Below are 43896 nucleotides of genomic sequence, written 5' to 3'. Positions count from 1 at the left end.
CGTTTCCGACTCTATCAGACTCTTTCGAGTCCCGATTCCCGGTCGAAGCGGGTTTCGCTTTCCAGTTCCTCGCTTCCGCGATTCCCTTTCCGGCGATTCCGACTCTATCAGATCCTTTCGGGCCTGATTCCCAGTCAGCGGGGTTTGTCTTCCCGACCCTTGGGCCGTTCCGACGAGTGAGACTTTAGCGGATTCCTTGGCTCCGACGCTAATCGGGGGCGTTCTCGCGAACGCGGATTCCTCTTTCCGCAAATGCGCACGAAAAACCGGACGACAGGTGTCGCTGGTCAGAAGTGATTACTGCGGATTGGCTGTCCGGGGACCGACCGGAGTCGGCGCTCACGTCGGACAACTCGGAGCACACTACGGATCGGGGCGGGCCGTGTCAACCTCTGGCTCACCGCCGGCTCAGCCGTTGCCGGAGGCCAGTTCGCGGCTGCGGTCGCGGGCGGCTTCGAGGGCGGCGATGAGGGCGGCCCGTACGCCGTGGTTCTCCAGCTCACGGATGGCGCTGATGGTGGTGCCGGCCGGGCTGGTGACGGCCTCGCGCAGCTTGACGGGGTGTTCGCCGCTGTCGCGGAGCATCACGGCGGCGCCGATCGCGGCCTGGACGATCAGTTCGTGGGCCTGGGCGCGGGGCAGGCCGAGCAGGATGCCCGCGTCGGTCATCGCCTCGACCAGGAAGTAGAAGTACGCGGGCCCCGAGCCGGACAGGGCGGTCGCCGCGTCCTGCTGGGACTCGGGGACGCGGAGGGTCTTGCCGACGCCGCCGAAGATCGCCTCCGCGGCGGCGAGGTGCTCGGGCGTGGCGTGGCTGCCCGCCGAGATGACGGACATCCCCTCGTCGACCAGGACCGGGGTGTTCGGCATGACGCGGACGACCGGGGTGCCCGCGGCGAGGCGCTCCTCGATGAACGCGGTGGTGATGCCCGCGGCCGCGCTGATGACCAGGCGGTCGGGGGTCAGGTGCCCGGCGAGCTCGTCGAGGAGGCGGCCCATGTCCTGGGGCTTCACCGCGAGGATGAGGATGTCGGCGCGGGTGGCGGCCTCGGCGTTGTCCACGGAGTCGACGCCGTACCGGTTGCGGAGCTCCTCGGCGCGCTCGGCGCGGCGGGTGGTGACCAGCAGGTCCGCCGGTCGCCAGCCCGCCCGGATCATGCCGCTGAGCAGCGCCTCGCCGATCTTTCCGGTGCCGAGGACTGCGACTGTCTGGGCCATGCGGTTCACCCTCCGGGCGGTGCTGACGGTTCTCGGTGCTCGTTGCCCGCCATCCTCCCCCAAGGCCCGTCAGGTCGTCGGGGTGGTCGCCACGTACAGCTGGACGGCGTAGCTCTCCTCGACCGTGCCGTCCGGGAAGACCTGCGCGAGGTGGTCGCGCTCCTCGGTGAGGAAGGTCCGGGTGCGTGCGTCGCCGATGACCAGGAGGGCGGAGTGGCTGCCGAGGTTGGCGAGGTGGGTGTCGAGGGGGACGCGCCGGGTCCAGCGCAGCAGGCGGTGCGCGAAGTCGAGGGCGGGCGGCAGGGTGCGGACGGCGCGGCCGGGGTGGCCGTGGACGGACTCCCCGGCGCCGAGGAAGCGGCGGAGGCGGGCGTCCTGTTCGGCGACCCAGGGGACCGACTGGTCCGAGATGTTCCACCACAGGGCGAGGGCACCCCCGGGACGCAGGACCCGTACCGCTTCGGGGGCGGCCAGCTCCGGTTCGGTCCAGTGCCAGGACTGGGCGTAGGTGATCAGGTCCGCGGAGGCGGTGGCGAGGGGGAGGTGGTTGCCGTCGCCGCGCACCACGGGCAGGTGCGGCAGCGAGCGGTGCAGCTCCGCCGCCATGCCGGGACCGGGCTCGACGGCGGTGACCCGGGCGCCGCGCTCGTGCAGCAGCCGGGTGGCGATGCCGGTGCCGGCGCCGACGTCGGCGGTGCGGGCGCCGCGCAGGGGGCGGCCGGCCAACTCCTCCACCGCGTCGAGGAGCGCGGGCGGATATCCGGGGCGGGCGGCGGCGTACTGGGCGGCCGCCCGGTCGAAGGAGAGCGCCCGGGACGTCGGCGGGGCGGTGGTGTCGGGGACGGTGGGGCCTGCGGGGTCGGCGGGGTCCATGGGGTCATCGTGGCCGCCATGGACGCACCGCGCCAGGGCGCGGGCTCGTGGCGCTACGGGCGCTTGGGGCGCTTGGGCCTGTTGGTGCCGCCCTGCTTGGCGGACCGGTTCTGCTTGCGGGCCGCCGGGTTCCCGGTGCGGGTGGAGCGGCGCTTCTCGTAGCGGGCCACGGCCGCCTCGTACTCCTCGCGGTGCAGCCGTTCGCCCGGGGCCTCCCGGAACGTGCGGAAGAAGTACGCGAGCAGCGAGCCGACGAAGCCGATCGTCTTGATGCCGCGCAGGCTCGCCTCGCGCTCCGGGTCGGCGGGGCGGCGGCCGAAGCCCTCCCAGGTCTTGCGGAAGGCGACGGCGCTGCAGACGGCGAACATCAGCACCACGAGGATGCCGACGAAGCTGCCGACGTCGGCGATCTCCAGGCCCTGGAAGGCGAAGCGCAGTACGAAGCAGGAGGCGACCGCGGCGGCCAGCGAGCCGACCGCCGCGCCCACCCGGCGCAGCCCGTAGCCCCCGCTGTGGTCGACCCAGGTCGTACCGAAGAAACGCAGGGGCTCGGGGTGCGGGCCGGGGGTGGTGGAGCCGGGCGCGGCTCCGGTGCCGGGGGCTTCGCTGTTCTCGCTCACGGAGCCGATTATCCCCGGGCGGGTACGGCGGGAGCCCTGCCGGTCAGTCGCAGCGGGGCGCGATGTAGCCGTCGCTGCCGGTGTGGACGTAGGCGTCCGAGACGAACTGGCCGTTGGCGATGTTGTCCCAGATGTTCGAGGTGCCGTAGGGGCCCTTGACCGACTCGCCCGCCTTCTGGCAGTAGATCCCCACCTTCACCCCGTAGGGGAGTGTGCGGACGATGCCGTACTTGGTGCCCGGGCCCCGGCGGACGTTGACGCGGTAGCCGGGGGCGACCGGGTACCGGGTGACGCCGTCCTCCGCGGCGAGCGCCACGGGGTCGACGTCCTCGGGCGCGGCGCCGTCCGCGTCCACGGCTTCCGCGGTCGTCACGTCGTTCTCTTCGTCCATGGCCATCAGGGCCTCCCCCTCGCAAGACGGTCCGTACGGCCGGAATCCGGCCCGTACGACAGGTACGACGCGCAGGCTACAAGCCCCATCCGTATCGCACGCACCATCGACTAGGCTCCGTGCGTCGCGCTTGCGGACGAACACACGGGGGTGGGCGATGCCGCCGCTGCGAGGTACCGGTGCCGGTCCGGAAGCGGAACATCCGGACCATGCGGGCCAGTACCGCCTTGAGACGCGTCTGGGCGCGGGGGGCATGGGGGTCGTGCATCTGGCGCGCTCCGCCTCCGGGCTCCAGCTCGCCGTCAAGGTGGTGCATCAGCAGTACGCCTCGGACCCCGAGTTCAGGGCGCGTTTCCGGCAGGAGGTCGGGGCGGCCCGGCGGGTCAGCGGCGCCTTCACCGCACCCGTCGTCGACGCCGATCCGGACGCCGAGCTGCCCTGGATGGCCACCCTGTACGTTCCCGGTCCGACCCTCTCCGACCAGGTGAAGCGGAACGGGCCGATGGCCCCCGCCGCGCTCCGGCGGCTGACCGCGGGGCTCGCGGAGGCGCTGCGCGACATCCACCGGGCCGGGGTCATCCACCGCGACCTCAAGCCGAGCAACGTGCTGCTCGCCGACTCCGGGCCCAAGGTCATCGACTTCGGGATCTCCCGCCCCTACGACAGCGATCTGCGCACCGAGACCGGCAAGCTGATCGGTTCGCCGCCGTACATGGCGCCCGAGCAGTTCCAGCGGCCGCGCGAGGTAGGGCCCGCCGCCGACGTGTTCGCGCTGGGGGCCGTGCTCGTCCACGCGGCGACCGGGCGGGGGCCCTTCGACTCGGACAGTCCGTACATCGTGGCGTACCAGGTGGTGCACGACGAGGCGGATCTGGCGGGGGTGCCCGAGGACCTGGCCCCGCTGATCGGGCGGTGCCTGGCGAAGGACCCGGCCGAGCGGCCCACCCCCGACGAGATCATGGCGGCGCTGCGGCCGCCGTCGTACGACGCCGCCGCGTTCGTACCGGTGCAGCGGCGGCCGCTCGCCACCTCGGTGCTCGCCCCGGAACCCGGTGGCGGGGACACGGACGCCGACACGCATGTGCGGGCGGCGGGCGGGCGGGTCCGGGCGGGCGGCGGCAAGCGGCGGTGGCTGGCGGCCACGGCGGTGCTGCTGGTGATGGGCGCGGGCGGGGCGTGGGCCGTGGGGTCGGGCGCGGTGCTCGGCGGCTCCGGCGGGGCGGCGGCGGAGGGTCCGGCCGAGGGCGCGGAGGAGGACGTGGCGGAGGAGTTCTCGCCGTGGGACATCGCGTTGGGCGAGAAGACGACGCCGGTCTGCGCGGCCCCGGACGGCTCCGCCCTGTACTGCGCGGCGGACGGGACCGGGGCGGCCCGGCTGGACCCCGTCCACGGGCGGATCACGTGGGCGCGGCATGCGGTGGCCGGTGCCCCGGCCGGGGTGGTGTCGGTCTCCGGCGGTCTGGTGCACACGGCGGTGCCGGGCGGGAGGATCCGGGCGTACGACCCCGCCGAGGGCGGGCCGGTCTGGAGCGCGGACCTCTCCCCGTACGAGGGCACCCCCTTCGCCGCGGGCGACACCCTTCTGCTGGTCGCCGGGGACGGCACGACCGAGGCGCTGGACGCCGCGACCGGGGTCTCGCTGTGGCGGCACGCGCTCGCCGGGCACCGGCGCCCCGACTACGCGCTGTACGACGCGGGCACCGGGCTGGCCTACGCCTTCGAGAACTCGTCGTACGGGTCGAGCACGCTGATCACGGCCGTCGATCCCGCGTCGGGCCGCACGGCCTGGCAGCGGCGGCTGGACGGGATGCTGACGCCGGTGGGGAGCGCGGACGGGGCGCTCGTGCTGACCGAGATGAACGGGGACACCCAGACGGTCGGGCTGGTCGGCTACGACCCGAAGACGCGGAAGGCCGTCCGGACCGCGCTGCCGTTCCGGATGAACGATCCGGAGGTCGTGGTGGGCGGGGACACCGCCTATCTGCTGGGGCGCGGCGGGACGCTGGTGGCCGTCGACACCCGGGCGGGGGGCGGTGCCTCGGACGCCGGGGACGCGGTGCGCTGGCAGTTGGAGACCGCCGCCGGGCGGACCTCGGCGCCGGTGCTCGCCGCCGGGGACCGGCTGTACTTCTCGGCGGCGGACGGGCGGCTGCTGGCCGTGGACACCGGTCGCGGGAAGCTGCTGGGGCAGACCGGGCCCCGGCTGCGGGACGGGCGGCTCGGCTACGCGGCGGGGCTGCCCGCCCCGGTGGTGGTGGGCCGGGCGGTCGTCGGGACGGCGCCCGACGGGTCCGTGTTCGCCGTGGACGGCGCGGACCCCGCCCGCTGGTGAGGGTTCACCGGCGGACGGGGTCCGGGTACGCGGAGGTTCAGCCGAGCTTGGAGACGTCGCGCACCGCGCCCCGGTCGGCGCTGGTGGCCATCGCGGCGTAGGCCCGCAGGGCGACGCTGACCTTGCGTTCGCGGTCCTTCGGGGCGTACGTGCCGTTCAGCGCGGCCCGGCGGGCGGCCAGCTCGGCCTCGGGGACCAGCAGTTCGATCGAGCGCCCCGGGATGTCGATCCTGATCCGGTCGCCGTCCTCGACCAGGGCGATCGTGCCGCCCGAGGCGGCCTCCGGCGAGGCGTGGCCGATGGACAGGCCCGACGTACCGCCGGAGAAGCGGCCGTCGGTCACCAGGGCGCAGCTCTTGCCGAGGCCGCGGCCCTTGAGGAAGGAGGTCGGGTAGAGCATCTCCTGCATGCCGGGACCGCCGCGCGGGCCCTCGTAGCGGATGACGACGACGTCGCCCTCCTTGATCTCCTTGCGGAGGATCTTGTCGACGGCCGCCTCCTGCGACTCGCAGACGACCGCCGGGCCCTCGAAGGTCCAGATCGACTCGTCGACGCCCGCCGTCTTCACGACGCAGCCGTCCTCCGCGAGGTTGCCCTTGAGGACCGCCAGGCCGCCGTCCTTGGAGTAGGCGTGCGCCAGGTCGCGGATGCAGCCGCCGGCGGCGTCGAGGTCGAGGGTCTCCCAGCGCTCGGACTGGGAGAAGGCGGTGGCGGAGCGGACGCAGCCGGGGGCGGCGTGCCACAGCTCGACGGCCTCCGGGGAGGGGGAGCCGCCGCGGACGTCCCAGTCCTTCAGCCACTGGTCGAGGGAGTCGGAGTGGACCGCGTGCACGTTCTCGGCGAGGAGTCCGGCGCGGTGCAGCTCGCCGAGGATGGCGGGGATGCCGCCGGCCCGGTGCACGTCCTCCATGTAGTACGTGCCGCCGGGGGCGACGTTGGGGGCGACCTTCGCCAGGCAGGGGACGCGGCGCGAGACGGCGTCGATGTCGGCCAGGTCGTAGTCCAGCTCGGCCTCCTGGGCGGCGGCCAGCAGGTGCAGGATCGTGTTGGTGGAGCCGCCCATGGCGATGTCGAGCGCCATGGCGTTGTCGAAGGCGGCGCGGGTGCCGATGGCGCGGGGCAGGACGGTGGCGTCGTCCTGCTCGTAGTGGCGCCGGGTGATCTCGACGATCGTGCGGCCGGCCTCCTCGTACAGCGCCCGGCGGGCGGTGTGGGTGGCGAGGACGGACCCGTTGCCGGGGAGGGAGAGGCCCAGCGCCTCGGTCAGGCAGTTCATCGAGTTGGCGGTGAACATGCCGGAACAGCTGCCGCAGGTGGGGCAGGCGTTCTCCTCGATGCGGAGGATGTCCTCGTCGGAGATGCTCTCGTCGACGGCGTCGCTGATCGCGTTGACCAGGTCGAGCTTGCGGACCGTGCCGTCGACCAGGGTGGCCTTGCCGGCCTCCATCGGGCCGCCGGAGACGAAGACCGTCGGGATGTTGAGGCGCATCGCGGCCATCAGCATGCCCGGGGTGATCTTGTCGCAGTTGGAGATGCAGATCAGCGCGTCCGCGCAGTGCGCCTCGACCATGTATTCGACGGAGTCGGCGATCAGGTCGCGGGAGGGGAGGCTGTAGAGCATCCCGCCGTGGCCCATCGCGATGCCGTCGTCGACGGCGATGGTGTTGAACTCGCGGGGCACGGCGCCCGCCGCCTTGATGGCCTCGGAGACGATCCGGCCGACCGGCGCCAGGTGGGTGTGGCCGGGGACGAACTCGGTGAAGGAGTTGGCGACCGCGATGATCGGCTTGCCGATGTCCTCGCTCGCTACGCCCGAGGCCCGCATGAGGGCTCGGGCGCCCGCCATGTTGCGGCCGTGAGTGACAGTGCGGGACCTCAGCTGGGGCATCGTCTCTCGCTCCTTCGACGTTAAGGACTGTCTTCGAGCGTACGCCCCCCGCTCCAAGATCTGGACAGAGTGTCCGATATGCGGGACGAAACTGCCGGGTGCGCCGCCGGTCCGGGAGGCCGCGCTACGGGTGCTGCGTCCCGGTCGGGGACCAGGCCAGGTGGAGGCGGGTGAAGGCCAGCGCCTCCGCCAGGTCGGCCTCGCGTTCCGCGGCGGACATGGCCCGGCGGGTGTTGACCTCGATGACGACGTGGCCGTCGAAGCCGGTACGGGCCAGGTGCTCCAGGAGTTCGGCGCAGGGCTGGTCGCCCCGGCCGGGCACCAGGTGCTCGTCCTTGTTGGAGCCCTTGCCGTCGGCGAGGTGGACATGGGCGAGCCGGTCGCCCATCCGCCCGACCATCGCCATGCCGTCGGTGCGGGCCGTCGCGGTGTGCGAGAGGTCCACGGTGAAGTGGCGGTAGTCGTTGGCCGTGACGTCCCACTCGGGGGCGTAGGCGAGCATCTCGCGGTCCCGGTAGCGCCAGGGGTACATGTTCTCGACGGCGAACCGCACATCGGTCTCGTCGGCCATCCGCCAGATGCCCGTGACGAAGTCGCGCGCGTAGTGGCGCTGCCAGCGGAACGGCGGGTGGACCACGACGGTGGAAGCGCCCAGCCGCTCCGCCGCCGTCCGGGCCCGCTGGAGCTTCACCCACGGGTCGGTGGACCAGACGCGCTGGGTGATCAGGAGGCAGGGCGCGTGGACGGCCAGGATCGGCACCCCGTGGTAGTCCGAGAGCCGGCGCAGTGCCTCGATGTCCTGGCTGACGGGGTCGGTCCACACCATGACCTCGACGCCGTCGTAGCCCAGGCGCGCGGCGATCTCGAAGGCCGTCGCCGTCGACTCCGGGTAGACCGAAGCCGTCGACAGGGCGACCTTCGCATCCGGGACGCGCACCACTGGTTCTGCCACTGGGACAGCGTACGGGCAGCGGTACGTCGCGCCGAGGGACCGTGGCGGAAAGTGAGCAGGACCATGGGGCCGGGCGTCCCCGTGGCCCCCCGGCCCTCAGCCCGGTGAGGTCAGGGCGGCCCGTTCCGCGGGCAGGTGGTCCAGGCGGCGCAGGATGACGCCCTCGCGCAGCGCCCAGGGGCAGATCTCCAGCTCCTCGACGCCGAGCAGGTCCATCGCGCCCTCCGCGACCAGCGCCCCGGCGAGCAGCTGGCCGGCCCGGCCCTCGGAGACGCCGGGCAGGCCGCCGCGCTGCGCGGAGGTCATCGCGGCCAGCCGGGGCACCCACTCCTCCAGCGCCTTGCGGGAGAGGTTGCGCTGGACGTACAGGCCCTCGGTGGAGCGTGCGGCGCCCGCGATCCTGGCGAGCTGCTTGAAGGTCTTGGAGGTGGCCACGACGTGGTCGGGGCGTCCGAGGCGGGTGAACTCCCCGACGCTGCGGGCGATGGTGGCGCGCACATGGCGGCGGAGCGCCTTCACGTCCGCCGGGTCGGGCGGATCGCCCGGCAGCCACCCGGCGGTGAGCCGGCCCGCCCCGAGCGGCAGCGAGACCGCCACGTCCGGCTCCTCGTCCATGCCGTACGCGACCTCCAGCGAACCGCCGCCGATGTCGAGCACCAGCAGCCGCCCCGACGACCAGCCGAACCAGCGGCGCGCGGCGAGGAAGGTGAGCCGGGCCTCCTCCGGGCCGCTCAGGACGGTGAGGTCGACACCGGTCTCCTCGCGCACCCGGGCCAGCACCCGGTCGGCGTTGCTCGCCTCCCGCACCGCCGAGGTGGCGAACGGCAGGACGTCCTCGCACCCCTTGTCCTCGGCGGCCTGGAGCGCGTCGGCGACCGTGGCGACCAGCCGGTCCACACCCTCGGGGCTGATCGCCCCGTCCTCGTCGAGGAGTTCGGCCAGGCGCAGCTCGGCCTTGTGGGAATGCGCGGGCAGCGGACGCGCTCCGGGGTGCGCGTCCACCACCAGGAGGTGCACCGTGTTCGAACCCACGTCCAGGACTCCGAGTCTCATGGCCGAAACGCTACCGGGCCCCAAGACCGCTCCGACCGGTGGTCCGGGGGTGCTCCCGCCCCGCTCCGGCCCGCCGTCCGGCCCTCCGTCGGCCGTACGCTGGGCACGTGCCAAAGACGAAAAAGGCGAAGCCGGGCAAAAACACGAAGAAGCAGAAGGCGGAGCAGGCGATGCAGCGGGAAGTGAACGGTCCGGCCCCCGCCGGGGACGGTGCCGACGACGAGGTGGGGATCGATTTCGCCCGCGCCTGGGTCGAGTTCCCCGACCCCGAGGACGACGAGCAGGTCTTCCGCTGCGACCTGACCTGGCTGACCTCCCGGTGGACCTGCGTCTTCGGCAGCGGTTGCCGGGGCATCCAGGCGGGCCGGGCCGACGACGGCTGCTGCACGCTGGGCGCGCACTTCTCGGACGAGGACGACGAGCGGCGGGTGGCCTCGCACGTCGAGCGGCTGACACCTGAGCTGTGGCAGTTCCACGACGTCGGCACCGGCACCGGCTGGGTCGAGGTCGACGACGACGGGGAGCGCCAGACCCGCCGCTGGCAGGGCTCGTGCATCTTCCAGAACCGGCCGGGGTTCGCGGCGGGCGCCGGCTGCTCGCTGCACATCCTGGCGCTGCGCGAGGGCCGGGAGCCGCTGGAGACGAAGCCGGACGTCTGCTGGCAGTTGCCGGTCCGGCGCACCTACGACTGGATCGACCGGCCCGACGACACCCGGGTGCTCCAGGTGTCGATCGGCGAGTACGACCGCCGGGGCTGGGGCCCCGGCGGCCACGACCTGCACTGGTGGTGCACCTCGGCGACCTCGGCGCACGGGGCCGGGGAGCCGGTGTACGTCTCGTACCGGCCCGAGCTCACCGAGATGATGGGCGAGAAGGCGTACCAGCGGCTGGCCGAGCTGTGCGAGGAGCGGCTCTCCGCCCTGCTGCCGATGGCCCCGCACCCGGCCGAGCCGGCCTGATCGTTCCGCCGGGGCGTCCGGTTCGGTCCGTGCGGGCCGTCAGCCGGACGGGGGCGGCTCGGCGGGGCCCGTGGAGCCGGTCGGGCCCGGGGACTCCGCGGGGTGGCCGCCCTGGCCCGGGTCCGGGTCCGGCGGGGTCGTCGTGGGCGTCGGGGACGGCGTCGGGTCGACGGGGGCCGGGGCCGTGGGCGACGGGTCCGGCGCGGGCCGGGCGGGCGCCGCGGTCACCAGGGGCCGGAGCGGCGGAGGGGCGGGGGCGGGCGGCCGCGCCCCGCTCCCCCGGACCACCACCACCGAGCCGGACGGGGCGAGCGTGATGCGCGCGCTCCACGGACCGGCCGGTTCCCGCCGGTGGTCCACCAGGACCCGGAGCGTGGTGGAGCCGCCGGTGGCGAGCGTGCCCGAGGGGCGGCTCAGCCGCACCCAGGAGGCGTCCGCGTGGGCCGACCAGGCGACCGGCGCCCCGCCCGAGGCGGTCAGTCGGATGCGGGTGGCGTCGCCGGAGGTGCGGGCCTCGACGGTGAGACCGGGGCCGGAGCCGATCACCTCCACCGAGACGTCAGGGGCCCGGTCGTCCCCGGAACCGCCGGGCTGGGGGCGGGCGTTGCCCGCGTTCTCGTAACGGCTGCCCGAGGGGGCGGGGCCGCGGTGCCCCTCGCTCTCGGTGGCGGCGATCGACGCGCCGCCCCGGCCCTCCCCGGACTGCGGCGCGCCCCGGTAGGCGGTCCACAGCGCGATCACCGGGGCGGCGACGACCGTGGCGACCACCGTCGTCGTGACGACCCTGGCCCGCAGCCGGTCCCGGCGCGCGGCGTGGTCCTTCGGGTCCATCGGGAAGCCCGACCGGTCGAAGCGCGGGCCGCCGGAGCGGCTGCGCTGGGCGTGGGCCATCGCGACGTACGCCGAGCGGCGGGGCGCGGCGACGACCGGCAGCGCGGCGGCGGGGGCGACGGTGGAACCGGGCCACGGCCCCTTGGCATCGGCGCGCTCGGCGGCCCTGCGGCAGCGGGGGCAGTCGTCGACATGGCGGACCAGCTCGCGGCGGAGGGCGGCGGAGAGCAGGACCCGGTGGTCGCCGGTGAGCCGGGCGACCACCGGGCAGTTGCCCGTCTCGACGACGGCGAGGGCGGCGCGGGTTCGCTCCACCTCGCAGGCGGCGGCGGCCAGCAGCTCGCGGGCGGCGGCCGGGTCGAGGCCGAGGACGGAGGCGACGGCGCCCGGGGCGAGGCGGTGGCGCACCGCGAGTTCGAGCGCCTCGCGCTGCTCGGGGGTGGTGCCGGCCGCCTCGGGCCAGGCCAGTTGGGCCAGCTCGCGGCGGTGCGCCTCGGCGTCCTCCGCCTCGGGGGACGCGGCGGCCCCGGAGGCGGGCGGGGACGCGGGGGCGGGGAGCGGAGAGCGGGACAGGGGCGTGCGCCGCCCGGTGCGCGCCCCCGGGGCGGTCGCGCCGGCCCGGCGCCGATGGGCCTGGCGGCCCCGCTTCTGCTCGGTGAGCTTGCGCAGGCACATCCACCGGGCGAGCGCGTACAGCCAGGATTTACGTTCCTCCTCGCCCGCCGGACACCGGCCGCCCTGCCGTTCCGCGATCGCCAGCACACCGCCGAGCGCCTCGGTGGCGGCGTCGTGGTCGCAGAGCACGGAGAGGCAGTAGGTGAACAGGCCGTCGAGATGCGGTTCGTAGCGGACGGGCGGCCGGCGCGACGAGGAGGACAGCGCGGACGGCGTGTACGCCGAAAGGCGGGGCGCACTGCCCCGCGTCCGGTGTGCGCCGGTGGTGTGCGTGGGGGGCTCCAGACCGCTGCTCGTCACCTTGCGACCGTAGGCAGCACCCGGCACACCATTAGCTCACCTTCAGCACTTTTAACCCTTACGGGTGAACGTATCGCTCAAAAGGGGACAGGAATCCTGGATTCCGTCAGGCGGTCCGCACCCCGGACGCCCTGCGGGGCCCGGCGGTTCCGGGGCTCCGCAGCGGTGCCCGGCGGCGTTGTCGTACCCCACCTATACGGTGGGCGTCATGGCTGCCCGTACGAAATCCGCGAAGGACCGGCCGTCCTACCGCTGCTCCGAATGCGGCTGGACGACCGCCAAATGGCTCGGCCGCTGCCCCGAATGCCAGGCGTGGGGGACGGTCGAGGAGTTCGGCGGCGCCCCCGCCGTGCGGACCACCGCGGCCGGCCGGGTCAGCTCCGCAGCCCTCCCCATCGGCCAGGTCGACAGCCGGCAGGCCACCGCCCGGTCGACCGGCGTCGGTGAGCTGGACCGGGTGCTCGGCGGCGGTCTCGTGCCGGGCGCCGTCGTGCTCCTCGCGGGCGAGCCGGGCGTCGGCAAGTCGACGCTGCTGCTGGACGTGGCCGCGAAGTCGGCGTCCGACGAGCACCGCACGCTCTACGTCACGGCCGAGGAGTCGGCGAGCCAGGTCCGGCTGCGCGCCGACCGCATCCGCGCGATCAACGACCACCTCTACCTCGCCGCCGAGACGGACCTCTCCGCCGTCCTCGGCCATCTGGACGCCGTCAAGCCCTCCCTGCTCATCCTCGACTCGGTGCAGACCGTCGCCTCGCCGGAGATCGAGGGGGCGCCGGGCGGCATGGCGCAGGTGCGGGAGGTGGCCGGGGCCCTGATCCGGGCCTCCAAGGAGCGCGGCATGTCCACGCTGCTGGTCGGCCATGTCACCAAGGAGGGCTCGATCGCGGGCCCCCGCCTGCTGGAGCACCTGGTGGACGTGGTGCTGTCCTTCGAGGGCGACCGCCATGCCCGCCTCCGTCTCGTCCGCGGTGTCAAGAACAGGTACGGGGCGACCGACGAGGTCGGCTGCTTCGAGCTGCACGACGAGGGGATCACCGGCCTCGCCGACCCCTCCGGCCTCTTCCTCACCCGGCGCGACGAGCCGGTCCCCGGCACCTGCCTGACCGTCACGCTGGAGGGCAAGCGGCCGCTGGTCGCCGAGGTCCAGGCGCTCACGGTCGACTCCCAGATCCCCTCGCCCCGGCGTACCACCTCGGGCCTGGAGACCTCCCGGGTCTCGATGATGCTCGCGGTCCTGGAGCAGCGCGGCCGGATCAGCGCGCTCGGCAAGCGCGACATCTACAGCGCGACGGTGGGCGGGGTGAAGCTCTCGGAGCCCGCCGCGGACCTCGCGGTGGCGCTGGCGCTGGCCAGCGCGGCCAGTGACACCCCCCTGCCGAAGAACCTGGTGGCGATCGGCGAGGTGGGCCTCGCGGGCGAGGTCAGAAGGGTGACGGGGGTGCAGCGCAGGCTGGCCGAGGCGCACCGCCTGGGGTTCACGCACGCGCTGGTGCCGACCGATCCGGGGAAGATCCCGGCCGGTATGAAGGTCACGGAAGTCGCCAACATGGGCGATGCGCTCAGAGTCCTCCCGCGCCGGTCTCGCGCACAGGCCCCCCAGGAGGAGGGCGCACGCCGGTAGACTTTGCCCTGGTCTCGCCCGTCCGTGCGAATGGCACGAGGGACGTAAGGGCACCGCGAACCTGTGACCGGAGGAGTGCAGTGGCAGCCAACGACCGGGCAGCATCGCCCGGAAAGTCCGGCCAAGGCACCGGTAACGAGGCGCTGATGCGCGCCTCACTGAGCGCCGTCGCGCCCGGAATGGCGCTGCGGGACGGTCTGGAGCGCGTCCTCCGCGGCAACACCGGCGGGCTGATCGTGCTGGGCATGGACAAGACCGTCGAGTCGATGTGCACCGGCGGATTCGTGCTGGACGTGGAGTTCACCGCGACCCGGCTGCGCGAGCTGGCCAAGCTGGACGGCGCGCTGATCCTCGACAAGGACATGACCAAGATCCTGCGCGCCGGTGTGCAGCTGGTGCCGGACGCCTCCATCCCCACCGAGGAGACCGGCACCCGGCACCGCACCGCGGACCGGGTCTCCAAGCAGTGCAACTTCCCGGTCGTCTCGGTCTCCCAGTCGATGCGTCTGATCGCCCTGTACGTGGACGGGGAGCGGCGGGTCCTGGAGGAGTCCGGCGCGATCCTCTCCCGGGCCAACCAGGCCCTCGCCACCCTGGAGCGGTACAAGCTCCGGCTCGACGAGGTCGCGGGCACGCTCTCCGCGCTGGAGATCGAGGACCTGGTGACGGTCCGGGACGTGACGGCGGTCTCCCAGCGGCTGGAGATGGTCCGCCGGATCGCCACCGAGATCGCGGAGTACGTGGTCGAGCTGGGCACCGACGGCCGTCTTCTCTCGCTCCAGCTCGACGAGCTGATCGCCGGCGTCGAGCCGGAGCGCGAGCTGGTCGTGCGCGACTATGTGCCGGAGCCGACCGCGAAGCGCTCCCGCACGGTCGCCGAGGCGCTGACCGAGCTGGACGCGCTCTCCCACACCGAGCTGCTCGAACTCCCCGTCGTGGCACGGGCGCTGGGTTACAGCGGCTCCCCCGAGACGCTGGACTCGGCGGTCTCGCCGCGCGGTTTCCGGCTGCTGGCCAAGGTGCCGCGGCTGCCCGGCGCGATCATCGACCGGCTGGTGGAGCACTTCGGCGGTCTGCAGAAGCTGCTCGCCGCCAGCGTGGACGATCTCCAGACGGTGGACGGCGTCGGCGAGGCGCGGGCGCGCAGTGTGCGCGAGGGACTGTCCCGGCTGGCCGAGTCGTCGATCCTCGAACGGTACGTGTGACGGCCGCCGCCGGACCGGTACATGCGGAAGGGGCCCGGTTTCCCGGGCCCCTTCCGCATGTCCGGGGGCGTGTGCCGGGGCTCAGTCCTTCGCGAGGACGAAGGGGGCGCGCTGCACCGGCACACCCGGCACCTTCGCCTCGACCAGGTACGTGCCCGGCCCGGCCGAACCCGCCGGGGGCGTCGCGCAGCGCGCGGAGCTCTTGTGGCGGTCCCACTCCACGGTGTGCAGGACCGTACCGCCCGCCGGGACCTTGATCAGCAGGGGTTCCGTGACGCTCGGGCAGTCCTTGGACGACCAGACGCGGTCGTTGTCGCCGCCCGCCCTGGTGACGGTGAGCACCGCGCTCCTCGGCCCGAGGTCGGCCTTGCAGGTGGCGGCCGAGGTGTTGCTGACGGTCAGTCGGAACTTCGGCTTCTCGCCGGGGGCGTAGCTGTTCGCGGTGGCCAGGCTCAGCCGGAGCGCCTCGGGGGCGCAGTCGGGGAGCGGGGACGAGGCCGGGACCCGCTGGCCCGCCGCGCCGCCGGAACCGGTACCGGAACCGGAGCCGCCCGCGTCACCGGCCTCGGTGGCCGCGCCGCCGCCCGCGTCCGTGCCGCTGGAACCGGAACCGGAGCCCGCGCCGCCGGAGCCCGCGCCCGTGGCGCCGGAGTCGCCGCCGCCGGAGTCGCCCGCCTCGTCGCGGCCGCCGGGCTGCTGGCTGATGGCCGGGCCGGAGCCGCCGGGGCCCGGGGTGATCTCGCTCGCGGGCCCCGAACCGGCGGGCTTGGCATCGCTCTTGGTGCCCTTGCTCCCGCCCGAGGTCACGGCCCAGACGATCAGCACCGCGATCAGCGCGACGAGCGACAGCGCAACGGCCCTTCGCCGCCAGTAGATGGTGGAGGGAAGCGGACCGATCGGATTACGCAGAGATCCCACGGCTCAAACTCTACGAGAGATCGGCACCGGCTCCCGCCCCACCCGCCGTTCGGGTCAGCAAGTTTTACGGATCATCATCCCGACGCCCGCGCTCCGCACCCCATTTGCCCCCACATCGCCCCTGCGTCCCGGGACGGTTGAACAAGGGACGGCTCCTGAATGAACTTCAGGTTCCATTCATTACCCTCTGTCGGATGGACAGCTCAGTTACCGCCCCGCTCTACCGGGACATCACCGACTTCGCCCATGACATGCCGTCATGGGTGCAGCATCTGGCCGAGATATGGACGGAGCTCGGGCTCCTCCTCTTCGGCCTCCTGTTCGTCACCGGGTGGTGGCGGGCCCGCACCCGCGACGACCGCGGCCTGGCCCTGGCGGTGCTGGCACCGGTGGCGACGGCCTTCGGCTATGTGGTCAGCGAAGTACTCAAGTCGGCGGTGACCGAGGAGCGGCCGTGCCGGGCGGTCGCCGGGGCCGCGGCCTCCCTGGTGACCTGCCCGCCCTACGGCGACTGGTCCTTCCCCAGCAACCACTCCGCGATCGCGGGCGCGGCGGCGGTCGCGGTGGCGCTCGTCCGGCCCGTGCTGGCCTGGCTGACCGTGCCGATGGCGCTGCTGATGGCCTTCTCCCGGGTCTTCGTCGGCGTGCACTACCCGCACGACGTGGCGGTCGGCCTGGTGCTGGGCGCCCTGGTCTCGGCGCTGGTGATCGCCGTACTGCGCCGCCCCGTGCAGTCCCTGGCCCGAACGGTACGGAGCAGCGGGGCGCCCCTGGCGGCCTGGGCCTCCGGGCCGGGCGCGACGACCCGGCGTTCCCGGCGGCGGCACGGCTGAGCGCGCGCACCGGGGCGCGGGTGCGGCGTACGGGCCGCGCGCCCCGGTGCCTCTTGGGCCGGTTGCCGGACCCTCGGGTCTCGGACGGGTGGCGTTATCACCCCAAGGGCCCCCAGGAGTGGCGACACCGCCGTGGGCGGAACCGTTGTCCGGCCTTCCGTGCCAGGATCGAGGGGCGATGACTGCCACGACTTCCACACAGACGCCCCCCACGTCCCTCCACTCCCCCGTGATCAGCTGGTTCGACGAGCACGCCCGCGATCTGCCCTGGCGCCGCCCCGAAGCGGGTGCCTGGGGCGTCATGGTCAGCGAGTTCATGCTCCAGCAGACCCCCGTGAACCGGGTCCTGCCGGTGTACGAGCAGTGGCTGGCCCGCTGGCCGCGCCCGGCCGACCTGGCCGCCGAACCGCCCGGCGAGGCGGTCCGCGCCTGGGGCCGGCTCGGCTACCCCCGCCGGGCGCTCCGGCTGCACGGTGCCGCACAGGCCATAACGGAACGCCACGGCGGCGACGTACCGAGCGAGCACGGCCAGCTGCTCGCGCTCCCCGGCATCGGCGAGTACACCGCCGCCGCGGTGGCCTCGTTCGCGTACGGGCAGCGGCACGCCGTGCTCGACACGAACGTCCGCCGGGTCTTCGCCCGGGCCGCCACCGGCATCCAGTACCCGCCGAACGCGACGACCGCCGCCGAACGCAGGCTGGCCCGGGAGCTGCTTCCCGAGGAGGACGAGCGGGCTGCCCGCTGGGCCGCCGCGACGATGGAGCTCGGCGCCCTGGTCTGCACCGCGAAGAACGAGGACTGCACCCGCTGCCCGATCGCCCGGCAGTGCGCCTGGCGGCTGGCCGGGAAACCCGCCCACCAGGGGCCGGCCCGGCGCGGCCAGACCTACGCGGGCACCGACCGGCAGGTGCGCGGCCGGCTCCTCGCGGTGCTGCGCGACTCCGTGGCACCGGTGTCGCAGTCGGCGCTGGACGCGGTGTGGGACGAGCCCGTGCAACGGGCCCGCGCCCTGGACGGCCTGGTCGCCGACGGCCTGGTCGAACCCCTGCCCGGCGGGCAGTACCGGCTTCCCCTCACCTGACCACTCCCCGAATCCGCCCCCGGCGCTCCCCCGTGCGCCCTCGTTGTTACACAACCGATGGGCAGCCGTGCGTCGGCGTATGGCTGCTCCGCACAGCCTCGTGACAACCGCTCCGTAGCGTCTTCCCATCAGCCCGACGACGGCCCGACCGCACAACGGCCGGCGTCGGCAGCACGGGGATCCACGGGGACGGAGGCGGTTGGAATGGCGCAGGGCGAGGTACTCGCGTTCGAGGACTACGTACGCACTCGGCAGGACGCGCTGCTGCGCAGCGCGCGACGGCTTGTCCCCGACCCGGTGGACGCGCAGGACCTGCTCCAGACCGCCCTGGCCCGTACGTACGGCCGCTGGGACGGGATCGCCGACAAGTCGCTGGCCGACGCCTACCTCCGTCGCGTCATGATCAACACCCGTACCGAGTGGTGGCGGGCGCGCAAGCTGGACGAGGTCCCGACCGAGCAGCTGCCCGACGCCAGTGTCGAGGACGGCACCGAGCAGCGCGCCGACCGCGCCCTGCTGATGGACGTGCTCGGCGTGCTGGCTCCCAAGCAGCGCAGCGTCGTCGTGCTGCGACACTGGGAGCAGATGAGCACGGAGGAGACGGCCGCCGCGCTCGGCATGTCTGCCGGTACGGTGAAGAGCACGCTGCACCGTGCGCTGGCACGGCTGCGCCAGGAGCTGGAGAGCCGCGAGGCGGCAAGCCGGGAGGCCCGGATCGCCGAGGAGCGGCGGCGGCCGGTCGGCCGCGTTCCGGCGCGGGCGCGGGCGGGCAGGCATACGGACGAACGGGGGCGGGAGCGGTGCGCGGCCTGACAGCCAGCGGCGACGGCGGTGACCGTGGCAGCGGAAGAGACGACGGCGGCCACGCGGCCGCCGTCCGGCGTGGCCGGCGCCTGACCGGCCGGGCGGCGGCCGCCACGACCCTGGTCGGGCTCGCCGCCTTCGGGCTGTTCGCGGCGAGCTGCTCGACCGGCGGCACCGGCACCCGGGACGAGGGCCCGGCCGGTACCCAGCCCGTCGCCCAGGTCACCCCCGGCGACACTCCCTCCTCGTCCGCCCGGCCCGCCACCCGGGTCGACCCCGTGGCGCTGCTCAAGCGGGACCCCAGGGTCAGCGAGCGGGTCCGGACGGACCTGAAGCCCTGCGCCGGTTCCGACTACCCGGTGGACACCTCGTACGGCACGCTGACCGGCGGCCCGGCGCCCGATGTCGTGGTGAACGTGATGACCTGCGCCGATTCGGTGGGCGTGGGCACGTACGTGTACCGGCGGGAGGGCAACGGCTCGTACCAGAACGTGTTCGCCGTCGAGCAGCCCGCCGTCTACGGGACCATCGACCGCGGCGATCTGGTGGTGACGACCCAGGTCTACGAGAAGAAGGACGCGGTCGCGTACCCCTCCGGCGAGGAAGTGATCACCTACCGCTGGGCGGGCAACCGGTTCGGCGAGCACGACCGGGTGCACAACGACTTCAACCGAGCCGTGGGCAACGGCGGGGCCGCCCTCCCGGGGACGGACGCCGGGCCGGCGGGGAACTGAGAGCATTCCGATGGCCGAGACCCATGTCCTGTTCGTCGAGGACGACGACGTCATCCGCGAAGCCACCCAGTTGGCGCTGGAGCGCGACGGCTTCGCGGTCACCGCGATGCCCGACGGGCTCTCGGGCCTGGAGGCGTTCCGGGCGGACCGCCCCGACATCGCCCTGCTCGACGTGATGGTGCCGGGGCTCGACGGGGTCAGCCTCTGCCGCCGCATCCGCGACGAGTCGACGGTTCCCGTGATCATGCTGTCGGCCCGCGCCGACTCGATCGACGTGGTGCTGGGCCTGGAGGCCGGTGCGGACGACTACGTCACCAAGCCGTTCGACGGGGCGGTGCTGGTGGCCCGTATCCGCGCCGTGCTGCGCCGTTTCGGCCACGCCTCGGGCGGGCAGGCGGGCGGCGGCGAGCCGGAGTCGGAGAACGCCGGCGGGGTGCTGGTCTTCGGCGACCTGGAGGTCGACACCGAGGGCATGGCCGTGCACCGGGGCGGCGAGCGGGTGGCGCTGACCCCGACGGAGATGCGGCTGCTGCTGGAGTTCTCGGCGGCGCCGGGCACGGTCCTCTCCCGCGACAAGCTCCTGGAACGGGTCTGGGACTACGGATGGGGCGGTGACACCCGGGTCGTGGACGTCCATGTGCAGCGGCTGCGCACCAAGATCGGCCAGGACCGGATCGAGACGGTCCGCGGCTTCGGCTACAAACTCCGGCCGTGAAGCGGCCCGCCCTGCGGACGGGGGTCCGCTGGAAGATCAGCATCGCGATCGCCGCGGTCGGGGCGCTGACCGCGGTCGCGCTCAGCTTCGTCGTGCACAACGCGGCCCGGGTCTCGATGCTGGAGAACGCCCGCGAGGTCCAGTTGGAGCGGCTGACGTACGCGCAGCTCCTGTACGAGGCGACGAAGACGAAGAAGGCCGATCCCCGCTTCGGCGCCAAGCTCAACGATCCGACCATGCCGCGGAGCCTGCGCGCGGAGACCGCCAAGAACCGGCGGGCCACCCATGTCGAGGAGACCGCGAAGGGCGTGCCCGACGTGTGGGCGGCGGTCCCGGTCGGCCACGGCGACGTGCTCTCGCTGCACACCCGGTTCGCCGGGCGCAGCTCCACGATCATGGCCGATCTGGACCGGGCGCTGATCATCGGCTCGGTCTCGGTGGTGTTCGGCGGCTGCGCGCTGGGGGTGCTGATCGGCGGCCAGCTGTCGCGCCGGCTGCGCAAGGCGGCGGCCGCGGCGGGCCGGGTCGCCCAGGGCAACACGGACGTACGGGTGCGGGACGCGGTCGGCGGGGTCGTCCGGGACGAGACGGACGAGCTGGCCGGTGCGGTGGACGCGCTGACGGACGCGTTGAACGCGCGGATCGAGGCGGAGCGGCGGGTCACCGCGGACATCGCGCACGAGCTGCGTACGCCGGTGACCGGGCTGCTCACGGCGGCCGAGCTGCTGCCCCCGGGGCGCCCGACCGAGCTGGTGCGGGACCGGGCGCAGGCGATGCGCACGCTGGTCGAGGACGTGCTGGAGGTGGCCCGGCTGGACAGCGCGTCGGAGCGGGCCGAGCTCCAGGAACTGGCGCTGGGCGAGTTCGTCAGCCGACGGATCGGGCTGCTGAACCCGGACGTGACGGTGCGGGTGGTGCACGAGTCGTACGTCAGCACCGATCCCCGGCGGCTGGAGCGGATCCTGGGGAACCTGCTGGGCAACGCCGCCAAGCACGGCGCCACCCCGGTGGAGGTGACGGTCGAGGGCCGGGTGGTCCGGATCCGCGACCACGGTCCCGGGTTCCCGGCGGACCTGCTGCGCGAGGGGCCGAGCCGGTTCCGTACCGGCAGCAGCGACCGGGCGGGCCGGGGGCACGGCCTCGGGCTGACCATCGCCGCCGGTCAGGCACGGGTCCTCGGGGCCCGGCTGACCTTCCGCAACGCGGGGCCCGAGGGGGCGGCGCAGGGCTCCGGCGGGGCCATCGCGGTGTTGTGGCTGCCGGAGCACGCGCCGACGAACACCGGGAGCTTCCCGATTCTCGCGGTGGCGGAGCAGCGTGCCGCGGAGAGCGCGGACGGGGACGGCGGCGGCAGCAGCGACGGTGCCGGGGCGGCGCCGGGGCGCAAGCGGGCGTAACGGCGGCGCGGCCGAGCACGGGCGCGCGGACCGGCGGCCGAGCGCGGGCGCGAAACGGCGGGAGGCCCCCGGGGCGTGCGCCCGGGAGCCTCCCGTTCCGTCGTTCCGTACGTCCGCTCGGTACCCGCGGAGGGTTTCAGACGGCCTCGGCGACCGGCTTGGGCGCCGGGCCCGAACCGCGCAGCGGCACTTCCTTGACGAAGACCGAGGACACCAGCGCGATCACCGCGACCGAGGCGCCCACCAGGAACGCGATGTGCGTCCCCGAGGCCACCGCGAACTGGTACGCCTCGCGCGCCGCGTCCGGCAGCTTCGCCAGGCTCGCCGCGTCCAGCTGCGCGGACCTCGCGGTCGCCGCCCCGCCGCCGCGGGCCAGCATCTCGTCCTGCACCCGCCCGGTGAAGAGCGCGCCCATGATCGCGACGCCGAAGGAGCTGCCGAGCGTGCGGAAGAGGGTGGTCGAGGAGGAGGCGGCGCCCATGTCTTTCAGCTCCACGCTGTTCTGCGCGACGAGCATGGTGATCTGCATCAGGAAGCCCATCCCCGCGCCGAGCACCGCCATGTAGACGCCGGAGGTGAGCCGGGTGGTGTCGACGTCCATCCGGGACAGCAGGTAGAGGCCGCTCACCATCAGCACGGAGCCCAGGATCGGGAAGATCTTGTACTTTCCGGTGCTGGTGGTGACCCGTCCGGCGACGAGCGAGACGACCATCATCGACAGCAGCATCGGCAGGAGCAGCACACCGGAGTTGGTCGCCGAGGCGCCCTGGACGGACTGCTGGTACAGGGGCAGGAAGAGCACCGCGCCGAACATCACGAAGCCGGTCATGAAGCCGATGACGGACATCAGGGTGAAGTTGCGGTTGCGGAAGATGTGCAGCGGGATGATCGGCTGCGCCGCCTTCGTCTCGACGAAGACGAAGGCCACGAGGGCGACGACCCCGATCGCGACGAGCTCCATGATCACGGTGGAGGTCCAGGCGTACTCCGAGCCGCCCCAGGTCGTGACCAGCACGATCGAGGTGATGCCGAGGGTGAGCAGCCCGGCGCCGAGGTAGTCGATCCGGCCCTTGCCGCCCTCGCGCCGGGGCAGGTGCAGGACCATGGTGACCATGGCGAGGGCGACCGCGCCCAGCGGCAGGTTGATGTAGAAGCTCCAGCGCCAGCCGAGGTGGTCGGTGATGGTGCCGCCGACCAACGGTCCGCCGATCATGGCGATGGCCATGACACCGGCCATCATGCCCTGGTACCTGCCGCGCTCGCGGGGCGGGACGAGGTCGCCGATGATCGCCATCACGCCGACCATCAGACCGCCGGCGCCGAGCCCCTGAACCGCCCGGAAGCCGATCAGCTGGCCCATGTCCTGGGCCATTCCGCTCAGCACCGAGCCGATCAGGAAGATGACTATGGACGTGAGGAAGATGCCCTTGCGCCCGTACATGTCGCCGAGCTTGCCCCAGATGGGCGTGGAGGCCGCGGTGGCCAGGGTGTAGGCGGTGACGACCCAGGAGAGGTGCTCCAGACCGCCGAGGTCGCCGACGATCGTCGGCATGGCCGTGCCGACGATCAGGTTGTCCAGCATGGCGAGCAGCATGGTGATCATCAGGGCGAGGATCACCACCCGGACGCTGCGCTGCGGCGCCCCGGGCTCCGCGGCCGGCCGCTCGGCGGCGGCCGCTTCCCCGCCCCCGCCTGGCGCTTTCTTCAGATCGGTCATCGTTCCCACTCCCCCGGCCCCGCCGTACGGACCCGTTCCCCTGCCTGAGCCGGAGGACTTACTTGCCGCCCGGCTAGTAACTACACTGGGGAAGGTAGACCCCTAACTAGCCGGGCGTCAAGTAAGTTTTGAGGAGCTCTCATGGGCCGCACACCGCAGCAGCGCCGTGGCAACACGCGCCAGCGCATTCAGGACGTCGCCCTGGAGCTCTTCGCCGAGCAGGGCTACGAGAAGACCTCGCTCCGCGAGATCGCCGAGCGGCTGGACGTCACCAAGGCGGCGCTGTACTACCACTTCAAGACCAAGGAAGACATCCTGGTCGGCATCTTCGAGGACCTGAACCGCCCGGTGGAGGAGCTGGTCGCCTGGGGCCAGGAGCAGCCGCGCACGCTGGAGACGAAGAAGGAGCTCCTGCACCGCTACAGCGAGGCGCTGGTCGAGGCCGCCCCGCTCTTCCGCTTTATGCAGGAGAACCAGGCGGCCGTCCGCGACCTCAGCATCGGTGTGACGATCAAGGAGCGCGTGATCGCCCTGGTGGGGCTGCTCCAGGAGCCGGACGCCTCACTGGCCGACCAGGTGCGGTGCTTCACCGCGCTCGTCGCCTCGCACGCGGGGATGTTCGCCCTCAAGGACGCCGAGGGCGACCCCGAGGAGAAGCGCAAGGCCGTCCTGGAGGTCGCCATCGAACTGATCACCCAGGCGCACACGGGCGCGGGTGCGGGAGCGGATACGGGTACCGACGCCCCGGAGTCGTGAGCGGTCCGGTCAGACGCGCACGCCCTCGCGGTGCAGGAAGTGGACCGGGTTGACCGCCGAGCCGTAGTCGGCGGTGTGCCGGATCTCGAAGTGCAGGTGCGGGCCGCTGGAGTTCCCGGTGTTGCCGGAGAGCGCGATCCGCTCACCGGTCCGCACGGCGTCGCCGATCCGCACGTCGATCCGCGACAGGTGCGCGTACTGGGAGTACGTGCCGTTGGAGTGCTTGATCACGACGGCGTTGCCGTACGCGGGGCCGTCGCCGCCGCCGTTCGGGCCGGCCTTCACGACGACGCCGCTGTGCGCGGCCTCGACCCTGGTGCCGATCGGCACGGCGAAGTCCTGGCCGGAGTGCTTGTGCGCCCAGCGGCTGCCGTCGTTGCCGTAGCTCGCGCTCAGCTCGTAACGGTTCACCGGGGCGGACCAGCCGTGCGCCTTCTTGATGGCGGCCTTCTTCGCGGCGGCCGCCTTCTTGGCCGACGCGGCCTTCTTCGCGGCGAGCTTGCCCTGTACGGCGGCCTGCTCGGTGATCGACCGGGCCGCGCCGGCGCCGGTCAGATGGTCCACACCGCTCGGGGCCCCCGCCGAACCGGCCGCGAACGCAGCGCCCGCGCCGAGAACCATCGACGCACCGAGACCGGCCGCCATCAGGGCGCCGCGGGTACGGGACAGGGACGGGCGGCGGGAGTGCTGGAACGAAACGCGCTTCGACATATGCGGAGAACCTCCGTAGATGACTGGACCCGGCGCTCGACCGGGCTGGCCATCCCTTGGTAACCCGCACCCCAACCGGGGTTCAAACCCCCCATCTACGAACAAAAGCCGTATCCGACACCTCGGGAATTCGCCGGGCTTCTCACCACCGCGACCACGGCCGGGCCCGCCGGGACACCGTTCCGGGACGTCCGGCGATCACCCGCTCCGCCTCCCCTATCGCCCCTAGTAGGCCCGGAACGGGCTGTGCGGCTTGTCACCGCGGGCAGGCCGGAACCGACCCCCTTCCGGGACCTTCGGCCCTAAGGTGACGGGACCACAGCGAACTCCGGGGGGACGTGGACATGGGCAACGACATGGACGGCATCGAGCTCGCCGACGCCGTCGAATCGATCCGCGACCAGCTCGTCGACGCCGCGGGCCGCGCCACCGGCAGCCCGCTGGCCTTCGAGGTCGGCGACATCCAGATGGAGTTCACCCTCGAACTCCGCAAGGAGATCAAGGGCGGCGGCCGGGTGAAGGCATGGGTGGTCGACGCGGGCGCCGACGCCACCCGCGCGACCGGCCGCACCCACAAGGTCGCCTTCACGCTGAAGCCGCGTACCGCCGCGACCGGCGGGGCCTGGGAGATCAGCGACGACGACCCGGGCAGCACGGCCCACTTCGGCGGCGGTGGGACGCCCCGGCCGTGACCATCGCGGAGCGCACGGTCGTCGTCACCGCGGCCGCCCAGGGCAGCGGTGTCCTGCTCACCGGCCGCCTCGTCCTGACCTGCGCCCATGTCGTCCAGCGCGGTCCCGCCCTGGTCGCCCACCCGCTCCGGACCGGGCCCACCACCGCGAAGGTCGCCTGGATGGACCACGACCTCGACGCCGCGCTCCTGGTCACCGCCGACCCGCTCGGCCCGGACGCCCCGGCACGGCTCGGCCTCCTCCACTCCGAGCACGCCGTCCCCGGCTGCGAGATCACCGGCTTCCCGCACGTCCAGCGGTACGGGCACGAGGGGCACCTGGAGTCCGACCAGTACACCGCCACCGCCCTGCCGACCGCCGGACAGGCGCGCGGGCTGCTCGTCTGCGAGCTGGACGGCCCGCCCCCGGCCGACGACGCCCGGGTGTCGGCGCTGCGTGGACTGTCGGGCGGCCCCGTCTTCGCCGGTGACGTCCTCATCGGCATCGCCCGGCAGGTCCCCCAGGGGCGCGCGGGCCGCCGCGTGGAGTGCGTACCGCTCGCCCCGCTGCTCGCCGCGAAACCGTTCCGGCTGGTCTACGAGCAGAACGGCCCGCACCTGCGCCACGAGCCGGTACGCGGCCACTTCCCCCGGGACGCCTGGTACGAGAAGGACTACGCGGCGGCGCTCGGGGCCGCGTACCGCCGGACGAAGATCTTCGGCCTCGACGAGCTGGGCCGACGCGACTCCGAATGGGACCTGGACACCGCGTACCTGAGCCTGGAGGCCCAGCAGCAACCCGACCGGAGCGGACTCGGACCGTCCACCCCCGGCCCGGCCCGGCGGATCGAGGCCCTCCTCCCCGACCGGCACCGGGTCCTGCTGCGCGGCGACGCGGGCGCGGGCAAGACCACGCTGCTGTGGTGGCTGGCCGCGCACGCCGCGTCCGGCACCCTGAGTACGGAGCTGGGCGCGCTCAACGGGCTGGTCCCGTTCGTCGTCCCGCTGCGCACCCTGCGCGCCGAGGGCGGCACCTTCCCCTCCCCCGCACAGCTGCCCGACGCGGCCCGGCTGGTGGTCGACCGGGCCCCCGAGGGCTGGGTGGGCCGGGTGCTGGAGTCCGGGCGGGGGCTGCTGCTGGTCGACGGACTGGACGAGGTGCCGGGCGACGACCGCGAGCAGGCCCACCAGTGGCTCTCCCGGCTCCTGGACCGCTACCCGGACACCCGCTGCGTGGTCACGGTGCGCCCGCTCGCCGTCGAGTCCGGCTGGCTGGACGGCCAGGGCTTCGAGGAGCTGCGGCTGCTGCCGATGAGGGACCAGGACATCGAGGCGTTCGTCGCCGCCTGGCACCGGGCCGCCCGGCTGGACGACGACGACCACGAGACGCTCGGCATGCTGGAGCGGGACCTCGTCCAGCAGTTCGCCCAGAACCGCATCCTGCGCGACCTCGCCCGCACCCCGCTGCTCTGCGCCGTGATCTGCGCCCTGCACCGCCGCCGCCAGGGCCTCCTCCCGGAGACCCGCTGGAGCCTCTACGCGTCCGCCCTCACCATGCTCCTCGGCGACCGCGACAAGCAGCGCCGCATCGACGCCCCCGAGGGCATCACGATGAGCCCGGCGGAGCAGGCCCAGCTCCTCCAGCGCATCGCGATCTGGCTGGTCCGGGGCAATCAGTCGGAGCTGGACCGCGCCTCCGCCCTGCGCCAGCTGGAACGCGCCCTGCCCGGCATGGCGCGGCTGAGCTCCCAGGGCTCGTCCGACACGATCCTGAACCACCTGCTCAACCGCAGCGGGGTCCTCCAGGAGCGCGCCGAGGACACCTACCAGTTCGCCCACCGCACCTTCCAGGACTTCCTGGCCGCGAAGGAGTTCGTCGAGGGCGACCAGCTGCACGAACTCCTCACCCGGGCCGGCTCCCAGAACTGGTACGACGTCATCCTGCTCGCCGCCGGCCACTGCGACCGCCGGGACCACCCCGTCCTGGTCAACGGCCTGCTCGACCACGTCCCCGGCCCGGCCGACACCGCCACCCGGGACGAGATCGTCGTCCTGGCCGCACTCTGCGCCCAGCACGCCACCTGGCTCGACGAACCGACCCGGGAGCGGGTCCACGCGTCCCTGTCGGCGCTCTTCCCACCGGGCGACTACACGGCCGTCAAGGTGCTCGCCCGCCTCGGTCCGGCCGCCCTCGCCCACCTGCCGGACCCGGCCCGGGTGACCGACGAGGAGGAGATCAACCTGCTCACCGAGCTGATCAGCGAGATCGGCGGGGCCGAGGCCGTACCGCACGCCCGTCGCTGGGCCCTCGCCCACCCGGAGCTCGAACTCGTCCTCACGGCCAACTGGGACCGGTACCCGATACACCCGTACGCCCGGGAGGTCCTCTCCGTCTTCGACCTGCCGCACAGATCCCTGGTGCTCAACACCGCGGAGAAGCTGGCGGCCCTGCGCCATCTGCCGTCCGTCAGAAGCCCGTTGATCACGGGGGAGCACCCGGCCACCACCCTCGACACCGCCCTCCGCGGTGGTCCGTGGACCGCCGTGGAGATCCAGGAGAACCCCGGACCGGCCGACCTCTCGTTCCTGACGGACTGCACCGCGCTCGAATCCGTGTCGCTGAACCAGTGCCCCGCCGTCCAGGACCTCGGAGCGCTCGTCGGACTCCCCTCGCTGAGGTCGGTCGAGCTCGACATGACCCATCTTCCCAGCGCCGCGCTGGCCGCCACGGCCTCCCGGGAACTGCACTCCCTGCAGCTGAACCACCTGAGCGCCGACCGGCTCTCCCAGGTCCCGGCCCACCCCCGGCTGACCCTGCTGGGCATCCACCAGGTGGCCCTCTTCGAGATCGACTCGCTCGACGGCTGGACCGGTCTGCGACGGCTGGAACTATGGGCTCCCACCCCGGTCCGCCCGCTGCTCGCCGCCCTCCGAAAGGCTCCGCAGGTCGCCCATCTCTCCCTGTTCCTGCCGTCCGCCACGGAATTCACCGCGGAACAGCCCGTGCCCTTCCTGGAGAGCCTGGAACTCAACCACGGCGACGACACACTCGGGCTGGAGACGATCCCCCGGGTCTTCCCCGCGCTGAAGCAGCTCCTGCTCGTCTCGCCCGGCCACATCGGCGGTGGCGATCTCTCCCTGCTCCGGACGGCGCTGCCCGACTGCCAGATCACCGCGATCTGACACCGCCGCCCCCGCCAGGGCGCCGGGCGCCCCGCACAACGGAAAAGGCCCGGGCCCCGGACCGTTGCACACGGTCCGGGGCCCGGGCCCCTGCTTGCTTCCGCTCAGGCGCTCAGCGGCGGCCTCACACGTCCTTCGACATGTTCGGACCCGCGCCACCCGCGGCCTGCTCGATCGGCGGGACGTCGGGCAGAGCCGTCTTCTCCTCGCCGCGGAAGGTGAACGCCTTCTCGTCGCCCTCGCCCTCCGTGCCGACGACCACGATGTGACCGGGGCGCAGCTCGCCGAAGAGGATCTTCTCCGAGAGGATGTCCTCGATCTCGCGCTGGATCGTCCGGCGCAGCGGCCGGGCGCCCATCACGGGGTCGTAGCCCTTCTTGGCGAGGAGCGTCTTGGCCTCCGCGCTGAGCTCGATGCCCATGTCGCGGTCCTTCAGGCGCTCGTCCACCTTGGCGATCATCAGGTCGACGATCTGGATGATGTCTTCCTGGCTGAGCTGGTGGAAGACGACCGTGTCGTCGACACGGTTGAGGAACTCGGGCCGGAAGTGCTGCTTCAGCTCTTCGTTGACCTTGTTCTTCATCCGCTCGTAGCCGGTCTTGACGTCGCCCTGGGCGGCGAAGCCCAGGTTGAAGCCCTTCGAGATGTCCCGCGTACCGAGGTTGGTCGTCATGATGATGACCGTGTTCTTGAAGTCCACGACCCGGCCCTGGGAGTCGGTCAGGCGACCGTCCTCCAGAATCTGGAGCAGGGAATTGAAGATATCCGGGTGGGCCTTCTCGACCTCGTCGAAGAGGACGACGGAGAACGGCTTGCGGCGCACCTTCTCGGTGAGCTGACCGCCCTCTTCGTAACCCACGTAGCCGGGGGGCGAACCGAAGAGACGGGAAACCGTGTGCTTCTCGCTGAACTCCGACATGTCGAGGGAGATCAGCGCGTCCTCGTCGCCGAAGAGGAATTCGGCGAGCGTCTTGGAGAGCTCGGTCTTACCGACACCGGACGGACCGGCGAAGATGAACGAGCCACCGGGGCGCTTCGGGTCCTTCAGACCGGCCCGCGTACGGCGGATCGCCTGCGAGAGGGCCTTGATGGCGTCCTTCTGCCCGATGACGCGCTTGTGCAGCTCGTCCTCCATGCGGAGCAGGCGGGAGGACTCCTCCTCGGTCAGCTTGAAGACCGGGATGCCCGTCGCGGTGGCGAGGACCTCGGCGATCAGCTCGCCGTCGACCTCGGCCACGACGTCCATGTCGCCGGCCTTCCACTCCTTCTCGCGCTTGGTCTTCGCGGCGAGGAGCTGCTTCTCCTTGTCACGGAGGGAAGCGGCCTTCTCGAAGTCCTGCGAGTCGATCGCGGACTCCTTGTCGCGGCGGACGCCGGCGATCTTCTCGTCGAACTCGCGGAGGTCCGGCGGCGCGGTCATCCGGCGGATGCGCATCCGGGAACCGGCCTCGTCGATCAGGTCGATCGCCTTGTCCGGCAGGAAGCGGTCGGAGATGTACCGGTCGGCCAGCGTCGCGGCCTGGACCAGCGCCTCGTCCGTGATGGAGACGCGGTGGTGGGCCTCGTAGCGGTCGCGCAGACCCTTGAGGATCTCGATGGTGTGCGGCAGCGACGGCTCGGCGACCTGGATCGGCTGGAAGCGGCGCTCCAGCGCGGCGTCCTTCTCCAGGTGCTTGCGGTACTCGTCGAGCGTGGTGGCACCGATGGTCTGGAGCTCACCGCGGGCCAGCATCGGCTTCAGGATGGAGGCGGCGTCGATCGCGCCCTCGGCGGCGCCCGCACCCACCAGGGTGTGGAGCTCGTCGATGAACAGGATGATGTCGCCGCGGGTGCGGATCTCCTTGAGGACCTTCTTCAGGCGCTCCTCGAAGTCACCGCGGTAGCGGGAGCCGGCGACCAGCGCGCCGAGGTCGAGGGTGTAGAGGTGCTTGTCCTTGAGGGTCTCGGGCACCTCGCCCTTGACGATGGCCTGCGCCAGGCCCTCGACGACCGCCGTCTTGCCGACGCCGGGCTCGCCGATGAGGACCGGGTTGTTCTTGGTACGGCGGGACAGCACCTGCATGACCCGCTCGATCTCCTTCTCGCGCCCGATGACCGGGTCGAGCTTGGACTCGCGGGCCGCCTGGGTGAGATTCCGGCCGAACTGGTCGAGCACCAGGGACGTGGAGGGGGTGCCTTCCGCGGGGCCGCCCGCGGTCGCCGCCTCCTTGCTGCCCGAGTACCCGGAGAGCAGCTGGATGACCTGCTGCCGCACCCGGTTCAGGTCGGCGCCCAGCTTCACGAGGACCTGGGCGGCGACGCCCTCGCCCTCGCGGATCAGGCCGAGCAGGATGTGCTCGGTGCCGATGTAGTTGTGGCCGAGCTGGAGGGCCTCGCGGAGCGACAGCTCCAGGACCTTCTTGGCCCGGGGCGTGAAGGGGATGTGCCCGGACGGGGCCTGCTGGCCCTGGCCGATGATCTCCTCCACCTGCTGGCGGACCGCCTCGAGCGAAATCCCGAGGCTCTCCAGGGCCTTAGCGGCGACACCCTCACCCTCGTGGATAAGGCCCAGGAGGATGTGCTCGGTGCCGATGTAGTTGTGGTTGAGCATCCGGGCTTCTTCCTGAGCCAGGACGACAACCCGCCGCGCGCGGTCGGTGAACCTCTCGAACATCGTTAATCGCTCCTCAGAGCGGTCAGGCAGTTAGGGGTCGGTCCCCTCCCTGTCCTTCCGCAGCTTAGTCCCGCAAGCGGGGACCGCTCATTCCAACTGCCGACACCGTCCTTGGCCTCCTGCCCCGAACGCTGACAACTTCTCCAACCCGATGGTGCGAGACGATGTTCCCGCAGGCCAGGCAGATACCCCTTTCACCACTACGCCGATGGCGAACGGGAGATGCCCGAACCTGCGTGTCGCCCCTTCCCACTAGGGATGTCCTACCCGCAATTACAGACAGTCCATGCGGCGCACGCCGGTTCCCTCCGCTACGGGCGAACACATTGGCGCTCCCGAATGCGCCCCTACGCCCCCATCACGGACACAACGCGCACCCGTTCGCCGACTCTGCGTAACCCGTCGGGCGACGGGTGCGTTCATCCGGCATGGTCATCACCCTTCCCACCTCCGCACCGACCACCGATCGCGAGCAGGAGGACCACGAGGGCGCCCGCTGGGCGCGGTGGTACGAACGCGAGCTCGGCTGGGCGACGGTGGGCACCGCGCCGGTGCGGCTGCTGACCGGGCTGGAGTTCGACGTGCTCCAGGTCCCCGCGGCCGCCGGTCGCGCGGCGCTGCGGCGACTGGGCCGCACCGGGCCCGTGGCGCTGTCGGGGGCGCGGATGGGGCTGCTGGTCGCGGCGGGGAGCGCCGAGGAGCTTCCCGGTCTGCTCGACTGGCTGGAGTGGCGGGGGGTGGCCCTCTCCCTGACCGCCATCGGCGCGGGCGGCCGGATCACCGCACCGGTGCCGCCCGGACGGACGGCGGGCACGCCGGGGGCCGCCACCTGGCTGCGGCCCCCCGGACCGCGGCACGAGGGGGGTACGGCGCTCCCGGCCCTCACCGGCCTCGGGAACGGGGACGGGGCTGCCCCCGATCTCGTACGGCTGGTGGACGCGGTGGCGACGGAATGCCACCGGGCCCGTTTGACGCATACCCGAACGGGGTCGTCGGCGACCGTGCCGACGACTCAGCCGTTGGCCTTCCGGTAAGCCTCACGGATCTCGGCGGGAACACGGCCGCGGTCATTCACATTGTGGCCGTTCTCGCGGGCCCACTTACGGATCTCGGCGGTGTCCTTGTTGCCACCGGTAACGGCGCGGCCCTTACCACGGCCGCCGGTGCGCCGGCCACTCTTGGTGTACGGCTCAAGAAGACCACGGAGCTTGTCCGCGTTGCTCGTCGTGAGGTCAATCTCGTACGTCTTGCCATCGAGAGCGAACGTGACCGTCTCGTCCGCCTCGCCGCCGTCGAGGTCATCGACAAGAAGGACCTGAACCTTCTGTGCCACTGGATTCCCTTTCATCGAAAATGCAGTACGCGGAAAGGAAACCGCTTTTCCCCGGAAAACACAAACCCCCGGGAGAGGTTCAGGATCAGGGGAACACGGGAAACGTGCGCGATTCGGACATAGGGTTCCGCCTTGTTCCGGCGGTCACGGATGCCGGTCACAGATGCAGAAGCATCCGGCTGTTGCCCAAGGTGTTCGGCTTCACTCGTTCGAGCCCCAGGAACTCCGCCACGCCCTCGTCATAGGAACGCAGCAGCTCGCTGTAGACATCTCCGTCGACCGGTGTCTCCCCGATCTCCACGAAGCCGTGCTTCGCGAAGAAGTCCACTTCGAAGGTGAGACAGAAAACCCGTCGTACGCCCAGCCAACGGGCGGTCTGCAACAACTTGTCCAGCACCTGATGGCCGACTCCGGCGCCCCTGAGGGCGTGGTCGACGGCGAGAGTACGCACTTCGGCGAGGTCTTCCCACATCACGTGCAGGGCGCCGCAGCCGACGACCCGGGCGTCCTCGTCGCGTTCCGCGATCCAGAACTCCTGGATGTCCTCGTAAAGCGTCACGGTCGCTTTGTCGAGCAGGATGCCTTCGCGTACGTACCCGTCCAGGAGGCGGCGTACCGATGCCACATCACTGGTCCTGGCACGTCGGACCGTGATGGCCGTCTTTTTGGTCGGCGGTGCGGTACGGGATTCGGCGGACGGAAGCTCTGAGGACATACCCCGACGCTATCGCCCGGCGTCCGGCGCCGCTCCATCGGCCGGTTCCCCGGGTTCTTCCCCGGGCCGTTCCGCGTCCGCTTCCCCGGGCGGTTCCGCGTCCGCTTCTCCGGGCCGTTCCCCGCCCGGCCCGTCCGGCGCGGCACCCTCCGAGCGATCGGGCCGAACGACCCGCATGGCGTCCCTGAGCGCTTCACGCTGCTCGGCGGACATCATCCCGAAGAAGGCGACAAGGGCGGCGGCGGGGTTGTCACTGCGGGACCATGCTTCGTTCATCAGCGCGGCCGAGTAGGCGGCACGTGTGGACACCGCCGTATATCTATATGCGCGGCCGTCCACTTCCCTGCGCACCCAGCCCTTCTGATGGAGATTGTCCATTACCGTCATGACGGTGGTGTAGGCGATGGAGCGTTCCTGCTGGAGGTCCTCCAGGACTTCCCGCACGGTGACCGGACGGTTCCATTGCCAGACCCGTGTCATCACGGCGTCTTCCAGATCTCCCAATTGACGGGGCACAACGCCACTTTAGTAGGAGATGGCCAAAATGCCCGGTTTATTCGCACAACAAAAGGGCGTACGGCTCCGGATGAGCCGTACGCCCTCGACGTACTGCGGGGATATGAGGCCGGTCAGGCGCCGTCGCTCCGCGGGGCCTGCTGCACCGACTCGGCGCGGCCGAGCGCCAGGTCCACGGCCGCGTCCTCCTTGGCCTTGTTGGGACCGCCCTGGCTCTTGACGATCGTCACGACGAGGCCGATGAAGAAGGCGGCCATCACCACGGGGGGCAGGAGCGCGGATACGTAGTCCATGTCGTCCAGAGTAGCGAGACCGGTCCGGACGGCCGCGCCGCCCCTCGGCATCGCGGCCGTCCGGGGGCGCGGCGGCTATCCGGCGACGCGCTGCTGCTGCGGCGGGGGCGTCGGGCGACGGCGGGGCGGGAAGACCTCCGAGGGCTTCGGCGCGGGCCGGGCGGGCGGCCGGGCGGGGTCCTCCGGGGTCTTGGGCCGTTCGGGTTCCGCCACGGCGCCCCGGCCGCCCGGCAGCGCCAGGAGCCTGCTGCGGGGCGCGGGGGTGCGTGCGGCGAGGCGGGCCCGTACCGAGCGTTCCGCGAGCACCTGGCAGCGCACCAGGAGCGAGGCGGCCACCGGGCGGCGGCGCAGCCCCCGCAGCGCGGCGAGGTCCTCGGGGCGGGGGTCGTACCCACCCGCGAGGGCGTCCTGGAGCAGCTCCAGATAGCCGCCGGCGGAACCGGGGAGGGCGTCGCGGTACCGGACGAGGTCGGCGAGGAGGAACGCGCGCAGTCGTCCCGCCTCCCCAGCCGCCTCGTCCACGGCGCCGGCCAGCCGCAGGCAGTCCCGGACGTCCTCGTCCGGCAGGGGCGTGGGGTGAAGGGCGGTGGCGAGAGCACGTCGGAGCACCCGCAGCTCGTCCGCGCTGAACGCCATGCCGCCGCGTGATCCGTAAGGCGTGGGCATGCCGCGACCATACGTGCTAAAGGGGCAAAATCTGCTTAACCGGACAGTGGTGGCGCGGCGGCGTACCCGTGTCGCGGAGGCCGTTCCCGCAGGTACGCCGCCTGTCCGCTACAGCCGGGGCGCGTTCCGCTCGTACACCAGGCGCAGGCCGATCAGGGTGAGCCAGGGCTCGTGCTCGTCGATGACGGAGGACTCGCCCAACACCATCGGAGCAAGGCCGCCCGTCGCGATGACGGTGACGTCGTCCGGGTCGTCGGCCAGCTCCTTCTTCATCCGTGTGACGACGCCGTCGACCTGGCCGGCGAAGCCGTAGATGATGCCCGACTGCATCGCCTCGACCGTGTTCTTCCCGATCACGCTGCGCGGCCGGGCCAGCTCGATCTTGCGGAGCTGGGCGCCCCGGACGCCGAGCGCCTCGACCGAGATCTCGATGCCGGGGGCGATGACCCCGCCGGTGTACTCGCCCCGGGCGGAGACCGCGTCGAAGGTGGTGGCCGTGCCGAAGTCGACGACGATGGCCGGGCCGCCGTAGAGGTGGGCGGCGGCGGCCGCGTTGATGATGCGGTCCGTGCCGACCTCCTTCGGGTTGTCCATCAGGATCGGCACCCCGGTCCTGATGCCCGGCTCGACGAGCACGGCGGGGACGTCGCCGTAGTAGCGGCGGGTCACCTCGCGCAGCTCGTGCAGGACGGCCGGGACCGTGGAGCAGATCGCGATGCCCTCGATGCCGTCACCCAGCTCCATGCCGAGCAGCGGGTGCATCCCCATCAGGCCCTGGAGCAGCACGGCCAGCTCGTCGGCGGTGCGGCGCGGGTCGGTGGAGATCCGCCAGTGCTCGACGATCTCCTCGCCGTCGAACAGGCCGAGGACGGTGTGGGTGTTGCCGACGTCGATGGTGAGCAGCATCAGTCGTCCGCCCCGTCGGTGTCGGCGGTGTCGCGGAAGTCCAGGCCGATGTCGAGGATCGGCGAGGAGTGGGTGAGCGCGCCGACGGCCAGGTAGTCGACGCCCGCCTCGGCGTAGGCGCGGGCGGTGTCCAGGGAGAGCCGGCCGGAGGACTCCAGGACGGCGCGGCCGTCGGTCAGGGCGACCGCCTCGGCCGTCTGGAGCGGGGTGAAGTTGTCGAGCAGGATCAGGTCGGCGCCCGCGTCGAGGACCTCGCGGACCTGCTGGAGGGTGTCGACCTCGACCTCGATCGGGACGTCCGGGAAGACGTCCCGCACCCGCTTGAACGCCTCGGCGACCCCGCCGGCCGCGATGACGTGGTTGTCCTTGACCAGGGCCGCGTCCGAGAGCGACATCCGGTGGTTGACGCCGCCGCCGCAGCGCACCGCGTACTTCTCCATGGCGCGCAGGCCCGGGGTGGTCTTGCGGGTGTCGCGGACCTTGGCCTTCGTGCCGTCCAGGGCGTCGGCCCAGGCGCGGGTGGCGGTGGCGATGCCGGAGAGCCGGCACAGCAGGTTGAGCGCGCTGCGCTCGCCGGTGAGCAGGTCGCGGGTGCGGGTGGTGACGGTCAGCAGCTTCTGCCCGGCCTCGACCCGGTCGCCGTCCTCGACATGGCGCTCGACCTCGAACTCCTCGGTGCAGACGATGGACAGCACCGCCTCGGCGATCCGCAGCCCGGCCACCACGCCGCTCTCGCGGGCGGTGAAGTCGCCGGTGGCCATGGCGTCCTCGGGGACCGTGGCGACGGTGGTGACGTCCACCCCGCCGTCCAGGTCCTCCTCGATGGCGACGTGCGCGACGTCCTCCACCTGGACCGGGTCCAGGCCCGCCTCGGCGAGCAGCTGGGCGAGGGCGGGGTCGAGACCGCACTCCGGCGGGTCCATCTCGTAGAACTCGTCCCCGCCGCAGCCGCAGCCGTCCCCGCAGCCGCCCGCCGACGGGGCGGGCGCGCCGATCTGGATCAGCGGGACGTCCACGGGCTCGGGGCGCGGGTTCTCTTCGGGCGTGCTCACGGTCGGTGCTCCTCGGGGGGATCGGCGGGGTGGGTCGGGGATGCTGCCCCGAAGTCTGCTGCCCGCGCGGGGCCTACGGGGCCGAACGCCTCGGTCCGCGTCCGGTGGACGACCGGGCGGCGCTCCGGGGTGAGCCGGACCACGAGGTGGCGGCGCCATTCGGCGTCGTCGCGCTCGGGGCGGTCCTCGCGCCAGTGGCAGCCGCGGGTCTCCTCGCGCTGTTGGGCGGCGGCCACCAGGACGCGGGAGACCAGCAGCAGGTTGGTGGCCTCCCACGCCTCGACGCCGGGGACCGCGACCTTCGGCTCGTCGGCCGCGACGGCCCGGAGGGCGCTGTCGTGGAGCGCCTCCAGCCGCTCGGCGGCGGTGGCCAGGCTCTCGGCGGAGCGGAGGACCCCGGCGCCCCGGGTCATGACGCGCTGGATCGTGGCGCGGGCCTCCGGGGCGATCAGCGGGGAGGGGGCGCCGGTGGATCCGGTGACCGGGGCACCGGCGCGGGGCCGGTCCGCGACGATGTCCGCCGCGATGCGCTCGGCGAAGACCAGGCCCTCCAGGAGGGAGTTGGACGCCAGCCGGTTCGCGCCGTGCACACCGGTGCAGGCGACCTCGCCGCAGGCGTACAGGCCGGGCACGGTCGTACGGCCGCGCAGGTCGGTGCGGACGCCGCCGGAGGCGTAGTGCGCGGCGGGGGCGACCGGGATCGGTTCGGTGACCGGGTCGATGCCGTGGGCGCGGCAGGCGGCCAGGATCGTGGGGAAGCGGTGCTCCCACATCCCGGCGCCGAAGTGGCGGGCGTCGAGGTACATGTGCTCGGTGCCGTGGAGCTCCATCCGGCGGGTGATGGCCTTGGCGACGATGTCGCGCGGGGCCAGCTCGGCCAGCTCGTGCTCGCCGAGCATGAAGCGGGTGCCGGAGGCGTCGACGAGATGGGCGCCCTCGCCCCGTACCGCCTCGGAGACCAGGGGCTGCTGGCCCTCGGCGCCGGCGCCGAGGAAGAGGACCGTCGGGTGGAACTGGACGAACTCCAGGTCGGAGACCTGCGCGCCGGCCCGCAGCGCGAGCGCCACGCCGTCGCCGGTGGAGACCGCCGGGTTGGTGGTGGCGGAGAAGACCTGGCCCATGCCGCCGGTGGCGAGGACCACCGCGGGGGCGTGCACCGCGCCGACGCCGTCGTGCTGGCCCTCGCCCATGACGTGCAGGGTCACGCCCGCGGTGCGGCCCTCGGCGTCGGTGAGGAGGTCCAGGACGAGCGCGTTCTCCACGGTGCGCAGGGCGGCCCCGCGGACCGCTTCGACCAGGGCGCGGGATATCTCGGCGCCCGTCGCGTCGCCGCCCGCGTGGGCGATGCGGCGGCGGTGGTGGCCGCCCTCGCGGGTCAGCGCGATGTCACCGCCCTCCGCGGTGTCGAAGCGGGCACCGGTCCCGATGAGCCTGCGGACCGCGTCCGGCCCCTCGGTGACCAGGGTCCGCACCGCGGCCTCGTCGCACAGGCCCGCGCCCGCGACCAGGGTGTCGTCGAGGTGCTGCTCGGGGGTGTCGCCCTCGCCGAGCGCGGCGGCGATGCCGCCCTGCGCCCAGCGGGTGGAGCCGTCGTCGAGCCGGGCCTTGGTGACGACCACGGTGGCGAGGCCCGCCGCGGCGCAGCGCAGCGCCGTGGTGAGCCCGGCCACGCCTGAGCCGACCACGACGACATCGGCCTCGATGGACCAGCCGGGGGCGGGGGCGGTCAGCCGTATTCCGGTCACGGGGTGGCTCCGAGGGTCAGCGGGATGTTGTCGATGAGGCGGGTGCGGCCGACCCGGGCGGCGACGGCGAGGAGGGCCTCGCCGGTGGTGCGGTCGTCGGGGATCTCGGTGAAGTCGGCCGGGTCCACCAGCGCCAAATAGTCCAGGGCGAGCGGGGGCTGCGCGGCCGCCGCGTCGTCGAGGATCTGGCGGGCGGCGGTCCGCACCGCCGCCGCGGCCCCGTCCGGGCGGGCCAGGGCCACCGCCTGGGCGTCGGCGGCCAGGCGGGCCTCGCCGAGGGCGGTGAGCGCGGCGGCCCGGCCGGTGGTGGCCGAGGTGGCCGTGGCGCGGGCGTGCAGCGCCTGCTGGGCGGCGAGCCGGTCGCGGGCGGCGAACAGCGCCCGGGACAGGGCGAGGGCGGTGTGCCGCTCCGCCGGGTCCAGGAAGCGGTTGCGGCTGGAGAGCGCCAGCCCGTCCGGCTCGCGGACCGTCGCCACCCCGGCGATCTCCACCGGGAAGTTCAGGTCGCGGACCATGCGGCGGATCAGCGCGAGCTGCTGGGCGTCCTTCTGGCCGAAGAACGCGAGGTCCGGGCGGGTGAGGTGGAGGAGCTTGGCGACGACGGTGAGCATGCCGTCGAAGTGCCCGGGGCGCGAGGCGCCTTCGAGCCGCTCGCCCATGGGGCCGGCCGCGATCCTGACCTGCGGCTCGCCGCCCGGGTAGACCTCGTCGACGGACGGCGCGAAGACCGCGTCCGCCCCGGCGGCGCCCGCCACGGCGAGGTCGGCGTCGAGCGTACGGGGGTAGCGCTCCAGGTCGGCGGCCTCGCCGAACTGGAGCGGGTTGACGAAGACCGTCACGACGACCCGGCCGCCGGGGCCGACCGCCGCTCGGGCGGCGCGGATCAGGGTGGCGTGGCCCTCGTGCAGCGCGCCCATGGTCATGACGACGGCCCGGACGCCCTCCCGGGGCGCGAGGCCGGCCAGCTCGGCGGCGGTGCGGAGCAGGGTGGCGGGCCCGGAGGTGCCAGGGGTGCTGGCGGCGCCAGGGGTGCCGGTGGGGTTGGTCATCGGGACTCCTCGGGTCCGGTGCCGGTGCCTGGATCGGTGCCCGGGTCCGTGCCCGGCGGGTTGGCGCCCGCTCCGGTGCCGTCGGCCAGGACGCCGAGCAGGTCCTCCGCCAGCTCCGGCTTGAGCAGGCCGTGGGCGAGGGCGCGGTCGGCGGTGGCGCGGGCCATCGCGACGTACCCGGCCACCGTCTGCGGGGCGTGGCTGCGCAGCTCGCCGATGTGCGCGGCGACCGTACCGGCGTCACCGCGGGCCACCGGGCCGGTCAGCGCGGCGTCGCCGGAGCGCAGGGCGTTGTCGAGGGCGGCGCCCAGGAGCGGGCCGAGCATCCGGTCCGGGGCGGCCACCCCGGCCGTGCGCAGCAGCTCCATCGACTGGGCCACCAGCGTGACCAGGTGGTTCGCGCCGAGGGCGAGTGCCGCGTGGTAGAGCGGGCGGGCCTCCTCCGCGATCCACTCGGGCTCGCCGCCCATCTCGATGACGAGCGCCTCGGCGGCGAGCCGCAGCTCCTCGGGGGCGGTCACCCCGAAGGAGCAGCCGGCCAGCCGCTGGACGTCGACGGAGGTGCCGGTGAACGTCATCGCGGGGTGCAGGGCGAGCGGCAGGGCGCCGGCGCGCAGCGCCGGGTCCAGGACCCCGGCCCCGTACCGCCCGGAGGTGTGGACGAGGAGCTGCCCCGGCCGCACCGCCCCCGTCCCGGCCAGCCCCTCGACCAGGCCGGGCAGGGCGTCGTCCGGCACCGTCAGCAGCACCAGGTCGGCGCGGGCCAGGACCTCGGCGGGCGGCACCAGCGGTACGTCGGGGAGAAGGGCCGCGGCCCGGCGCACCGACGCGTCGGAGACACCGGAGACGGCGACCGGCCGGTGCCCGGCGAGTCGCAGGGACGCGGCGAGGGCGGGGCCGACCCGGCCCGCGCCCACGACGCCGACCGTCAGGCGGGCGGGGCGGTCCTTGGCTTCCAGGGGTTCGTGGGGGGCTGTTGCGTTCACTCGGCGAGGCCTTCCGTTCCAGTCCGCAGGGGGTACCGGACGATTTCTCTGCATGCTACGCCAGCGTTTCGCCCGTCTCCTCCGCCCGTCCACAGCCTGTGGACGAAAATCGGCGGAGCGGAAAATCGGCTCGGAAAAAGAGTTGAGGCCCGCGGTGTGCGCTGCGTGATGATCGTCCCATGGCAGACATCACAGACACGGACGAGCGGCAGAGGCCCCCGCAGCCGGGGGGCGGGACCGCGCAGGACGATCAGGACGCGCAGCGCCGGCGCCGGGTCGCCGCCTGGCGGGCCGCCCGGCGGACCCTGACCAGGTCGCCCCTGGATCTCCCGCTCGGCGAGCGGCTCGCCGCCCTGGCGGCCGGGTCCGGCTCCGTCACCGACCCGGACGGCCCCACGGACATATACGGCGACGGGGTCGTCGCCGAGCTGGAGAAGCGGGTCGCGGCGCTGCTGGGCATGGAGGCCGCCGCGTTCTTCCCGACCGGGACGATGGCGCAACAGGTCGCGCTGCGGTGCTGGGCCGGGCGGACCGGCAACGACACGGTGGCCCTGCACCCCCTGGCCCACCCGGAGGTGCACGAGCGCGGGGCGCTGGGGGCGGTGAGCGGGCTGCGCACCGTGCACCCCACGGCCGAGCCCCGGCTGCCCACCGCGTCGGAGATCCGCGACTTCGAGGAGCCGTTCGGCACGCTGATGCTGGAGCTGCCGCTGCGCGACGCCGGATTCACCCTGCCGACCTGGCAGGAGCTCCAGGACGTGGTGGAGGCCGCGCGGGAACGGGACGCGGTGGTCCACTTCGACGGTGCCCGGCTCTGGGAGTGCGCCCCGCACTTCGGCCGGGAGCTGCCGGAGATCGCGGCGCTCGCGGACAGCGTGTACGTCTCGTTCTACAAGACCCTCGGCGGGCTGTCCGGGGCCGCCCTGGCAGGGCCGCGCACGCTGGTGGACGAGGCCCGCACCTGGCGCCACCGGTACGGCGGCCAGCTCTTCCAGCAGTTCCCCGCCGCGATCGGCGCCCTGATGGGCCTGGACCGGGAACTGCCCCAACTCCCCGCGTACGTGGCACAGGCGAAGGTCGTCGCCGGGGCGCTGGCCGAGGGCTTCGCGGAGGCGGGCGCCGGCTGGTTCCGGGTCCATCCGGAGCCGCCGCACACGCACCAGTTCCAGGTGTGGCTGCCGTATCCGTCCGACGTCCTGGACGAGGCGGCCGTGCGGCTGGCCGAGGAGACCGGTGTCTGCCTCTTCCGCCGCTGGTGGCCCGCGCCCGCCGGACCGCCCGGGACCTCTTTCACCGAGGTCACCGTGGGACACGAGGGGCTGGAGTGGAGCGCCGCGGACGTACGGGACGCCGTGCGGGCGTTCCTGGAGCGGGTCACCGCCCCGTGACGTCCCGGAGCCGCCGCGCCGATTGACGGCCCCCGTCAACCGGCGCGGCGGTTGTGCGCCCACCCCGCACCATGGAGGGGTGAGTGTGCACATCGACATCGCCGGGCTCGCCCCCGAACGGATCGTCTTCGAGACCTCCCCCCTCGCCGAGCTGGGGCTGGCCCTGCACGCCCTCTCCGAGCCGGGCCACCACCCGGGGCTGCACGGCTGGGCGACGGCCACCGCCAGCGCGCTCGACCCGGACCTCGCCGACCGGCTCCACGAGGCCGACTTCCTGTGGCGCCACACCTTCTCGGACATCTTCCTGCCGTTCGCCGGCATCCGGGACGGCGCCGTCCCCACGGGCGCGACCCTCGCCGACGACCTCGACATCCTCGACCGGCTGGACGACGAACGGTTCGCCGCCGCCGCCCTGGAGTTCACCTGCGCCGGGCTCTACGGGCTCGGCGCGCCCTCCCCGCTCGGCAACGCGAAGATGCGTGCCCGCGCCCTGGAGATGGCCGCGGTGCACGGGCCCCGGCAGGTGGAGTTCACCCGGCGGCTGCTGGCCGACCCGGCGCCGGTGCGCGGCTGGGTGCGGCGGCTGTTCGAGGACTGCGACCGGGCGTTCTTCGCGGACACCTGGCAGCGCGTCCGGGTCCAGCTGGTCGCCGACGCCCGGCACAAGACCGACCTGCTGCGCCGCAAGGGGATCGGCGACGCGATGGCCGCAGTCTCCAGCGCGCTCAGCGTCGACGAGGCGTCCACCCGGATCAGCGCCGACAAGCTGAACGAGGGCCGCACCAGCGCGGTCGGCCCCGGGCTCACCCTCATCCCGTCCACCTTCGGCTGGCCGCACCTCAACCTGCTGCACGCGCCGGGCTGGCGCCCGGTGATCCACTACCCGGTGCACCGGCCGGATCTGCCCTCCCCCGCCTCCGTCGAGCTGCTCCAGCTGCGCATGGAGGCGCTGGCCCACCCGATGCGGATGCGGCTCTGCCGCCACCTCGCCCGCTCCGCCCACACCACCGGCCAGCTCGCCGACACCCACGGCATCACCGCGCCCGAGGTCTCCCGGCACCTGGCGGTGCTGAAGCGGGCGGGCCTGGTCACCACCCGGCGGCGCGGCCGGTACGTGCTGCACCAGCTGGACCTGACCTCGGTGGCCCGGCTGGGCAGCGACTTCCTGGAGGGCATCCTGCGCTGAGCCCGGCCCCGGCCCGGGTCAGTGCGGGCCGCCCCCGGCCCGGACCAGCCCCGTCTCGTACGCGAGGACCACGACCTGCACCCGGTCGCGCAGCTCCAGCTTGGTGAGGATGCGGCCCACATGCGTCTTCACCGTCGCCTCGGAGAGCACCAGGCGCCCGGCGATCTCCCCGTTGGACAGGCCCTGGGCGACCAGCAGCATCACCTCGCGCTCGCGCTCGGTGAGCCGGGCGATGTCCTTGTGCTTCGGCTCGTCCGAGCGGCCCGGCAGCATCGGGGAGAAGCGGTCGAGCAGCCGGCGGGTGGTCGACGGGGCGACGACCGCGTCCCCGCTGTGCACGGAGCGGATCGCGGCGAGCAGCTCGGCGGGCGGCACGTCCTTGAGCATGAAGCCGCTGGCCCCGGCCTTCAGCCCGGAGAAGGCGTACTCGTCGAGGTCGAAGGTGGTCAGGATCAGCACCTTCGGCGCGTCCGGCCGCTCGCAGATCCGCCGGGTCGCCTCGACCCCGTCCAGCCGGGGCATCCGTACGTCCATCAGCACCACGTCGACCTCGGTGGAGCGGAGCGCCTCGATCGCCTCCGCGCCGTCGCCCGCCTCGGCCACGACCTCCATGTCCGGCTGGGCGGCGAGCACCATCCGGAAGCCGGTGCGCAGGAGCACCTGGTCGTCGACGAGCATCACACGGATCGCCATGAGGGGGTCCTGTCTCCTGTTGTCCGAAGTGCCGATGGGTTCTGATGGGCGCTGACGCGTACTGACGGGCGCTGGATCGCCGCTGACCGGATGCCGGTGCGCGGACCGCGCGGGCCCGGGCGCGCCGGGCGTCAGGTCGGTTTGAGCGGCAGCAGCGCGCTGATCCGGAAGCCGCCGCCGGGGCGCGGCCCGGCGTCCAGCGTGCCACCGACCATCCCGACCCGCTCCCGCATACCGATCATCCCGTGCCCCGCGCCGTCCGCGCCGCCGTCCTCGTA

General features: G+C 73.1%; 40 protein-coding genes (1 of these 40 cut by a window edge). 16 read left to right on the top strand and 24 right to left on the bottom strand.

Features of this window, described 5'->3' with window-relative positions; all coding sequences use genetic code 11:
• Positions 1–408: 408 nt before the first annotated feature.
• The 4 genes from proC to ACWC97_RS15415 form a co-directional block, all read right to left on the bottom strand.
• Entirely contained in the window at positions 409–1218 is an 810-nt protein-coding gene (gene proC / locus ACWC97_RS15430) for a pyrroline-5-carboxylate reductase (protein WP_450649634.1), read from the bottom strand.
• Between the two features lie 69 nt (positions 1219–1287).
• On the bottom strand, positions 1288–2091 hold the full coding sequence (locus ACWC97_RS15425) for a class I SAM-dependent methyltransferase (RefSeq protein ID WP_450649632.1): 804 nt from the start codon (positions 2089–2091) through the stop codon (positions 1288–1290).
• Between the two features lie 53 nt (positions 2092–2144).
• Positions 2145–2711 carry a hypothetical protein gene (locus ACWC97_RS15420; RefSeq protein WP_352275476.1) on the bottom strand — a complete coding sequence of 189 codons (567 nt, stop codon included), beginning with the start codon at positions 2709–2711 and terminating at the stop codon, positions 2145–2147.
• A 43-nt stretch (positions 2712–2754) separates the two neighbouring features.
• Entirely contained in the window at positions 2755–3108 is a 354-nt protein-coding gene (locus ACWC97_RS15415; RefSeq protein WP_352275478.1) for an SH3 domain-containing protein, read from the bottom strand.
• Positions 3109–3259: 151 nt separating this feature from the next.
• Between ACWC97_RS15415 and ACWC97_RS15410 the strand changes: the two genes are divergently transcribed.
• Positions 3260–5434 (top strand): serine/threonine-protein kinase, encoded by a 2175-nt coding sequence (locus ACWC97_RS15410; RefSeq protein WP_450649654.1) that lies wholly within the window; start codon positions 3260–3262, stop codon positions 5432–5434.
• A gap of 37 nt (positions 5435–5471) precedes the next feature.
• Here the strand turns inward: ACWC97_RS15410 and ilvD are convergent, their stop codons facing one another.
• The 3 genes from ilvD to ACWC97_RS15395 form a co-directional block, all read right to left on the bottom strand.
• Positions 5472–7322, bottom strand: coding sequence for a dihydroxy-acid dehydratase (ilvD, locus tag ACWC97_RS15405; protein ID WP_392281471.1), 1851 nt, complete (start codon positions 7320–7322; stop codon positions 5472–5474).
• A 124-nt stretch (positions 7323–7446) separates the two neighbouring features.
• On the bottom strand, positions 7447–8274 hold the full coding sequence (locus ACWC97_RS15400) for a sugar phosphate isomerase/epimerase family protein (RefSeq protein WP_352275481.1): 828 nt from the start codon (positions 8272–8274) through the stop codon (positions 7447–7449).
• A gap of 96 nt (positions 8275–8370) precedes the next feature.
• Positions 8371–9327, bottom strand: coding sequence for a Ppx/GppA phosphatase family protein (locus tag ACWC97_RS15395; protein ID WP_352275482.1), 957 nt, complete (start codon positions 9325–9327; stop codon positions 8371–8373).
• A 107-nt stretch (positions 9328–9434) separates the two neighbouring features.
• On the opposite strand from ACWC97_RS15395, the gene ACWC97_RS15390 reads away from it, so the two are divergent.
• Positions 9435–10286 carry a hypothetical protein gene (locus ACWC97_RS15390; protein ID WP_450649629.1) on the top strand — a complete coding sequence of 284 codons (852 nt, stop codon included), beginning with the start codon at positions 9435–9437 and terminating at the stop codon, positions 10284–10286.
• Positions 10287–10325: 39 nt separating this feature from the next.
• Here the strand turns inward: ACWC97_RS15390 and ACWC97_RS15385 are convergent, their stop codons facing one another.
• Positions 10326–12092 (bottom strand): BACON domain-containing protein, encoded by a 1767-nt coding sequence (locus ACWC97_RS15385; protein WP_450649627.1) that lies wholly within the window; start codon positions 12090–12092, stop codon positions 10326–10328.
• A gap of 208 nt (positions 12093–12300) precedes the next feature.
• On the opposite strand from ACWC97_RS15385, the gene radA reads away from it, so the two are divergent.
• Together radA and disA are read left to right on the top strand one after the other, a co-directional pair.
• Positions 12301–13713, top strand: a complete 1413-nt coding sequence (radA, locus tag ACWC97_RS15380; protein WP_352275487.1) for a DNA repair protein RadA — start codon at positions 12301–12303, stop codon at positions 13711–13713.
• Between the two features lie 80 nt (positions 13714–13793).
• On the top strand, positions 13794–14918 hold the full coding sequence (disA, locus tag ACWC97_RS15375; RefSeq protein WP_352275488.1) for a DNA integrity scanning diadenylate cyclase DisA: 1125 nt from the start codon (positions 13794–13796) through the stop codon (positions 14916–14918).
• Between the two features lie 81 nt (positions 14919–14999).
• On the opposite strand, the gene ACWC97_RS15370 is transcribed toward disA, so the two are convergent.
• Positions 15000–15836: a hypothetical protein gene (locus tag ACWC97_RS15370; protein ID WP_450649625.1), complete on the bottom strand. Its 837-nt coding sequence runs from the start codon at positions 15834–15836 to the stop codon at positions 15000–15002.
• Between the two features lie 194 nt (positions 15837–16030).
• On the opposite strand from ACWC97_RS15370, the gene ACWC97_RS15365 reads away from it, so the two are divergent.
• The 6 genes from ACWC97_RS15365 to cseC all read left to right on the top strand — a co-directional run bounded on the left by ACWC97_RS15365 (position 16031) and on the right by cseC (position 21400).
• The gene (locus tag ACWC97_RS15365) at positions 16031–16669 is read left to right on the top strand and encodes a phosphatase PAP2 family protein (RefSeq protein ID WP_352275491.1); all 639 of its coding nucleotides are present in this window, start codon (positions 16031–16033) and stop codon (positions 16667–16669) included.
• Between the two features lie 178 nt (positions 16670–16847).
• Entirely contained in the window at positions 16848–17750 is a 903-nt protein-coding gene (locus ACWC97_RS15360; protein ID WP_352275493.1) for an HhH-GPD family protein, read from the top strand.
• Between the two features lie 204 nt (positions 17751–17954).
• Positions 17955–18563 carry a SigE family RNA polymerase sigma factor gene (locus ACWC97_RS15355; protein ID WP_352275494.1) on the top strand — a complete coding sequence of 203 codons (609 nt, stop codon included), beginning with the start codon at positions 17955–17957 and terminating at the stop codon, positions 18561–18563.
• Complete coding sequence (locus ACWC97_RS15350; protein WP_450649622.1) at positions 18551–19288, top strand: hypothetical protein; 738 nt, start codon at positions 18551–18553, stop codon at positions 19286–19288. The genes ACWC97_RS15355 and ACWC97_RS15350 overlap by 13 nt, the downstream gene beginning before the upstream one ends.
• Before the next feature lie 10 nt (positions 19289–19298).
• The gene (cseB, locus tag ACWC97_RS15345) at positions 19299–20003 is read left to right on the top strand and encodes a two-component system response regulator CseB (RefSeq protein WP_450649620.1); all 705 of its coding nucleotides are present in this window, start codon (positions 19299–19301) and stop codon (positions 20001–20003) included.
• Positions 20000–21400: a two-component system sensor histidine kinase CseC gene (cseC, locus tag ACWC97_RS15340; RefSeq protein ID WP_450649618.1), complete on the top strand. Its 1401-nt coding sequence runs from the start codon at positions 20000–20002 to the stop codon at positions 21398–21400. The genes cseB and cseC overlap by 4 nt, the downstream gene beginning before the upstream one ends.
• A 136-nt stretch (positions 21401–21536) precedes the next feature.
• Here cseC and ACWC97_RS15335 read toward each other — a convergent pair whose 3' ends face one another.
• Positions 21537–23117, bottom strand: a complete 1581-nt coding sequence (locus tag ACWC97_RS15335; protein WP_385203850.1) for an MDR family MFS transporter — start codon at positions 23115–23117, stop codon at positions 21537–21539.
• Positions 23118–23258: 141 nt separating this feature from the next.
• On the opposite strand from ACWC97_RS15335, the gene ACWC97_RS15330 reads away from it, so the two are divergent.
• Positions 23259–23873: a TetR/AcrR family transcriptional regulator gene (locus ACWC97_RS15330; protein WP_450649615.1), complete on the top strand. Its 615-nt coding sequence runs from the start codon at positions 23259–23261 to the stop codon at positions 23871–23873.
• A gap of 9 nt (positions 23874–23882) precedes the next feature.
• Here ACWC97_RS15330 and ACWC97_RS15325 read toward each other — a convergent pair whose 3' ends face one another.
• Entirely contained in the window at positions 23883–24584 is a 702-nt protein-coding gene (locus ACWC97_RS15325; RefSeq protein WP_352275503.1) for a M23 family metallopeptidase, read from the bottom strand.
• 344 nt (positions 24585–24928) lie between these two features.
• Between ACWC97_RS15325 and ACWC97_RS15320 the strand changes: the two genes are divergently transcribed.
• Both ACWC97_RS15320 and ACWC97_RS15315 read left to right on the top strand, forming a co-directional pair.
• Positions 24929–25276 carry a trypco2 family protein gene (locus tag ACWC97_RS15320; RefSeq protein ID WP_450649613.1) on the top strand — a complete coding sequence of 116 codons (348 nt, stop codon included), beginning with the start codon at positions 24929–24931 and terminating at the stop codon, positions 25274–25276.
• Entirely contained in the window at positions 25273–28437 is a 3165-nt protein-coding gene (locus ACWC97_RS15315; RefSeq protein WP_450649611.1) for an NACHT domain-containing protein, read from the top strand. The genes ACWC97_RS15320 and ACWC97_RS15315 overlap by 4 nt, the downstream gene beginning before the upstream one ends.
• 124 nt (positions 28438–28561) lie before the next feature.
• Here the strand turns inward: ACWC97_RS15315 and ACWC97_RS15310 are convergent, their stop codons facing one another.
• Positions 28562–31090, bottom strand: coding sequence for an ATP-dependent Clp protease ATP-binding subunit (locus ACWC97_RS15310; protein WP_352275506.1), 2529 nt, complete (start codon positions 31088–31090; stop codon positions 28562–28564).
• A gap of 428 nt (positions 31091–31518) precedes the next feature.
• Here ACWC97_RS15310 and ACWC97_RS15305 point away from each other — a divergent pair, with 428 nt between their 5' ends.
• Positions 31519–32124 (top strand): SCO3374 family protein, encoded by a 606-nt coding sequence (locus ACWC97_RS15305; protein WP_352275507.1) that lies wholly within the window; start codon positions 31519–31521, stop codon positions 32122–32124.
• On the opposite strand, the gene ACWC97_RS15300 is transcribed toward ACWC97_RS15305, so the two are convergent.
• From ACWC97_RS15300 to ACWC97_RS15255, 10 genes are all read right to left on the bottom strand, one after another.
• Positions 32103–32423 (bottom strand): histone-like nucleoid-structuring protein Lsr2, encoded by a 321-nt coding sequence (locus ACWC97_RS15300; protein WP_352275508.1) that lies wholly within the window; start codon positions 32421–32423, stop codon positions 32103–32105. The genes ACWC97_RS15305 and ACWC97_RS15300 overlap by 22 nt on opposite strands.
• Positions 32424–32580: 157 nt before the next feature.
• Positions 32581–33138 carry an amino-acid N-acetyltransferase gene (locus tag ACWC97_RS15295; RefSeq protein WP_352275510.1) on the bottom strand — a complete coding sequence of 186 codons (558 nt, stop codon included), beginning with the start codon at positions 33136–33138 and terminating at the stop codon, positions 32581–32583.
• Positions 33139–33147: 9 nt separating this feature from the next.
• Positions 33148–33654, bottom strand: a complete 507-nt coding sequence (locus ACWC97_RS15290) for a BlaI/MecI/CopY family transcriptional regulator (protein ID WP_450649608.1) — start codon at positions 33652–33654, stop codon at positions 33148–33150.
• Between the two features lie 113 nt (positions 33655–33767).
• Positions 33768–33947 (bottom strand): hypothetical protein, encoded by a 180-nt coding sequence (locus ACWC97_RS15285; RefSeq protein WP_352275513.1) that lies wholly within the window; start codon positions 33945–33947, stop codon positions 33768–33770.
• A 75-nt stretch (positions 33948–34022) separates the two neighbouring features.
• Entirely contained in the window at positions 34023–34583 is a 561-nt protein-coding gene (locus ACWC97_RS15280; RefSeq protein WP_450649652.1) for a hypothetical protein, read from the bottom strand.
• A 138-nt stretch (positions 34584–34721) separates the two neighbouring features.
• Positions 34722–35519, bottom strand: coding sequence for a type III pantothenate kinase (locus ACWC97_RS15275; RefSeq protein WP_352275514.1), 798 nt, complete (start codon positions 35517–35519; stop codon positions 34722–34724).
• Positions 35519–36571 carry a carboxylating nicotinate-nucleotide diphosphorylase gene (gene nadC / locus ACWC97_RS15270; RefSeq protein WP_352275516.1) on the bottom strand — a complete coding sequence of 351 codons (1053 nt, stop codon included), beginning with the start codon at positions 36569–36571 and terminating at the stop codon, positions 35519–35521. Before nadC ends, ACWC97_RS15275 begins: the two co-directional genes overlap by 1 nt.
• A complete protein-coding gene (locus ACWC97_RS15265; RefSeq protein WP_450649605.1) occupies positions 36568–38316 on the bottom strand; it encodes an L-aspartate oxidase in 1749 nt (582 codons plus the stop codon). The genes nadC and ACWC97_RS15265 overlap by 4 nt, the downstream gene beginning before the upstream one ends.
• The gene (gene panC / locus ACWC97_RS15260; protein WP_450649603.1) at positions 38313–39365 is read right to left on the bottom strand and encodes a pantoate--beta-alanine ligase; all 1053 of its coding nucleotides are present in this window, start codon (positions 39363–39365) and stop codon (positions 38313–38315) included. Before panC ends, ACWC97_RS15265 begins: the two co-directional genes overlap by 4 nt.
• Entirely contained in the window at positions 39362–40351 is a 990-nt protein-coding gene (locus ACWC97_RS15255; protein WP_352275520.1) for a Rossmann-like and DUF2520 domain-containing protein, read from the bottom strand. The genes panC and ACWC97_RS15255 overlap by 4 nt, the downstream gene beginning before the upstream one ends.
• 179 nt (positions 40352–40530) lie before the next feature.
• Between ACWC97_RS15255 and ACWC97_RS15250 the strand changes: the two genes are divergently transcribed.
• Both ACWC97_RS15250 and ACWC97_RS15245 read left to right on the top strand, forming a co-directional pair.
• Positions 40531–41739, top strand: coding sequence for a threonine aldolase family protein (locus tag ACWC97_RS15250; RefSeq protein WP_450649601.1), 1209 nt, complete (start codon positions 40531–40533; stop codon positions 41737–41739).
• 85 nt (positions 41740–41824) lie between these two features.
• The gene (locus tag ACWC97_RS15245) at positions 41825–42925 is read left to right on the top strand and encodes a DUF5937 family protein (RefSeq protein ID WP_352275803.1); all 1101 of its coding nucleotides are present in this window, start codon (positions 41825–41827) and stop codon (positions 42923–42925) included.
• A gap of 18 nt (positions 42926–42943) precedes the next feature.
• On the opposite strand, the gene ACWC97_RS15240 is transcribed toward ACWC97_RS15245, so the two are convergent.
• Together ACWC97_RS15240 and ACWC97_RS15235 are read right to left on the bottom strand one after the other, a co-directional pair.
• Positions 42944–43618, bottom strand: a complete 675-nt coding sequence (locus tag ACWC97_RS15240) for a response regulator transcription factor (protein ID WP_352275523.1) — start codon at positions 43616–43618, stop codon at positions 42944–42946.
• A 131-nt stretch (positions 43619–43749) separates the two neighbouring features.
• Positions 43750–43896 carry the final stretch of a sensor histidine kinase gene (locus tag ACWC97_RS15235; RefSeq protein ID WP_450649599.1) on the bottom strand. 1053 nt of this gene lie beyond the right edge of the window, so 147 of the gene's 1200 nt are visible here — the last part of the coding sequence; its start codon lies beyond the right edge, outside the window — the gene reads right to left on this strand; the stop codon is at positions 43750–43752.

Source organism: Streptomyces sp. NPDC001108, assembly GCF_053598535.1.
Note: the sequence above shows the minus strand (reverse complement) of the source record. Positions and strands in the feature narration are given on the sequence as shown.

Excerpts from the sequence above, each read along its gene's own strand:
- ACWC97_RS15355 (WP_352275494.1), top strand. The coding sequence starts at position 17,955 with ATGGCGCAGGGCGAGGTACTCGCGTTCGAGGACTACGTACGCACTCGG.
- cseB (WP_450649620.1), top strand. The coding sequence starts at position 19,299 with ATGGCCGAGACCCATGTCCTGTTCGTCGAGGACGACGACGTCATCCGC.
- ACWC97_RS15285 (WP_352275513.1), bottom strand. The coding sequence starts at position 33,947 with ATGGACTACGTATCCGCGCTCCTGCCCCCCGTGGTGATGGCCGCCTTC.
- panC (WP_450649603.1), bottom strand. The coding sequence starts at position 39,365 with ATGACCAACCCCACCGGCACCCCTGGCGCCGCCAGCACCCCTGGCACC.
- ACWC97_RS15310 (WP_352275506.1), bottom strand. The coding sequence starts at position 31,090 with ATGTTCGAGAGGTTCACCGACCGCGCGCGGCGGGTTGTCGTCCTGGCT.
- ACWC97_RS15280 (WP_450649652.1), bottom strand. The coding sequence starts at position 34,583 with ATGGCGTTCAGCGCGGACGAGCTGCGGGTGCTCCGACGTGCTCTCGCC.
- ACWC97_RS15365 (WP_352275491.1), top strand. The coding sequence starts at position 16,031 with ATGGACAGCTCAGTTACCGCCCCGCTCTACCGGGACATCACCGACTTC.
- ACWC97_RS15325 (WP_352275503.1), bottom strand. The coding sequence starts at position 24,584 with ATGTCGAAGCGCGTTTCGTTCCAGCACTCCCGCCGCCCGTCCCTGTCC.
- ACWC97_RS15335 (WP_385203850.1), bottom strand. The coding sequence starts at position 23,117 with ATGACCGATCTGAAGAAAGCGCCAGGCGGGGGCGGGGAAGCGGCCGCC.
- ACWC97_RS15295 (WP_352275510.1), bottom strand. The coding sequence starts at position 33,138 with ATGTCCTCAGAGCTTCCGTCCGCCGAATCCCGTACCGCACCGCCGACC.
- ACWC97_RS15320 (WP_450649613.1), top strand. The coding sequence starts at position 24,929 with ATGGGCAACGACATGGACGGCATCGAGCTCGCCGACGCCGTCGAATCG.
- ACWC97_RS15330 (WP_450649615.1), top strand. The coding sequence starts at position 23,259 with ATGGGCCGCACACCGCAGCAGCGCCGTGGCAACACGCGCCAGCGCATT.
- ACWC97_RS15275 (WP_352275514.1), bottom strand. The coding sequence starts at position 35,519 with ATGCTGCTCACCATCGACGTCGGCAACACCCACACCGTCCTCGGCCTG.
- proC (WP_450649634.1), bottom strand. The coding sequence starts at position 1,218 with ATGGCCCAGACAGTCGCAGTCCTCGGCACCGGAAAGATCGGCGAGGCG.
- ilvD (WP_392281471.1), bottom strand. The coding sequence starts at position 7,322 with ATGCCCCAGCTGAGGTCCCGCACTGTCACTCACGGCCGCAACATGGCG.
- ACWC97_RS15425 (WP_450649632.1), bottom strand. The coding sequence starts at position 2,091 with ATGGACCCCGCCGACCCCGCAGGCCCCACCGTCCCCGACACCACCGCC.
- ACWC97_RS15395 (WP_352275482.1), bottom strand. The coding sequence starts at position 9,327 with ATGAGACTCGGAGTCCTGGACGTGGGTTCGAACACGGTGCACCTCCTG.
- ACWC97_RS15305 (WP_352275507.1), top strand. The coding sequence starts at position 31,519 with ATGGTCATCACCCTTCCCACCTCCGCACCGACCACCGATCGCGAGCAG.
- ACWC97_RS15240 (WP_352275523.1), bottom strand. The coding sequence starts at position 43,618 with ATGGCGATCCGTGTGATGCTCGTCGACGACCAGGTGCTCCTGCGCACC.
- ACWC97_RS15415 (WP_352275478.1), bottom strand. The coding sequence starts at position 3,108 with ATGGCCATGGACGAAGAGAACGACGTGACGACCGCGGAAGCCGTGGAC.
- ACWC97_RS15360 (WP_352275493.1), top strand. The coding sequence starts at position 16,848 with ATGACTGCCACGACTTCCACACAGACGCCCCCCACGTCCCTCCACTCC.
- radA (WP_352275487.1), top strand. The coding sequence starts at position 12,301 with ATGGCTGCCCGTACGAAATCCGCGAAGGACCGGCCGTCCTACCGCTGC.
- ACWC97_RS15410 (WP_450649654.1), top strand. The coding sequence starts at position 3,260 with ATGCCGCCGCTGCGAGGTACCGGTGCCGGTCCGGAAGCGGAACATCCG.
- ACWC97_RS15250 (WP_450649601.1), top strand. The coding sequence starts at position 40,531 with ATGGCAGACATCACAGACACGGACGAGCGGCAGAGGCCCCCGCAGCCG.